The sequence below is a fragment of the Kumtagia ephedrae genome, from assembly GCF_003012745.1.
Classification (GTDB): Bacteria; Pseudomonadota; Alphaproteobacteria; order Rhizobiales; family Rhizobiaceae; genus Kumtagia; species Kumtagia ephedrae.
Window position 1 is genome coordinate 52,502 of record NZ_PXYK01000013.1, and the last position, 55,126, is coordinate 107,627.

Annotated in this window: 54 protein-coding genes and 1 tRNA gene (2 of these 55 cut by a window edge); 28 read left to right on the plus strand and 27 right to left on the minus strand. The window is 67.4% G+C overall.

The annotated features are described in order from the left end of the window. Positions 1-193 carry the 3' portion of a carbonic anhydrase gene (locus tag C7I84_RS14685; protein WP_106772953.1) on the plus strand. It extends 452 nt beyond the left edge of the window, so the window shows 193 of its 645 coding nt (coding positions 453-645); the start codon falls outside the window, past its left edge; it ends in the stop codon at positions 191-193. After that, positions 193-618 (plus strand): nuclear transport factor 2 family protein, encoded by a 426-nt coding sequence (locus tag C7I84_RS14690; RefSeq protein ID WP_106772954.1) that lies wholly within the window; start codon positions 193-195, stop codon positions 616-618. Before C7I84_RS14685 ends, C7I84_RS14690 begins: the two co-directional genes overlap by 1 nt. Here the strand turns inward: C7I84_RS14690 and C7I84_RS14695 are convergent. Together C7I84_RS14695 and C7I84_RS14700 are read right to left on the minus strand one after the other, a co-directional pair. Beyond that, positions 612-1,868 carry a multidrug effflux MFS transporter gene (locus C7I84_RS14695; RefSeq protein WP_106772955.1) on the minus strand — a complete coding sequence of 419 codons (1,257 nt, stop codon included), beginning with the start codon at positions 1,866-1,868 and terminating at the stop codon, positions 612-614. The genes C7I84_RS14690 and C7I84_RS14695 overlap by 7 nt on opposite strands. Then, complete coding sequence (locus tag C7I84_RS14700; RefSeq protein WP_106772956.1) at positions 1,865-2,341, minus strand: MarR family winged helix-turn-helix transcriptional regulator; 477 nt, start codon at positions 2,339-2,341, stop codon at positions 1,865-1,867. Before C7I84_RS14700 ends, C7I84_RS14695 begins: the two co-directional genes overlap by 4 nt. Positions 2,342-2,453: 112 nt before the next feature. Between C7I84_RS14700 and C7I84_RS14705 the strand changes: the two genes are divergently transcribed. Next, on the plus strand, positions 2,454-4,505 hold the full coding sequence (locus C7I84_RS14705; protein WP_106773048.1) for a M3 family metallopeptidase: 2,052 nt from the start codon (positions 2,454-2,456) through the stop codon (positions 4,503-4,505). 30 nt (positions 4,506-4,535) lie between these two features. Here the strand turns inward: C7I84_RS14705 and C7I84_RS14710 are convergent, their stop codons facing one another. Continuing rightward, the gene (locus tag C7I84_RS14710) at positions 4,536-4,952 is read right to left on the minus strand and encodes a hypothetical protein (protein ID WP_106772957.1); all 417 of its coding nucleotides are present in this window, start codon (positions 4,950-4,952) and stop codon (positions 4,536-4,538) included. A 17-nt stretch (positions 4,953-4,969) separates the two neighbouring features. Next, positions 4,970-5,449: a GNAT family N-acetyltransferase gene (locus C7I84_RS14715; RefSeq protein ID WP_106773049.1), complete on the minus strand. Its 480-nt coding sequence runs from the start codon at positions 5,447-5,449 to the stop codon at positions 4,970-4,972. 140 nt (positions 5,450-5,589) lie between these two features. On the opposite strand from C7I84_RS14715, the gene C7I84_RS14720 reads away from it, so the two are divergent. The 3 genes from C7I84_RS14720 to ligD are packed head-to-tail and all read left to right on the plus strand — an operon-like array spanning position 5,590 to position 9,230. After that, a complete protein-coding gene (locus tag C7I84_RS14720) occupies positions 5,590-5,817 on the plus strand; it encodes a hypothetical protein (protein ID WP_106772958.1) in 228 nt (75 codons plus the stop codon). After that, positions 5,817-6,707 (plus strand): non-homologous end joining protein Ku, encoded by an 891-nt coding sequence (ku, locus tag C7I84_RS14725; protein WP_106772959.1) that lies wholly within the window; start codon positions 5,817-5,819, stop codon positions 6,705-6,707. Before C7I84_RS14720 ends, ku begins: the two co-directional genes overlap by 1 nt. A gap of 3 nt (positions 6,708-6,710) precedes the next feature. Further along, a complete protein-coding gene (ligD, locus tag C7I84_RS14730) occupies positions 6,711-9,230 on the plus strand; it encodes a DNA ligase D (RefSeq protein ID WP_106772960.1) in 2,520 nt (839 codons plus the stop codon). A gap of 241 nt (positions 9,231-9,471) precedes the next feature. On the opposite strand, the gene C7I84_RS14735 is transcribed toward ligD, so the two are convergent. The 6 genes from C7I84_RS14735 to C7I84_RS14760 form a co-directional block, all read right to left on the minus strand. Next, complete coding sequence (locus C7I84_RS14735; RefSeq protein WP_106772961.1) at positions 9,472-10,473, minus strand: ABC transporter ATP-binding protein; 1,002 nt, start codon at positions 10,471-10,473, stop codon at positions 9,472-9,474. A gap of 40 nt (positions 10,474-10,513) precedes the next feature. Further along, positions 10,514-11,353: a carbohydrate ABC transporter permease gene (locus C7I84_RS14740; protein ID WP_106772962.1), complete on the minus strand. Its 840-nt coding sequence runs from the start codon at positions 11,351-11,353 to the stop codon at positions 10,514-10,516. Between the two features lie 224 nt (positions 11,354-11,577). Beyond that, on the minus strand, positions 11,578-12,510 hold the full coding sequence (locus C7I84_RS14750) for a carbohydrate ABC transporter permease (protein WP_106772963.1): 933 nt from the start codon (positions 12,508-12,510) through the stop codon (positions 11,578-11,580). 57 nt (positions 12,511-12,567) lie between these two features. Continuing rightward, positions 12,568-12,711, minus strand: a complete 144-nt coding sequence (locus tag C7I84_RS30030; protein ID WP_165816085.1) for a hypothetical protein — start codon at positions 12,709-12,711, stop codon at positions 12,568-12,570. Between the two features lie 87 nt (positions 12,712-12,798). Continuing rightward, positions 12,799-14,058, minus strand: coding sequence for an ABC transporter substrate-binding protein (locus tag C7I84_RS14755; protein ID WP_106772964.1), 1,260 nt, complete (start codon positions 14,056-14,058; stop codon positions 12,799-12,801). Positions 14,059-14,082: 24 nt separating this feature from the next. Beyond that, the gene (locus C7I84_RS14760) at positions 14,083-15,009 is read right to left on the minus strand and encodes an N-acetylmuramic acid 6-phosphate etherase (RefSeq protein ID WP_106772965.1); all 927 of its coding nucleotides are present in this window, start codon (positions 15,007-15,009) and stop codon (positions 14,083-14,085) included. 199 nt (positions 15,010-15,208) lie between these two features. On the opposite strand from C7I84_RS14760, the gene C7I84_RS14765 reads away from it, so the two are divergent. Genes C7I84_RS14765 through nagA form a run of 4 tightly spaced genes read left to right on the plus strand, consistent with a single transcriptional unit; the run spans position 15,209 to position 19,059 of the window. Continuing rightward, positions 15,209-16,090 carry a glucosamine kinase nucleotide-binding domain-containing protein gene (locus C7I84_RS14765; protein WP_106772966.1) on the plus strand — a complete coding sequence of 294 codons (882 nt, stop codon included), beginning with the start codon at positions 15,209-15,211 and terminating at the stop codon, positions 16,088-16,090. Further along, on the plus strand, positions 16,083-16,868 hold the full coding sequence (locus C7I84_RS14770) for a GntR family transcriptional regulator (RefSeq protein WP_106772967.1): 786 nt from the start codon (positions 16,083-16,085) through the stop codon (positions 16,866-16,868). Before C7I84_RS14765 ends, C7I84_RS14770 begins: the two co-directional genes overlap by 8 nt. Beyond that, a complete protein-coding gene (locus C7I84_RS14775) occupies positions 16,865-17,893 on the plus strand; it encodes an SIS domain-containing protein (protein ID WP_106772968.1) in 1,029 nt (342 codons plus the stop codon). Before C7I84_RS14770 ends, C7I84_RS14775 begins: the two co-directional genes overlap by 4 nt. Beyond that, the gene (nagA, locus tag C7I84_RS14780; protein WP_425351346.1) at positions 17,893-19,059 is read left to right on the plus strand and encodes an N-acetylglucosamine-6-phosphate deacetylase; all 1,167 of its coding nucleotides are present in this window, start codon (positions 17,893-17,895) and stop codon (positions 19,057-19,059) included. The genes C7I84_RS14775 and nagA overlap by 1 nt, the downstream gene beginning before the upstream one ends. A 36-nt stretch (positions 19,060-19,095) precedes the next feature. Here nagA and rpe read toward each other — a convergent pair whose 3' ends face one another. Both rpe and amaB read right to left on the minus strand, forming a co-directional pair. After that, entirely contained in the window at positions 19,096-19,773 is a 678-nt protein-coding gene (rpe, locus tag C7I84_RS14785; protein WP_106772969.1) for a ribulose-phosphate 3-epimerase, read from the minus strand. A 41-nt stretch (positions 19,774-19,814) separates the two neighbouring features. Further along, positions 19,815-21,326, minus strand: a complete 1,512-nt coding sequence (gene amaB / locus C7I84_RS14790; protein ID WP_106772970.1) for an L-piperidine-6-carboxylate dehydrogenase — start codon at positions 21,324-21,326, stop codon at positions 19,815-19,817. Between the two features lie 317 nt (positions 21,327-21,643). On the opposite strand from amaB, the gene C7I84_RS14795 reads away from it, so the two are divergent. Beyond that, complete coding sequence (locus C7I84_RS14795) at positions 21,644-22,453, plus strand: sterol desaturase family protein (RefSeq protein WP_106773051.1); 810 nt, start codon at positions 21,644-21,646, stop codon at positions 22,451-22,453. 41 nt (positions 22,454-22,494) lie between these two features. Here the strand turns inward: C7I84_RS14795 and C7I84_RS14800 are convergent, their stop codons facing one another. The 4 genes from C7I84_RS14800 to C7I84_RS14815 form a co-directional block, all read right to left on the minus strand. After that, entirely contained in the window at positions 22,495-22,755 is a 261-nt protein-coding gene (locus C7I84_RS14800; protein WP_106772971.1) for a DUF2442 domain-containing protein, read from the minus strand. Between the two features lie 45 nt (positions 22,756-22,800). After that, positions 22,801-22,980: a DUF4160 domain-containing protein gene (locus C7I84_RS14805; protein WP_245428450.1), complete on the minus strand. Its 180-nt coding sequence runs from the start codon at positions 22,978-22,980 to the stop codon at positions 22,801-22,803. Further along, positions 22,980-23,873 carry an acetylglutamate kinase gene (gene argB / locus C7I84_RS14810; RefSeq protein ID WP_106772972.1) on the minus strand — a complete coding sequence of 298 codons (894 nt, stop codon included), beginning with the start codon at positions 23,871-23,873 and terminating at the stop codon, positions 22,980-22,982. Before argB ends, C7I84_RS14805 begins: the two co-directional genes overlap by 1 nt. Positions 23,874-23,957: 84 nt before the next feature. Continuing rightward, a complete protein-coding gene (locus C7I84_RS14815) occupies positions 23,958-24,389 on the minus strand; it encodes an anthrone oxygenase family protein (RefSeq protein WP_106772973.1) in 432 nt (143 codons plus the stop codon). 143 nt (positions 24,390-24,532) lie between these two features. On the opposite strand from C7I84_RS14815, the gene C7I84_RS14820 reads away from it, so the two are divergent. From C7I84_RS14820 to C7I84_RS14835, 4 genes are all read left to right on the plus strand, one after another. Continuing rightward, positions 24,533-25,114 (plus strand): sigma-70 family RNA polymerase sigma factor, encoded by a 582-nt coding sequence (locus tag C7I84_RS14820; RefSeq protein ID WP_425351347.1) that lies wholly within the window; start codon positions 24,533-24,535, stop codon positions 25,112-25,114. Further along, positions 25,111-25,821 (plus strand): anti-sigma factor, encoded by a 711-nt coding sequence (locus C7I84_RS14825; RefSeq protein WP_106772975.1) that lies wholly within the window; start codon positions 25,111-25,113, stop codon positions 25,819-25,821. Before C7I84_RS14820 ends, C7I84_RS14825 begins: the two co-directional genes overlap by 4 nt. A gap of 300 nt (positions 25,822-26,121) precedes the next feature. Beyond that, positions 26,122-26,673 carry a fasciclin domain-containing protein gene (locus tag C7I84_RS14830; protein WP_106772976.1) on the plus strand — a complete coding sequence of 184 codons (552 nt, stop codon included), beginning with the start codon at positions 26,122-26,124 and terminating at the stop codon, positions 26,671-26,673. A 227-nt stretch (positions 26,674-26,900) separates the two neighbouring features. Then, positions 26,901-27,455, plus strand: coding sequence for a putative quinol monooxygenase (locus C7I84_RS14835; RefSeq protein ID WP_106772977.1), 555 nt, complete (start codon positions 26,901-26,903; stop codon positions 27,453-27,455). Here C7I84_RS14835 and C7I84_RS14840 read toward each other — a convergent pair. The 3 genes from C7I84_RS14840 to C7I84_RS14850 form a co-directional block, all read right to left on the minus strand. Further along, positions 27,380-28,135, minus strand: coding sequence for a hypothetical protein (locus tag C7I84_RS14840; protein ID WP_133170100.1), 756 nt, complete (start codon positions 28,133-28,135; stop codon positions 27,380-27,382). The two genes, C7I84_RS14835 and C7I84_RS14840, sit on opposite strands and share 76 nt — an antisense overlap. A gap of 254 nt (positions 28,136-28,389) precedes the next feature. Further along, entirely contained in the window at positions 28,390-29,970 is a 1,581-nt protein-coding gene (locus C7I84_RS14845; protein WP_106772979.1) for a DHA2 family efflux MFS transporter permease subunit, read from the minus strand. Positions 29,971-29,992: 22 nt separating this feature from the next. After that, positions 29,993-31,255: an HlyD family secretion protein gene (locus C7I84_RS14850; RefSeq protein ID WP_425351348.1), complete on the minus strand. Its 1,263-nt coding sequence runs from the start codon at positions 31,253-31,255 to the stop codon at positions 29,993-29,995. Positions 31,256-31,371: 116 nt separating this feature from the next. Here C7I84_RS14850 and C7I84_RS14855 point away from each other — a divergent pair, with 116 nt between their 5' ends. Then, on the plus strand, positions 31,372-32,100 hold the full coding sequence (locus C7I84_RS14855; RefSeq protein ID WP_106772981.1) for a TetR/AcrR family transcriptional regulator: 729 nt from the start codon (positions 31,372-31,374) through the stop codon (positions 32,098-32,100). Between the two features lie 157 nt (positions 32,101-32,257). On the opposite strand, the gene yihA is transcribed toward C7I84_RS14855, so the two are convergent. After that, positions 32,258-32,917 (minus strand): ribosome biogenesis GTP-binding protein YihA/YsxC, encoded by a 660-nt coding sequence (gene yihA, locus C7I84_RS14860; protein WP_106772982.1) that lies wholly within the window; start codon positions 32,915-32,917, stop codon positions 32,258-32,260. After that, the gene (locus C7I84_RS14865) at positions 32,914-33,552 is read right to left on the minus strand and encodes a CatB-related O-acetyltransferase (protein ID WP_106772983.1); all 639 of its coding nucleotides are present in this window, start codon (positions 33,550-33,552) and stop codon (positions 32,914-32,916) included. The genes yihA and C7I84_RS14865 overlap by 4 nt, the downstream gene beginning before the upstream one ends. 21 nt (positions 33,553-33,573) lie before the next feature. On the opposite strand from C7I84_RS14865, the gene C7I84_RS29705 reads away from it, so the two are divergent. Continuing rightward, the gene (locus C7I84_RS29705; RefSeq protein ID WP_133170101.1) at positions 33,574-33,969 is read left to right on the plus strand and encodes a lipoprotein; all 396 of its coding nucleotides are present in this window, start codon (positions 33,574-33,576) and stop codon (positions 33,967-33,969) included. 141 nt (positions 33,970-34,110) lie between these two features. Here the strand turns inward: C7I84_RS29705 and C7I84_RS14870 are convergent, their stop codons facing one another. The 4 genes from C7I84_RS14870 to rpmH are packed head-to-tail and all read right to left on the minus strand — an operon-like array spanning position 34,111 to position 40,116. Next, the gene (locus C7I84_RS14870; RefSeq protein ID WP_106772984.1) at positions 34,111-37,758 is read right to left on the minus strand and encodes a hydantoinase B/oxoprolinase family protein; all 3,648 of its coding nucleotides are present in this window, start codon (positions 37,756-37,758) and stop codon (positions 34,111-34,113) included. A 46-nt stretch (positions 37,759-37,804) separates the two neighbouring features. Next, positions 37,805-39,604 (minus strand): membrane protein insertase YidC, encoded by a 1,800-nt coding sequence (gene yidC, locus C7I84_RS14875; RefSeq protein ID WP_106772985.1) that lies wholly within the window; start codon positions 39,602-39,604, stop codon positions 37,805-37,807. Between the two features lie 7 nt (positions 39,605-39,611). Next, positions 39,612-39,965 carry a ribonuclease P protein component gene (gene rnpA / locus C7I84_RS14880; protein WP_165816078.1) on the minus strand — a complete coding sequence of 118 codons (354 nt, stop codon included), beginning with the start codon at positions 39,963-39,965 and terminating at the stop codon, positions 39,612-39,614. 16 nt (positions 39,966-39,981) lie between these two features. Beyond that, positions 39,982-40,116, minus strand: coding sequence for a 50S ribosomal protein L34 (rpmH, locus tag C7I84_RS14885; protein ID WP_008833937.1), 135 nt, complete (start codon positions 40,114-40,116; stop codon positions 39,982-39,984). Positions 40,117-40,427: 311 nt separating this feature from the next. Between rpmH and C7I84_RS14890 the strand changes: the two genes are divergently transcribed. Both C7I84_RS14890 and C7I84_RS14895 read left to right on the plus strand, forming a co-directional pair. Then, positions 40,428-41,921: a sensor histidine kinase gene (locus C7I84_RS14890; RefSeq protein ID WP_106772987.1), complete on the plus strand. Its 1,494-nt coding sequence runs from the start codon at positions 40,428-40,430 to the stop codon at positions 41,919-41,921. A gap of 308 nt (positions 41,922-42,229) precedes the next feature. Next, positions 42,230-42,306, plus strand: a tRNA-Arg gene (locus tag C7I84_RS14895). 146 nt (positions 42,307-42,452) lie between these two features. Here C7I84_RS14895 and C7I84_RS14900 read toward each other — a convergent pair. Next, entirely contained in the window at positions 42,453-42,956 is a 504-nt protein-coding gene (locus C7I84_RS14900) for a cytochrome b (protein ID WP_106772988.1), read from the minus strand. A gap of 229 nt (positions 42,957-43,185) precedes the next feature. On the opposite strand from C7I84_RS14900, the gene C7I84_RS14905 reads away from it, so the two are divergent. The 7 genes from C7I84_RS14905 to C7I84_RS14935 all read left to right on the plus strand — a co-directional run bounded on the left by C7I84_RS14905 (position 43,186) and on the right by C7I84_RS14935 (position 51,567). Further along, positions 43,186-43,884 carry a gluconate 2-dehydrogenase subunit 3 family protein gene (locus C7I84_RS14905; protein ID WP_207771007.1) on the plus strand — a complete coding sequence of 233 codons (699 nt, stop codon included), beginning with the start codon at positions 43,186-43,188 and terminating at the stop codon, positions 43,882-43,884. 39 nt (positions 43,885-43,923) lie between these two features. Continuing rightward, on the plus strand, positions 43,924-45,684 hold the full coding sequence (locus C7I84_RS14910) for a GMC family oxidoreductase (protein WP_106772990.1): 1,761 nt from the start codon (positions 43,924-43,926) through the stop codon (positions 45,682-45,684). Between the two features lie 2 nt (positions 45,685-45,686). Further along, the gene (locus tag C7I84_RS14915) at positions 45,687-46,922 is read left to right on the plus strand and encodes a c-type cytochrome (RefSeq protein ID WP_165816087.1); all 1,236 of its coding nucleotides are present in this window, start codon (positions 45,687-45,689) and stop codon (positions 46,920-46,922) included. Positions 46,923-47,100: 178 nt separating this feature from the next. After that, positions 47,101-48,024, plus strand: a complete 924-nt coding sequence (coxB, locus tag C7I84_RS14920) for a cytochrome c oxidase subunit II (RefSeq protein WP_106772992.1) — start codon at positions 47,101-47,103, stop codon at positions 48,022-48,024. Beyond that, a complete protein-coding gene (ctaD, locus tag C7I84_RS14925; protein ID WP_106772993.1) occupies positions 48,021-50,528 on the plus strand; it encodes a cytochrome c oxidase subunit I in 2,508 nt (835 codons plus the stop codon). The genes coxB and ctaD overlap by 4 nt, the downstream gene beginning before the upstream one ends. Next, positions 50,528-50,911: a hypothetical protein gene (locus tag C7I84_RS14930; RefSeq protein WP_106772994.1), complete on the plus strand. Its 384-nt coding sequence runs from the start codon at positions 50,528-50,530 to the stop codon at positions 50,909-50,911. Before ctaD ends, C7I84_RS14930 begins: the two co-directional genes overlap by 1 nt. Next, positions 50,908-51,567, plus strand: coding sequence for a cytochrome c oxidase assembly protein (locus C7I84_RS14935; RefSeq protein WP_106772995.1), 660 nt, complete (start codon positions 50,908-50,910; stop codon positions 51,565-51,567). The genes C7I84_RS14930 and C7I84_RS14935 overlap by 4 nt, the downstream gene beginning before the upstream one ends. A 69-nt stretch (positions 51,568-51,636) precedes the next feature. On the opposite strand, the gene C7I84_RS14940 is transcribed toward C7I84_RS14935, so the two are convergent. Then, on the minus strand, positions 51,637-52,926 hold the full coding sequence (locus tag C7I84_RS14940; RefSeq protein ID WP_106772996.1) for an NRAMP family divalent metal transporter: 1,290 nt from the start codon (positions 52,924-52,926) through the stop codon (positions 51,637-51,639). Positions 52,927-53,257: 331 nt separating this feature from the next. Between C7I84_RS14940 and C7I84_RS14945 the strand changes: the two genes are divergently transcribed. Beyond that, positions 53,258-54,214, plus strand: coding sequence for an MDR/zinc-dependent alcohol dehydrogenase-like family protein (locus tag C7I84_RS14945; protein ID WP_106772997.1), 957 nt, complete (start codon positions 53,258-53,260; stop codon positions 54,212-54,214). Between the two features lie 26 nt (positions 54,215-54,240). Beyond that, positions 54,241-55,126: the 5' portion of a Gfo/Idh/MocA family protein gene (locus C7I84_RS14950; RefSeq protein WP_106773052.1), read on the plus strand. The gene runs 110 nt beyond the window's last position; 886 of the gene's 996 nt are visible here — the first part of the coding sequence; it begins with the start codon at positions 54,241-54,243; its stop codon lies off the right edge, out of view.

Here is a 55,126-nt window from a genome sequence, read left to right on the forward strand (position 1 = left end):
TGAGCGGCAGACCGCGCTGGAACGCATCTCCATCCGCTACTCGATCGCCAACCTGCGCACCTTCCCCTGCATCAACATCCTCGAGGGCAAGGGCAGGCTGAAGCTGTACGGCGCCTGGTTCGACATCTCGACCGGGGAGCTGTGGGTGATGAATCGGCAGACCGGCGATTTCGAGCGTCCCGAGATCGCCTGATGAAGCTGGCGCGGCGGAGGACCGGAGCCGCCGGCGCCGTTGTCGCCCTGCTGCTCGGCACCTGCAGCTTCGCGGCCATCGCGCAGCAATCCGCCATCGACGCGTGGTATGCCGCTCTCGCCGTTCCCGACCGGGACCGGCTGGACGCGCTGCTCGCGCCCGATGCCCGCATCCGCCTCACCGATCTCGGCGTGGAGCAGTCGAAGGCGGAGTTCATCGCCGCGCTCGACGAGTGGGAGACGGCGGTCGCCGGCGCGACGATCCGGCATCGCGTCGAGGCTGCCGACGGCGAAACGACGACCGTGCTCGCCTGCTACGATTTCCCGGCCAACGACGTTCTGATGCGGGAATTGTTCCGCATCCGGAACGGCAGGATCGTCGAGAACGGGCAGGCGGTGCTCGCGGAAGACTGCGGCGGCTACTGACCGGCTTCGGGCGGCGGGGCCGGATGGACGATCCCGGCAGCCGCCGGCTTCGGCAGGCGGCGCCAGCCGGCCCAGGCGAGGATGGCGACGAAGCCCATGGCCGGGATGACCGTAGCCATGGCGAAGACCGGCTCGCCCAGCGCCGCGCAGGCCAGGCCGCCCAGCAGCCCGCCGCCCATCTGGAAGAAGCCGCTCATGGACGACGCCGCGCCGGCGATGTGCGGAAACGGCGCCAGGGTGGCCGTCGCCATGGCCGGCATGATGAAGGCGATGCCGAAGGCGGAGAACGCCACCGGCCCCATGACGCCGAGAAAGCTTGCCTCGTGGACACGCAGGACGATCGCCAGCGCGGCGGAGCCGATGGCGACGAAAGCGAGCCCGACCGGCACCAGGGCCAATGCGCCGTGGCGTCCGAGCGATTGGCGCACCACCAGAGAGCCGGCGAAGTAGAAGCCGGACTGCATCAGCATGCCGGCGCCGAACTGGCTGGGCGACAGGCCGACGCGATCCATCAGGATGAAGGGCAGGATCGTCGCCTGGGTGTAGATCGCGCCGACGGTGCCGGCCAGCACGATGCTGGCGAGCACGAAATAGGGCGTGGCCAGCACCTCGCGATAGGAGGCGAGCAGCGCCCGCGGCCGGATTCGCGACAGGTCGCGCTCGACCGTCTCGACCATGGCGAAGCGCACGACGAGCATGATGGCCACGGCCGCGACGACCATCAGCACGAAGATGGCGTGCCAGCCCGCGAGCTCCATGGTGATGCCGCCCAGCGTCGGCGAGAAGGCAGGGCCGACGGCAAGGATCAGGCCCATCAGGTTCATGATGCGGGCCGATCGCTCGTTGGTGAAGAGATCGCGTACCACCGCCCGCGCGATCGATGAGCCGACGGCAGCGCCCACGCCCTGCAGCAGGCGGGCGAGGATCAGGAGGTCCACTGTCGGCGCCAGAAGCGCCAGCAGCGAGGCGACGAGATAGATGCCCATGAAGGCGTAGGTCACCGGCTTGCGGCCGAAGCCGTCGGAGAGCGGGCCGCAGACGAGCTGGGCCACCGCGAAGCCGGCGAAATAGACCGAGAGCGTGAGCTTCACCGCCGCTTCCGTCGTGCCGAAGGCGCGCACGATCTCCGGCATGGCCGGCGTGTAGAGTGCCATCGACACCGGCCCGATGGCGATCAGCAGCGCGCCGAGCAGGCCGACGCGGCGCTCGCTCATGGCCGGCGTGGTGGCGATGCGGCTCTGCATGTTCATGCTGCGTCGCTTTCCCGGCGAAGGTCCCTCGCCTCCGCCAGATTGGTGCGCACCAGCTTGAGCGTGTCGAGGAAGCCCTGCCAGTCGGCCGGCGCGATCCCCTTGGCGACGTCGGCGCGAATGCCTGCGCCGATCGGCCGGATTTCGTCGAGCATGGCTTCGCCAGCCCCGGTGAGGTGGACCAGCTTGGCGCGGCGGTCGGTCGGGTCGGCGCGGCGCTCCACCAGCCCCTGCGCCTCGAGCCGGTCGAGGGTTGCGCTGACCGTCATCGCCTCGACGCCCATCCGCTCGGCCAGCAGGTTCTGCCGGATCGGCCCGCAGCGCGCGGCATGCGTCAGGGCGCGCGCGTCGCCGGGGCTGAGCCCCAGCCCGGCCGCGGCGATCCTGCGATCCATCTCGGCGCGGATCAGCCGGGTGGCGTCGGTGAGCAGGAAGCCGACGCTGTCGGGATCGAATGTGCCGGTCGTTTTCATAAGCAAGCCTTATTATATGGGTGCCTTAGTGTATCGCCTCGATGCCGTCAATCCGGTTGCGCAGGCGAACGGCCCGCCCTACATCGGAAGCGCCTTTCCCGGAGACCCGTCCATGACCGATACCGCCGTCGACCTCGAAAGCCATCCGCTGACGCAGTGGACCGGGCCGCTCGGCCTTGCGGATTTCTCGCGGATCGACGACGGCGATTTCGGGCCTGTCTTCGACGCCGCGCTGAAGGCGCACGAGGCGGAGATCGAGACGATCGCCGGCGATCCGGCCTCGCCGACCGTCGACAACACGCTGAAGGCGCTGGAGCTGTCCGGTGACCAGCTCGACCGCGTCTCGTCGATCTTCTGGTGCCGCGCCGGCGCCCACACCAACGACGCCATCCAGGCGCTGGAGCGCGAGATGTCGCCGAAGATGGCGCGGCATTATTCGGCGATCTCGATGAACGAGCGGCTGTTCGCCCGCATCGACGACCTCCACGCCCGGCGCGCCGCGCTCGGCCTCGACCCCGAGACGCTGCGCGTCCTGGAGAAGACCTGGAAGAATTTCGTCCGCGCCGGCGCGAAGCTGGGCGCCGCGGACAAGAATCGGCTGGCCGCCATCAACGAGGAACTTGCCGGTCTCGGCGCCCGGTTCGGCCAGAACCTGCTCGCCGACGAGAAGGACTGGGTGCTGTTCCTGGAGGAAGGCGACCTCGACGGCCTGCCCGCCTTCCTGCGCGACGCGATGGCGCAGGCGGCGGAGGCGCGCGGCCGCAAGGGGCTTTATGCAGTCACCCTGTCGCGCTCCATCTACGAGCCCTTCACCAGCTACTCGACACGCCGCGACCTGCGCGAGCAGGCCTGGAAGGCCTTCATCCGCCGAGGCGAGAATGGCGGCGAGACCGACAACACCGGCATCGTGGCGAAGATGCTGGCATTGCGCGCCGAGAAGGCCAGGCTGCTCGGCTACGGCAGCTACGCGGCGTTGAAGCTCGACGACACCATGGCGAAGACGCCGGACAACGTCCACGGCCTCCTCGACCCCGTTTGGCTGAAGGCGCGCGACAAGGCGGCCGCCGACCAGGCGGAATTGCAGCGGCTCGCGGCGGCGGCCGGCAGCAACGAAACCATCGCCGGATGGGACTGGCGCTACTACCAGGAGAAACTGCGGGCGGAAAAATTCGCCTTCGACGAGGCGGAGCTGAAGCCTTACCTGCAGCTCGAGCGCGTCATCGACGCCTGCTTCGACGTGGCGAATCGGCTGTTCGGTCTCTCCTTCGTCGAGCAGCGCGGCATCCCGGCCTGGCATCCGGACGTGCGCGTCTTCCAGGTCAGGCGCCGCGACGGCAGCGACCTTGGCCTGTTCCTGGCGGATTATTTCGCCCGGCCGTCGAAACGCTCGGGTGCCTGGATGAGTTCGCTGCAGTCCGGCTACCGGCTGGGCGACGGCTCCTTCCCGGTCATCTACAACATCATGAACTTCGCCAAGGCGCCGGAAGGCGAGCCGGCGCTGCTGTCGCTCGACGAAGCGAAGACGCTGTTCCACGAGTTCGGCCATGCGCTGCACGGCATGCTGACCGAGGTCACCTGGCCGTCGGTGTCCGGGACGTCGGTGAGCCGCGACTTCGTCGAGCTGCCCTCGCAACTCTACGAGCACTGGCTGACCGAGCCGCAAGTGCTGGAAAAGCACGCGCTGCACCACAAGACCGGCGAGCCGATGCCGAAGGCGCTGCTCGACAAGATGCTGGCCGCCAGAACCTTCGGCATGGGCTTCGCCACGGTGGAGTTCACCGCTTCTGCGCTGGTCGACATGGCCTTTCACGCCCACGCCGACGCGCCCGCCGACCCGATTGCCTTCGAGGCCGCGGCGCTCGACAAGCTCGGCATGCCCGACGCCATCGCCATGCGCCACCGCACGCCGCATTTCCAGCACGTCTTCGCCGGCGACGGCTATTCGGCCGGCTACTACTCATATCTGTGGTCGGAAGTGCTGGATGCCGACGCCTTCGCCGCGTTCAAGGAAACCGGCGACGCGTTCGACCCGGCTCTCGCCGAAAAACTGCGCAGGCACATCTACGCCGCCGGCGGCTCGAAGGATCCGGAAGAACTCTACATGGCATTCCGCGGCAAGATGCCGACGCCGGATGCCATGCTGGAGAAACGTGGATTGGTGTAAAGCGCCGCCGGTGCAGGGGCCGGCTGGCCGTCAGTCCGGGTAGCAGGAAGCAGGCACGTTCGGCCACACGGCGTCGTCGCAGCGGGCAGCTTCCTGACGTTGCTTGAAGGCCGCGCTGACGGGGCCAGTCACCATCGGGTCGACACCATCCGGCGCATCGTCGAAGCGGCGCGGGGGCTCCTCGGGGAGCATGCCCCGGGTGGCCTCGCGACTCTCCGCTGCCGATCGCTCCTGCAAGGCAACGCGGACAGCCTCGTTGCTCCCGGTGGGAGCGGCGCTGCTTGCGGGCACCATGGCAGCCGAGACGCAGAGTGCGAACACGCCTGCAACCCATCTGCCGGACTTGCCGCCGAATGTAGCCGAAATCATCATGCCGGAAGAACCGCCGCGACCGGGAATCGTTCCCGTTGTCTTAACCACGCCATAAGGCTCCCGGATCGTTAACATCCCGTTTCCGATCCTGCTCACAGGTCGCGGACGAAATAGCGGACACTCTTCTTGCCCTCATGGATCGCGGCGCTGCCGACTACGGCAAAGCCGAGCGCCGCATGGAAGGCGTCGGACGCCGGGTTGGGCGGCTCGGCATTGACCTCGCAGGTGATGATGGTGTGCCCGGCGGCGGTCGCCTTGCCGAACAGATCTTCGTACAGCGCCCGCGCCAGTCCCCGTCCGCGTGCCGCCGCCGCCACGACGACGCGGTCGACATACACGAAGCGGGGATAGCGGGCCTGGAACCAGCGGAAGTTCGGGCTCTGGTAGCCGGCACCCTGGTCGAAGGCGATCAGGAAGGCATCGCTGTCGCCGACGCCGCGCGCGTAAAAAGCCTGGGCGAGCAGGTGGTCGAGATCGGCCGGCTCCAGCCAGGACAGTTCTTCGGCATGCGCATTGTTCAGCGCCAGCACGCTGTGCCGCGGCATTTCCCGGATATCCAGTATGTCAGCCATCTCGCCCTCGACGCACCCGCCGGGCGGAAATGCCATGCCGCGGGAACCGCGGCAAGCCTCGCGCGTTGTGCGCCCGACCCACTCCAGCCGCGCCGGCGGCAACAGAACACGCTTCAAAAGACTTCGGACGGTCGACAGACATGATGGATCATCGCGACAGGCTTATCCTCGCGCTTTCCGCGCTCATCAGGGCGGAGCGCGAGGCGAGAATGGCTCTCGAACAGGCGATAGCCGACAGAACCTTCTCTCCCGACATGCTGGCCCGCCTGGCCGGGCGCGAAGCGATCTACGTGTCCCAGGAGGATCTCGAGGCGGCCGAAGCCTTCGTGCTGCCCGATCCGCCGACCGGCCGGCGGGGCACCGCCTGATGGCGCCGCGGCCGGCCTGGAGGGGCTATCTCAAGCTGTCGCTGGTGACCTGCGCGGTCGAGCTTTCCAATGTGGTGACCCACAGCGAGAAGGTGTCCTTCCGCATCCTCAACCGCGCCACCGGCAACACGGTACGCCGCCAGTATGTCGACGCCGATACGGGAAAACCGCTCTCCGAGAAGGACGAGGTGAAGGGTTACGAGACCGGCCAAGACGAGTACCTGCTGATCGAGGAGGAGGACATCGAGGCGGTGCAGATCGAGTCCTCGCATACGCTGAACCTCGAAGGGTTCGTGGCCAGGCGCGACATCGAGCAGATCTATCTCGACACGCCCTACTACGTGGCGCCTGCCGACAAGGTCTCGGAAGAGGCGTTCACGGTGATCCGCGAGGCGCTGGTCAAGAAGAAGATGGCCGGGCTGGCGCGCATCGTGCTCTATCGCCGCGAGCGGCCGGCCCTGATCGAGCCGTTCGGCAAGGGCATGCTGCTCACCACGTTGCGCTACGACACGACGGTACGGCAGGCCGAGGATGTGGCTGACGGCACGGAAAAGGTGAAGCTGGACGAGGAGATGGTGGAGCTTGCCGAGCGGGTGATCGAACGCCGGAAAGGCAAGTTGGACCCGGACACCTTCGAGGACCGCTACGAGAACGCCCTGCTGGAGCTCATCAAGTCGAAGCAGGCGGGCCGCAAGGCGCCCAGGGCAAAACCCGCGCAAAAGCCGTCCAACGTGGTCAATTTGTTCGATGCACTGAAGAAGAGCCTCTCCGACGACAGCGGAAAGGAAGAGAAGGACAAGGCAAAGCCTCCTGTCAGGAAGCCGGCAAAACGCCCGGCTTCCGCCAAGGGCAAGACGCGCTCGCAGACCGCTCGCCGCAAGAGGGCGTAAGTCATGGCGACCGCACCCGACCCGCTCACCACCTACCGCGCCAAGCGTGACTTCCGCATCACCAGCGAGCCGTCGGGCGGCGAGGCGCGCCGCAAGGCGAAAAAGGCCGGCGGCAAGTTCGTGATCCACAAGCACGATGCGCGCCGCCTGCACTACGACCTCAGGCTGGAGCATGAGGGCGTGCTGTGGAGCTGGGCGGTGACGCGCGGCCCGAGCCTCGACCCGTCGGAGAAGCGGCTCGCCGTCCATGTCGAGGACCATCCGCTCGACTATGGCAGCTTCGAGGGCGTCATCCCCGCCGGGCAGTACGGCGCCGGCGCGGTGATCGTCTGGGACGAGGGCGAATGGGAACCCGAGGGCGATCCCGCCAAGGGCATGAAGAAGGGCCACATCGATTTCAAGCTGAAGGGCAACAAGCTCGCCGGCGACTGGCATCTCGTGCGGCTGCGCCCGCGGCCGGGCGAGAAGAAGGACAACTGGCTGCTGATCAAATCGAAGGATCGCTACGCCCGGCCCGGCGAGGACATTTTGCAGGACGCGCCGCAATCGGTGGCGACGGGGCGTACCATCGAGGAGGTGGCGGAGGGCAAGCCGCCGCGCGCCGAGCGGCAGCCGAAGGCAGCCGCCAGACGGAAGGATGGCCGGGCCAGGAGCGCCAGGACGGAAAAGCCGGACAAGATGCCGGACTTCGTCCCGCCACTGCTGGCGACCCTGCGCTCCGCGCCGCCCTCCGGCGCCGAGTGGCTGCACGAGGTCAAGTTCGACGGCTACCGCATCCAGGCCCGTATCGACGGGGGCAAGGTCAAGCTGCTCACCCGCAAAGGGCTCGACTGGACGAAAAAATTCGGCAAGCCAATCGAGCAGGCCCTGGCCGGGCTCGACTGCGACAGCGCCATCGTCGACGGCGAGGTGGTGGTGCTTGCCGACAACGGCGTCGCCTCCTTCTCCGCCCTGCAGCAGGCGCTGTCCGAGAACCGCACCGCGAGCATGATCTACTACGTGTTCGACCTGCTCTATCTCGACGGCCGCGACCTGCGCGCCGAGCCGCTGGTCGAGCGCAAGGACCGGCTCGCCGCGCTGGTGGAAGAAGGCGAAGGCGCGCTGCGCTACAGCGAGCACTTCGCCGAGCCCGGCGAGACCATGCTGAGGCATGCCTGCCGCATGGGGCTGGAGGGCGTCGTCTCCAAGCGCGCCGACTCGCACTACGGCAGCGGCCGGGGCCTCGACTGGATCAAGTCGAAATGCACCAACCGGCAGGAATTCGTCATCGTCGGCTACGTGCCGTCCACCGCCACAGGGCGCGGCGTGCGCTCGCTGCTGCTCGGCTACAATGACAAGGGCACGCTGCGCTATGCCGGCCGGGTCGGCACCGGCTTCTCCAACCGGGCGGGCGACGAGCTCAAGAAGAAGATGGACCGGCTGAAGGCGAAGGCGTCGCCGTTCGACAAGACGCCGCCCGGCCAGAAGGGCGCGATCTGGCTGAAGCCGGAGCTGGTGGCCGAGATCGAATTCCGCAGCTGGACGGCGGACGGCATCATACGCCATTCTTCCTTCCAGGGCCTGCGCGAGGACAAGCCGGCCGAGGAGGTGGTGGCCGAGAAGCCCGCCAAGGGCATGGCGCCACCGGCTTCGGCGACGACAAAGGCGCGAAAGGCGGCAAGCCATGCGAGGACTTCGGTGACGCTGAGCAATCCCGACAAGCTGCTGTGGCCGCAAGCCGGGGTGAGCAAGCAGGACCTTCTCGATTATTACGAGACGGTGTGGTCGCGCATGCGGCAGTTCGTGGTCGACCGGCCGCTCAGCCTGGTGCGCGCGCCGGACGGGGTCGAAGGCCAGCGCTTCTTCCAGAAGCACGCCTCCAAGGGCATGCACGAGGCCATACGGACCATGCAGGACCCCGAGGACGGCGAAGAACTGCTCTATATCAGCGACTTCGACGGACTGGCGGCGCTGGTGCAGCTCGGCGTGATCGAGGTCCACATCTGGGGCTCCACCATCGCGGCGATCGAGACCCCCGACCAGATCGTCTTCGACCTCGATCCCGACGAGGGGCTGGACGTCGAGGCGGTGCGCCACGCCACCCGTTCGGTCCGGGCCCGGCTCGACGATCTGGAGCTGCCCTCTTTCCTGAAGACCTCCGGCGGCAAGGGTTTTCACGTCGTGGTGCCGCTGAAGCCCAAGGCCGACTGGGCTGCGGTCAAGGGTTTTGCCCACGATTTCGCCCAGGCCATGGCCGAGCTGGAGCCGGACCGCTACACCGCGACGCTGTCGAAGAAGGCGCGCGCGGGGCGCATCTTCATCGACTACCTGCGCAACGGCAAGGGCTCGACCACCGTGGCGCCCTACTCCGCGCGCGGCAAGCCGGGCGCCACGATGTCGATGCCGGTGCCCTGGAACATGCTCGACGACCTGACTCCCGACCGCTTCGCCATCGGCAACGATGCGCTGGCCGAGCGGCTGAAGGCGGCCGATCCCTGGAAGGATTTTTTCAAGGCGGGCAAGGCGCTCAACAGGAAGGGATGAGGGGGCGGCACTGTCCGGGAGCTTGAACTTCGCTTTGAGTCGGTTGCAAGTCCTCCTCTCCGTCTCGCCCTTCGGGCTCGCCACCTCTCCCCCACTGCGTGGGGGCGAGGAACCCAAGCTGGAGAAGCGCCGGCATCGCGGCGGCGGTTCCTCGCCCCGCGAAGCGGGGAGAGGTGGCGAGCCCGAAGGGCGAGACGGAGAGGGGGCTACTTCCGCAGTCAGGGTGCGAGACGGCTGCGCGCTACCTGATCGCCCGTCCTTCCGCGTCGAAGCGAAAGATCTTGCCCGGCTGCGGCGTGGCGTAGATCGTGGCGCCCGGCTCGGCGTTGTAGACGCCAAAAATGCGTACGGTGATCAGCCCGGCCTTCTCGCAGTCGAGATAGAGGTTGGTGTCGGCGCCGAGATGCTCGGCGTGCACCACCGTGCCCCTCCACTCGCCGGAGGAGGCGCTGACCGACAGATGCTCGGGCCGCACGCCGACGGTCTTGGCCCCGCCGTCGCCGAGACGCGCTCCGTCGACGAAGTTCATCTTCGGCGAGCCGATGAAGCCGGCGACGAACTCGTTGGCGGGGCTGTTGTAGAGCTCCATCGGCGCGCCGACCTGCTCGATCCTGCCGGCGTTCAGCACCACGATCTTGTCGGCAAGCGTCATCGCCTCGACCTGGTCGTGGGTGACGTAGATCATCGTCGCCTTCAGCCGGCGGTGCAGCTGGGCGATCTCGAGGCGTGTGTTGACGCGCAGCGCAGCATCGAGATTGGACAGCGGCTCGTCGAAGAGAAAAAGCTTCGGCTCGCGCACCACGGCGCGGCCGATGGCGACGCGCTGGCGCTGGCCGCCCGACAGCTCCGCCGGCCGGCGCTGCAGATAGGGTTCGAGCGACAGCATGGCGGAGGCGATGCCGATGCGCTTGTCGATCTCGGCCGTCGGCGTGCCTGCCTGCTTGAGCCCCAGCCCCATATTGTCGCGCACGGTGAGGTGCGGATAGAGCGCGTAGGTCTGGAACACCATGGCGATGCCGCGCTTGGCCGGCGGCGTGTTGACGACGTTGACGCCGTCGATCAGCACCTTTCCGGAGGTCGCATCCTCCAGCCCGGCGATCACGCGCAGCAGCGTCGACTTCCCACAGCCCGACGGCCCGACAAAGACGACGAACTCGCCATCCTGCACCTCCAGGTCGATGCCTTTCAGCACGTCGACCTTGCCGAAGGATTTTTTCACATTCTCGATTTTTAGAGAGCCCACAAGCGTTCCTTCAGATGATGTGCGCGGTTGTAGCCGGCGTTCACTTCACCGCTCCCGAGGTGATGCCGCGGATGAGCTGCCGCGAGAAGATCAGGTAGAGGACCAGCACCGGCAGGATGGCGAGCGACAGCGCCGCCAGCACCGCGTTCCAGTTGGTGACGAACTGGCCGATGAAAATCTGGGCGCCGAGCGTCACCGTCTTGGTGCCTTCCGACGGCGCCAGGATCAGCGGGAACCACAGATCGTTCCAGATCGGGATCATAGTGAACACCGCGACTGTGGCCATGGCCGGGCGCACCAGCGGCAGCACCAGCCGGAAGAAGATGCGGTATTCCGACAGCCCGTCGATGCGACCGGCGTTCTTCAGATCGTCGGAGACGGTCTTCATGAACTCCGACAGGATGAAGATGCAGAGCGGCAGGCCCTGCGCGGTGTAGACCAGGATCAGCGCCGTCAGCGTGTTGACCAGCCCGCTCGCCACCATCATCTGCAGGATGGCGACGGTGCCAAGCCGGATCGGGATCATGATGCCGAGCGCCAAATAGAGGCCGGTCAGCGTGTTGCCGCGGAAGCGGTATTCCGACAGCGCGAAGGCCGCCATGGCGCCGAACAGGATGACGAAGAACAGCGAGCCGACGGTGACGATCAGGCTGTTCTGGAAGTAGAGCAGGAAATCGCCCTGCGCCATGACGGTGGTGTAGCCGACGGGGTCGAAGGTCTCGGGCGTCGGCAGGGCCAGCGGCGAGCGGAAGATGGCGTTGCGCGATTTGAGCGAGTTGATGACGATCAGCAGCACCGGGAACAGCGCGATCGCCGTATAGGCGATCAGCACCGCATGGGCGGCGGCCGAGCGGGCGGGGGAATGGGCGGCGCGGCTCATACCCGGCCTCGCGAGGTTTCAGCGCCAGAGCTGCCTTCTTTCGCACCCCCCTCTGTCCTGCCGGACATCTCCCCCGCAAGGGGGGAGATGGGCAGCTTCATCGAAGCCGCATTTCCTTCAACGTCTGCGATTGGCGAAACCAAAGCGGCCGGCCAATCTCCCCCCTTGCGGGGGAGATGTCCGGCAGGACAGAGGGGGGTGCGAAAGACCAGCATCTCAAATCCTCAAAACTGATACCGCCGCAGCCGCGTCTGGATGGCGAACAGATAGACGGCGACGCCGGCGAGGATGATGAGGAACATCATGGTGGCGATCGCCGCGCCCATGTTTGGATCGCCGAGCTGCAGCTGGAAGCCGAAGAAGGCACGGTACAGGAAGGTGCCGAGGATGTCGGTGGAGAAGTTGGGGCCGGCAAGCGCCCCCTGCGCGGTGTAGATCAGGTCGAAGGCATTGAAATTGCCGACGAAGGTGAGGATCGAGATGATGCCGATCGACGGCAGGATCAGCGGCAGCTTGATCTTCCAGAACTGCGAAATCCCGGTGATGCCGTCCATCTCGGCGGCTTCGATCACCTCGTCGGGAATGGACAGCAGCGCCGCATAGATCAGCATCATCGGGATGCCGACGAACTGCCAGACCGAGATCAGGCTGAGCGCGGTCAGCGCATATTCCTCCTTGCCGAGCCAGGGCGCGAACAGGCTTCTCAGCCCGACCGAGTTCAGCAGCGACGGCGCCACGCCCCACAGCGGCGACAGGATGAGCTTCCAGACGAAGCCGACGATGACGAAGGACAGGACCGTCGGCACGAAGATGGCGGTGCGGTAGAAGGCGCGGAAGCGCAGCGTCGGGCTGGACAGCAGCGCCGCCAGCAGCACGCCGATCGGGTTCTGCACCAGCATGTGGATGATGAAGAACCAGACATTGTTCCACAGCGCGTTCCAGAAATTCACGGACCAGCGCGGGTCGCCGAACAGCATGCGGAAATTGTCGAGGCCGACATAGACCAGCTGCTGGTCGATGCGGCGGAACAGCGAGAGTTGCAGCGTGCCGGCGAGCGGCACGATCATGAACGCCGTGTAGACGAGGAAGGCCGGCGCCAGGAACACCAGGATGTGCCAGCGGAAGGGTTTTTTGATTGGCTGGTCGTCCACGGACATTGGCGGCCCCGGTAAAGATGTGGCAGGCGATTGACGCGATCTGACGCCGCCCTTCGGTCACGGCAAGGCGCCGGCAGCGCCGCCGGCATAACCCTCCCCCTTGAGGGGAGGGTCGGCGAGCGGTCGAAGCGAAGCGAGATCGCGAGACGGGGTGGGGTTGCTGCGGAAGTGCTCGACGCTCTCTTCTGCCGAGCGCTTCACCACCGACCCCTCCCCGCGTCAAAAACCTCGCGTCCCGCTCGGTTTTCGCCGCGACCCTCCCCTCGAGGGGGAGGGTTCACCAGCGCATCACTTCGCCGGCTTGTACCAGGCGTCGAGGCCCTTCTGCAGCTTCTCGCCGGCGACCTGCGGCGTGTCGGTGCCGTTGATGACGTTAGCGGACTCGACCCAGGTCTCGTTCTCGAGGTTCGGCGTGCCGCGCGACAGGATCTGGTAGGTCGAGCGGATCGTCGGCTTGCACTTCTCGCGCCACGACACGAATTCCTGTGCCAGCGGGTCCTCCATCTTCACCGCCGCGTTGTTCAGGCTGAAGAAGCCCGGCAGCGCGTTGGCGTAGATGGTGGCGAATTCCGGCGAGGCGACCCACGACAGGAAGGTTTTCGCCGCGTCGGCATTCGGGCTCTTGGCGTTGAGGCCGACGGCGATGTCGGTGTGGTCGGAGATATAGCAGGTGTCGCCGGCGGTCTTCACCGGCGGCGGGAAGGCGCCCATCTTGAACTGCGCCTGCGTGTTGAAGCCGGAAATCTCCCACGAGCCGGCCGGATAGATGGCGGCGCGGCCGAGCGTGAACAGGTTCTGGCTGTCCGGGTAGGTCTGCGCCTCGAAGCCGTCGCCGAGATAGTCCTTCCACTTGGCGAGCGTCGCATAAGGCTCGACCCATTGCGGGTCGGTGAGCTTCTGCTCGCCCTTGATCAGCGCCAGGCGGCCCTCCTCGCCCTTCCAGTAGTTCGGGCCGATGTTCTGGTAGCCCATGGTCGCGGCCTCCCAGAGATCCTTGGTGCCCATCGCCATCGGGATGTAGTTGCCGTCCGCCTTGATCTTGTCGAGCGCGGCGAAGAATTCCGCCTCGGTCGCCGGCGGCGTGATGCCGAGTTGCTGGAAGGCGTCGGCATTGTAGATGAAGCCGTGGATGACGGAGGCCATCGGCACGCAGAAGGTCGCCTTGCCGTCGTCGGTCTGCCAGGCCGACTTGGCGACGTCGGAGAAATTCTCCATGCCGGGCAGGCTGCTGAGATCGGCGAGATGGCCCTTGGTGTAGAGGTCGAGCGAGGCGTCGAAGGGACGGCAGGTGATGAGGTCGCCGGCCGAGCCGGCGTCGAGCTTGGCGTTGAGCGCGGCGTTGTACTCGGTCGGCGCCGACGGCGAGAACACCACCTTGATGCCGGGATTGGCCTTCTCGAAGGCCGGGATGAGCTTCTCCTGCCAGATGGCGAGATCGTCGTTGCGCCAGCTCTCGATGGTCAGCGTCTTGTCCTGGGCCAGCGCCGCGCCCGCGCAGGCGAGCAGGCTGGAGCCCGTGAGCAACGCCGTGATGAGTCTTGTTGTCATTGCAGTCTCCCTGTTTCGACCTGTTCAGGTTCGATTGTGATGAGAGCGGGTGCTCCCCTCTTCGAGACCGGCGAGCGCCGGCCTGAGCTTTTGCCCGGCCTCGGCCAGGAGGCGGGTCGCGGTGCCGAGGTCGTCCGCCCCGGCGGCAAGCAGGATCGCCGGCTTGACGGCGCCGCCGGTCTTTTCCAGGAGCCGCTGAGCCTCGTCCCGGCCGCAGCCGGCGATCGCCGCCACGATGCGGGCGGCGCGGTCGCGCAGTTTCATGTTGTCGGGACGCAGGTTGACCATGTAGCCGTCGTGGACATGGCCGAGATGGATGGCGACCAGGGTCGAGAACATGTTGAGGGCGATCTTCTGCGCCGTGCCCGCGCCCATGCGGGTCGACCCGGCGATCATTTCCGGCGGGGTGGCGAGAACGATGCCGACATCGCCGCGCGTCGCCAGCGGCGTACCGGCATTGTTGGCGATGCCGATCGTGGCGGCACCGCGCCGGTGCGCTTCGTCGAGGGCGGCCACCGCATAGGGCGTCGTTCCGGAGGCCGACAGCGCGATCAGGCAGTCGCCGGCGTCGAGGCCGTTCTCCGCCACTTCCCTGGCAGCCTCCGCCGCGTCGTCCTCGGGCGCGCCCGGCAGGTCGACGAAAGCCTGCCTGCCGCCGGCGATCAGCACCACCACCCGCTCAGACGGGATGCCGTAGGTTCCGGGAAGCTCGAGCGCGTCGGCCAGCGCCATCAGGCCGGAGCTCCCGGCCGCCGCATAGAAAAGGCGGCCGCCCACGGCGAGCCGGCCGGCGGCGATTTCCGCGGCCAAGGCGATCGCATCGACGGCGGCATGGACGCTATTCGCGGCCTCGACCTGGGCATCGGCCAGCAAGCGCAGGATGGACGCAGGCGGCTGCTCGTCCAGCCCCTTCGCCTTTGCGTTCACCGCTTCCGTGCCGGCATGCGCCATCAGATCCCCTCCATTCGGCGACCATACCAAAAAAATACCACTTGTCCAGCGCGGCATTTACGATTTGGTCACGGCTGAGCCACCAAACCGAAGCCCGCGCAACCATATCAGCTACTTACATGATCCATTCCCTGGCCAAAAATTAACGCTTGGAGAATGGTATTTTATTGGTATTATCAAGAAAGAGGAGCATTTCCGCGTGGACCTGGTACTGGGCATCGATGGTGGCGGCACGAGCTGCCGGGCGGCGGTCGCCACATCCCGCGGGGAGATTCTCGGCCGCGCCAGGAGCGGCGCCGCCAACATCCGCACCGACCTGACCGGCGCCCGCGCCAGCATCGTCGAGGCGGCGCGGCTGGCCTTCATCGACGCCGGCCTTGACCCGGAGCGGATCGCCGAGACGCCGGCGGTTCTAGGGCTCGCCGGCAGCAATGTCGGCACCTACCGCCAGCAGCTCGAGGCCATCCTGCCCTTCCCGCGCTGCGCCGTCGAGAGCGACGGGCTGATCGCGCTGGAAGGCGCGCTCGGCGGCAGCAACGGCGCCATCGCCATCCTCGGCACCGGCAGCGTCTACATGATGCGGCGCGGCGACATGGTGCGCTCCGTCGGCGGCTGGGGGTTTCTGGTCGGCGACCAGGCGAGCGGCGGCCGCATCGGCCGCGATCTGCTCGAGGAGACGCTGCTTGCCTATGACGGCATCCGCCCGGCCTCCCCGCTGACCGACGCGCTGCTCGCCGTCTTCCGCGGCAATCCGCGCGACGTGGTCGAGTTCACCACCACGGCCAAGCCGGGCGATTTCGGCGGCTTCGCGCCGATGGTATTCGACCATGCCACGAAGGGCGACGCTGTCGCCGAATTCATCGTCGCACGCGGGGTGGCGGCCATCGAGGCGTCGCTGGTCGTGCTGGGACTCGGCGACGACGAGCCGATCAGCCTGCTCGGCGGCCTGGCGGCGCTCTATGCGCCGCGCCTTTCGCCAAACTACCGCGAACGCCTGCGCCAGCCGCGGCAGGACGCGCTGGGCGGCGCCGTGTCGATGGCGGCCCGCCGCTTCGGCGCCGGGAGGCCGGCGCATGGCTGACCTCGCCGATACGATCTTCGGCGCCCTGAAGGGTGCGGGCCCCAACGGCGCGCCGCTCTACCTGAAGCTGAAGCGCTCGATCGAGGAAGCCGTCCGGCGCGGCGTCCTCCTTCCCGGCGATGCGCTGCCCTCGGAGCGCGACATCGCCGCCAAGGCCGATATCTCGCGCGTCACCGTGCGCAAGGCCGTGCAGGATCTGGTCCGCGACGGGCTGCTGGTGCAGCGCCACGGCTCCGGCACCTTCGTCGCCCGCGCCGTCGAGCGGGTCGAGCAGTCGCTGTCGCTGCTGACCTCCTTCACCGAGGACATGGCGCGGCGCGGCAAGACGCTGCGTTCCGAATGGCTCGACCGCGGCATCTATGCACCCTCACCCGAGGAGATGATGGTGCTCGGGCTCTCTCCTCAGGAATCGGTGGCGCGGGTGAGTCGGCTACGGATCGCCGACGGAACGCCGCTGGCCATCGAGCGCGCCGCCCTGCCGGCAATGGCCCTGCCCGATCCGACCGCCGTCGGCTCCTCGCTCTACGCGGCGCTGGAAAAGACCGGCAGCCGGCCGGTGCGCGCCATACAGCGCATCTCGGCGGCCAATCTGGGCGCCGCGGACGCGCGGCTGCTCGACCTGCCGACCGGCACCGCCGGCCTGCACATCGAACGCATCTCCTACCTGGCGAGCGGCAAGGTGGTGGAGTTCACGCGATCGATCTACCGCGGCGACACCTATGATTTCGTCGCCGAACTGAGACTGGGGGATTCCGCTGGCACGAGGAGCGAGCCATGAACGATCCCACCCATATGCGCCGCGAAATCGCGGAGATCCCCGAAGCCGCGGCAAGGCTGCTGAATGGCGGCGGCAAGGCGCTCGAGGCTGCCGGGAAAGGCATTCGCGACCTCGATCCTTCCTTCGTCATCAGCGTGGCGCGCGGCTCCTCGGACCATGCCGCCTCGTTCCTGAAATACGCGGTCGAGCTCACGGCCGGCATCCCGGTCGCCTCGGTCGGCCCGTCGGTCGCCTCCATCTACGGCGCCAACCTGAGGCTGGCCGGCTCGCTCTGCCTGACCATCTCGCAGTCCGGCAAAAGCCCCGACATCGTCGCCATGGCGGCGCAGGCCAAGGCCGGCGGCGCGCTGACCGTGGCGCTGACCAACACGCCGGATTCGCCGCTGGCGCGTGCCTCCGACTATCCGATCGACATACTGGCCGGGCCGGAGCGCAGCGTCGCCGCCACGAAAACCTTCGTCAATTCGGCGCTGGCCGGCCTCGTGCTGATGGCGCATTGCACCGACGATGCCGACCTGCTCGCCGCGCTGCGGCGCCTGCCCGAGCAGTTCCGCCAGGCGATCGATTGCGACTGGATGGAGATCGCCGCGGCCCTGGAGGATGCGCCTTCCCTCTTCATCCTGGGACGCGGCCCCTCCTATGCGATCGCCAGCGAGGCGGCGCTGAAATTCAAGGAAACCTGCGGCATGCACGCCGAGGCCTACAGCGCCGCCGAGGTGATGCACGGCCCGCTGGCGCTGGTCGGTCCCGGCTTCCCGGTGCTGGCGCTGGCCGCGCGCGACGCCTCGGAAGCCTCGGTCGCCGAGACCTCCGATGCATTGGCCGCGAAGGGTGCCGCCGTCTTCGCCACGTCGCGGCGCACCGCGCAGGCGCGCATGCTGCCGCATGTCGCCACCGGTCATCCCCTGACCGACCCGCTGCCGCTGATCGTCTCCTTCTACGCCTTCGTCGAGGCTTTCGCGCGCCGGCGCGGCCTCGATCCCGACCAGCCGCGCAACCTGCGCAAGGTGACGGAGACGCGCTGATGCGGTCGTTCGCGATTTCCGCGCCAAAAATCTTCGACGGCGAGGTATGGCACGAGGACGCCGCCGTGCTGGTGCGCGATGGCGATGTCGAGGCCGTGGTCGCGCGCTCGAAGATCCCCGCCGGGACGATTGTGACCAGGACGGACGGCATGCTGGCGCCGGGCTTCGTCGACCTGCAGGTGAACGGCGGAGGCGGCGTCATGCTGAACGACCGGCAGGACGTTGAAACCATCCGCACCATCTGCGCCGCGCACGCCCCGTTCGGCACGACCGCGCTGCTGCCGACGCTGATCACCGACTCGCCCGAGATCACCGCGCGCGCCGTCGATGCCGGCGCCGCCGCGGCCGAGGCCGGCGTGCCCGGCTTTCTCGGCCTGCATCTCGAGGGACCGCACCTGTCCTTCGCCCGCAAGGGCGCCCACGACATACGCCTCATCCGGCCGATGACCGATACCGACGAGGCTTTCCTGCTTCGTGCCCGCGCCCGCCTGCCGGCGCTGCTGACGACGGTGGCGCCGGAATCGGTCGAGCCGGAGCGCGTAGCCCGGCTTGCCGGCGCGGGGGTGGTTATGAGCCTCGGCCATTCCGATACGCATCATGCGATCGCACAGGTCTATGCTGAGGCCGGCGCCGGCTTGGTGACGCACCTCTTCAACGCCATGAGCCAGATCGGCAACCGCGAGCCCGGCTTGGCTGGAGCGGCGCTGAGCTGCGGCACCTTGTGGGCAGGATTGATCGCCGACGGCTTTCACGTCGACCCCGCGACCATCGGCATCGCCATGCGGGCGAAGGTCGGGCCGGCGCGCATCTTTCTGGTCACGGACGCCATGGCGCCGACCGGCACGGACATGACCTCCTTCACGCTCAACGGCCGCACGATCTTTCGCAATGGTGGCCGCCTGACGCTGGAGGACGGCACGCTGGCCGGCGCCGATCTCGACATGATCTCGGCGGTGCGCTTCATGCACCGGTCGATCGGCCTCGATCTCGGCGAGGCGCTGAAGATGGCCTCGCTCTATCCGGCCATGGCGATGGGCGTGGAGGTGCGCCACGGCCGGCTCGCCGGCGGCAGCCGCGCCGACATCGTGCAGTTGTCTGACCACCTCGACGTCGAAGGCGTCTGGATCGGCGGCGACAAGGTTTTTAGCCGGCACGCTACCGCGTAGCGGTCCCGCTGCTCGGTATGCCGACAAGCTGGATTTCTACTTCGCCCCAGCGTCAGCCGCCGCCCGGATCGCCTCGATGTTGGCGCGATAGGCGTCGGTCGAGCCGCTCTTGAACACCGCCGAGCCGGCGACCAGCACGTCGGCGCCGGCCGCAGCGACCAGCGGCGCGGTGTCCGGCGTGATCCCGCCATCGACTTCGATATGGATCGGCCGGTCGCCGATCATGGCCTTCACGCGGCGGATCTTCTTCAGCATGGCCGGGATGAAGGCCTGGCCGCCGAAACCAGGATTGACCGTCATGACCAGGATCAGGTCGAGCCGGTCGAGCACATGCTCGATTGCGCTCTCCGGCGTCCCCGGATTGAGCGACACGCCAGCCTTCTTGCCGAGGTTCTTCACGGTCTGAAGCGAGCGGTCGAGATGCGGGCCGGCTTCGGCGTGGATGGTGATCAGGTCGGCGCCCGCCTCGGCGAAGGCGGCGATGTAGGGATCGGCCGGCGCGATCATCAGGTGGCAGTCGAACAGTTTTTCGGTACGGCCGCGGATCGCCTTCACCACCGGCGGGCCGAAGGTGATGTTGGGCACGAAATGCCCATCCATGATGTCGAGATGCACCCAGTCGGCACCGGCGGCGACGACCGCCTCGACCTCGTCTCCCAGCCTCGAAAAATCCGCCGAGAGGATCGACGGCGAGATGATCGTCTTCCTGGTCATGGCAAACCTTCCGCCGTCGTTCCTGTCGATTCCTTAAGGGCTCAGTCGATGTCGAACGACACGCCCTGCGCCAGCGGCAGCGCCTTCGAATAGTTCACCGTGTTGGTGGCGCGGCGCATGTACGCCCTCCAGGCATCGGAGCCGCTCTCGCGACCGCCGCCCGTCTCCTTCTCGCCGCCGAACGCGCCGCCGATCTCGGCCCCCGACGTGCCGATATTGACGTTGGCGATGCCGCAGTCGGAACCTTCCGCCGACAGGAAACGCTCCGACTCCATCAGGTCGCGGGTGAAGATCGATGACGACAGACCGGCGCCGACGGCGTTGTGCTCGGCGATCGCCTGGTCGAGCTCGCTGTATTTCATGACGTAGAGGATCGGTGCGAAGGTCTCCTCCAGCACCGGACCTGTCTGCTTCGGCATCTCCACCAGCGCCGGACGGACATAATAGGCTTCGGCGCCGCCGGTGTCCACGCGCTCGCCGCCGGTCACCGTGCCGCCTTCAGCCTTGGCCGCGTCGAGCGCCTTCTGCATGCCCTCGAAAGCCACCCTGTCGATCAGCGGGCCGACCAGCGCGCTGGTTTCCAGCGGGCTGCCTACCGACACGCTCTGATAGGCCTTCCGCAGGCGCGGCACGAGCGTGTCGTAGACGCTGTCGTGCACGAACAGGCGCCGCAGCGTCGTGCAGCGCTGGCCGGCCGTGCCCATGGCGCCGAAGGCGATGGCGCGGACGGCCATGTCGAGATCGGCACTTGGGCAGACGATGCCGGCATTGTTGCCGCCGAGCTCGAGGATTGCACGGGCGAAGCGTTTTGCCAGCCGCGGCCCGACCGCGCGGCCCATGCGGGTCGAGCCGGTGGCCGAGACCAGCGGCACTTTCGGATGGTCGACCAGCACCTCGCCGATCGCACCGTCGCCGATCAGCACCTGCACGAGCCCGTTCGGCACATCGGCTGCGCGCTCGGCCGCGCGGGCGAAGATGGCCTGGCAGGCGAGCGCCGTCAGCGGCGTCTTCTCCGACGGTTTCCACACCACGGAGTTGCCGCACACCAGCGCCAGCGCCGCATTCCACGACCAAACCGCCACCGGAAAGTTGAAGGCGGAGATGACGCCGACGACGCCGAGCGGGTGCCAGGTCTCCATCATGCGGTGGCCGGGGCGCTCGGTGGCGATGGTCAGGCCGTAGAGCTGCCGTGACAGGCCGACGGCGAAGTCGCAGATGTCGATCATCTCCTGGACTTCGCCGAGTCCCTCGGACGGGATTTTTCCGACCTCGATCGACACCAGCCGGCCGAGATCGGCCTTGGCGGCGCGCAGTTCCTCGCCGAGCAGCCGCACCAGCTCGCCGCGCTTCGGTGCCGGCACGTTGCGCCAGGCGCGGAACGCCGCGTCGGCCTCCTCGATCATCGCCGCCGCGTCGCCCGCCGAGATCGTCTTCAGCGCCGCGATCTGCTCGCCCGTCACCGGACTGCGAACGACGAGATCGCCGCCGGCAAGACGATCCGCCCGAACTCCCAGCCTGCCGAGCAGTTCCGTGGTCTCGCTCCTGATGTCCATCGAACGTCTCCTTACGCTTGTGTCGGGCGCTGTCCGCATTCCGACGTCGCCGGCGTGCCCCATCTTCAGTGCCGCCGCGGCTCGATTGGGTGCGGCTATATCGCGATACGGCGCGAAAATTCCACCGGATTCCACCTGAGGACAGCCATTTTCCGCTGCGCATGCACGAAGCGGTGGACTGGGTGCCATCCTCCGCAACCCTTGCTGGCTTCCAAGCTTGCGGCTGTCGCTTCCCGTGTTAAGGTTTTGTCTTGCAGGCTCGCAATCGTTTTTCGCAAAGGCGGAGCCGACGGGGGTTAGGTGTGGGGGTCGCCGGCGTGATTGGCGAGTTCGTGGTGCTGCTGGCGGCGGTCTACCTCGCCACGGTCGCGCTGTATTTCGCCCTGGGCGTCGGCATTAGCTGGCTCAACGACCGCAATCCGCAACGCCGCATCCAGCAGCGGCGGCGCGGCGAAAGGCGCATGCTGGCGGAAATCCGCCAGAGCATGGCCTCGATCCTGGTATCCAGCCTTTCTCTGGCGATCGGTCTCCATGCCCAGATGCAAGGCTGGGCACCGATCCCCTGGGCGCTGGACTGGTGGACCGCCCTGCCGCTGTTCCTGCTTTGCATGGTGCTGTTCGACACCTGGTTCTATTTCGCCCATCGGCTGCTGCACACCAGACCCTTCTACCGCTTCCACGCGCTGCACCACCGCAGCGTCGCGCCGACGGTGTGGAGCAACGATTCCATCGGCCTGGTGGATACCGCGATCAGCCAGGGTTTTTACGCGGTGATCGTCTTCCTCGTGCCGTTTCCGCCGGTCATCCTGCTCGCGCACAAGGCCTTCGACCAGATCAACGGCACGTTCGGGCATGCGGGTTTCGAATATTTCGCCGCGCCGACGGCGCGCAGCCCCTGGCCGATGCTGTGCACGACCTACCACGACCAGCACCACGCGCAGTTCCGCTACAACTACGCGAACTACTTCTCGTTCTGGGACCGCATGCTGGGGACGATCGCGCCCGGCTATGACAGGCGGGTGGAGACGTTGGAAAGGACCGCGGCGCCGCTGAACCTGTCTGCCCCGGAAGCCGGTGCTGGCGACGAGATCTTTCCGGACAAGCGCGCCGTCCCCCCGGCCGAGTGACCGGCCACCGGATTTCACGTCGGCGTCGCGAAGTCGGCGGACTACTCCGCTGCCTGTCTGGAGCCCGGCCGTGTCTGGTCGCCGTGTCCGGCCAGCAGGCCCTGGATCGAGATATCCTCGTCGAGCGCTTCCCAATGCAGCCCGCGCGTGCTGATGGTCACCGCTTCGCGTTCTGCGCTTGCCGCGCGCAGCAGCCGCGGAAACCATGCGAGAGGAACACTCAGCACCCGCCCGTCGGACAGGTCAACCCGCATGCTGTCCTGATCGAAGTCAACTTTGACAGCCCTAACCGAAGAATTCATACCAAGCCTGCTCGATTTCGTCGCGACGCCTCACGATGATTTCGGTCAGTTCGCGAAGCGTCTTGGCGTTGAAGCCGTCATTGTAGCTACCACGACATCCGGCCTGAGCCAAAATTTGGCATCGATGTCGTCCTTCATCACGTGGATGTGGGGCGGTTCGCGAGGCTCCCCTTCGTTCGAATAGAAGTGGAACCGGAAGCCCTTGTGTCGAAAGACGACCGGCATCACGGCACGATCAGCGTCCCGGCCCCATGCTCGGTGAACAACTCCAGCAGCACGGCGTGCGGCGTCTTGCCGTTGAGGATGACCACCCCTTCGACGCCACGGTCGATCGCCTCGATGCAGGTCTCGACCTTCGGGATCATGCCGCCGGAGATGGTGCCGTCGGCGATCAACGCCTTGGCCTGCGCCACCGACAGTTCGTCGATCAGCTTCTTGTCGCCGTCGAGCACGCCGGGAACGTCGGTCAGGAACAGCAGCCGCTTCGCTTCCAGGGCGCCGGCGATGGCGCCGGCGAAGGTGTCGGCATTGATGTTGTAGGTATGGCCGTCGCGGCCGGGCGCCACCGGCGCGATCACCGGGATCATCTCCGAGCGGGCGAGCAGGTCGAGCAGCGTGCGGTCGACCTCGACCGGTTCGCCGACGAAGCCGAGGTCGAGCACCCGCTCGATGTTGGAATCGGGATCGCGCACCATCTTCTTCGCCTTCTCGGCGAAGACCATGTTGCCGTCCTTGCCGCACAGTCCGATCGCCCATTCGCCCTCGGCGTTGATGAGCGCCACGATCTCCTTGTTGATGGAGCCGGCCAGCACCATCTCGACGATCTCGACGGTCTTCTGGTCTGTCACCCGCAGGCCACCCTCGAATTTCGACTCGATGCCCATCTTGGTGAGCATGGCGCCGATCTGCGGCCCGCCACCATGCACGACGATCGGATTGACGCCCGATTGCTTGAGCAGCGCGATGTCGCGGGCGAAGGCACGGCCGAGTTCCGGATTGCCCATGGCGTGGCCGCCATACTTCACCACCACCGTCTTGTTCTCGTAGCGCTGCATGTAAGGCAGGGCGCGGGACAGCAGGGCGGCTTGCGCGGCGGCGGTTTCGGCGATGTCCATCAGGTCCTCCGAGGTGATCCGCGGCGCGTCTTAGCGATAAAGCCGGCGGCTAGCAAATGGCGTCGCGGCCATTCGCCGATCGACGATCTACCAGGACGAAGCCAGCAGGAAGATGACGGTCGCGGCGAGGCCGAGAGTGGTGCGCACGGCATGCAGGCCGGCCCATTTCCGCAGGAGATCGCGGCTGTCCGGTCCCGCCTGCGCCGGGTCCATCCCCATCAGCACGTCGTTGACCGGCCGGATGGCGATCAGGGTGAAGGGCCAGTTGGCGACCAGCACCAGCGCGCCGGCGAGCCATGGCCAGCCGCCGGTCTGCCACCAGGCGGCGAGCCCGAGCAGGAAGCCGACAAGCGCCAGCGTCGCCTGCATGGCGTAGCCGCGCTTGTAGGAGGGCTTCCATTGCGCCAGCAGGGCGCGGTCGTCGAGGGAAAGCCGGGCCGGATGCTCGACCAGATTGATGTAGACGGCCGCGCCTGAAAACAGGGCCGCGACGACGAGGGCGAGATGGCCGGCGATCATGACGTCTCCAATCGGCGCTGATCAGTTTCGACGATGGTATGCCGGCCGAAGCCGCGCGCAAGGTCCCATGCGCCAGACGCGGACGGAAGCGGATGTGCGGCCGCCAGTGGTGATGGTCCGAAATCGTGATAGTCTGGCCGTGCATGGAACCGAAAGCGTCAGCCTCCGCAGGTGACCGGTCTCCGGTGGGACAGCCGGATGTCACGCGGCTGATCGTGCGCGTCTCGATGAAGGATCGCGCCGCCTTCGACCTCCTCTACCGCCAGACCAGCGCGAAACTCTTCGGTGTCTGCCTGCGTGTCTTGAACGATCGTTCCGAGGCCGAGGAAGCGCTGCAGGAGGTATTCGTCAAGATCTGGACCAAGGCGGATCGCTTCGCCGCCTCCGACCTCAGCCCGATCTCCTGGCTGGTGGCGATCGCGCGCAACCATGCGATCGACCGGCTGCGCCAGCGCCGGCAGACGGCGGCCGGCATCGAGGAAGCCGCCGAGATCGCCGATCCGGCTCTCGATCCCGAGGCGCTGGCGGCGGCCGGCGGCGAGGCCGGGCGCATCCACCGCTGCCTCGAGGAACTCGACACCGACCGGGCCGAAGCGGTGCGCGGCGCCTATATCCGGGGAGAGAGCTATGCGGAACTGGCAGCTCGCCATGGCGTGCCGCTGAACACCATGCGGACCTGGCTGCGGCGCAGCCTGCTGAAACTCAGGGAATGCCTCGAACGATGAGCATCGTGGAAGACAGACTGCCGGACGAAGGTGGCGACGACCTGCTCGCCGCCGAATTCGTGCTCGGCGTGCTGTCCGCCGAGGAACGGGCAGCGGCGGCGCGGCGCATCGAGGCGGAGCCGGCTTTCGCGCGGCTCGTCGAGCGCTGGGAGGGCGATCTCGCGCCGATGTCTGCCGCCTACGCGCCCGTCGAGCCGCCGGCCTCGGCGAAGGCCGGGCTCGACAGGCGGCTGTTCCCGGAAGGCGGGGAACGGTCGCGGCCGCGCCTGTGGTCGAGCCTCGCCTTCTGGCGCGGGCTGGCGGCCGCGGCGGTCGCCGCTTTGGCCCTCGCCATCCTGCTGCCCTTCGCTGTGCGCCCGCCCGCTCCGCAGGACCGTCTGGTCGCCTCGCTCTCGGCGGCGGACAGCGACGTTCGCTACGTCGCCCTGTACGATCCCGCCGCAGGCCAGGTCGACCTGCGCCATGTCTCCGGCGAAAGGGCCGCCGGCCGAGACTTCGAACTCTGGGTCATCGAAGGCGCCAACCAGCCCATCTCCATGGGCGTCATCCCGGCCGGCGAAACGGCACAGCTTCCGGTCGAGGCGGAGGTCGGCGGAAGGCTCGCCGCGGGCGCCAAGCTGGCGATCAGCCTCGAACCGGCGGGCGGCTCGCCGACCGGCCTGCCGACCGGCCCGGTGATCTCCCTGGGCGACCTGTTGCGGCTTTAGGGTCGGCACGCAGCGGCCAGCGAATGATGCTGCCCGCACTCCCTCTCCCGTTTCCACCTGTCTGACTCATACGTTCCACAGTTGAGCTTCGGCTTGCTGGTTGTGTGGGATTTTCTGATTGTCTTGCATTACCTCGCGATATGGCCCGGCCAACTTTTCCCGGGACGCTGTCCGGTGCTTCAAACATTCGCGATGCGCCGGGTTCCGTCGCGACATCGCCGCCCTGAAACTCTTCTGCGCTTTGTCTCGTAACTCTTTGTGTCGCCCGCCAGACGGGAAGCAACCAAGGAGAATCCCGAAATGCGCAAGGTCACCGCAGCCCTCTTCGCCTCCGCGTTCGCGCTCGCCGCGACGGCAGTCTATGCCGCGAACCCGATGGTAGGCGGAGCGCCGATGTATGCCGACAAGAACATCGTCGAGAATGCCGTGAATTCGAAGGACCACACGACGCTGGTCGCCGCCGTCAAGGCCGCCGGCCTGGTCGAGACGCTGCAGGGCGCCGGACCCTTCACCGTGCTTGCCCCCACCAACGAGGCCTTCGCGGCACTTCCGGCAGGCACGGTCGAGACACTGCTGAAGCCGGAGAACAAGGACAAGCTGACCAAGATCCTGACCTGCCACGTGGTCGGCGCCAAGGCGCTGTCGGCCGATATCATGAAGATGGTCGACGACGACAAGGGCGCGCATCCGGTCAAGACCGTCGGCGGCTGCACCTGGACCGCGAAATACCAGGGCGACAAGGTCATGATCGAGGACGAGAACGGCAACGTCGCCAACGTCACCATCGCCAATGTCGAGCAGTCGAACGGCGTCATCCACGTCATCGACAAGGTTCTGCTGCCGAAGATGTAATTCCCATCCCGGCCGAAGAGGCCGGGGCCGGAAACCCGCCGTCTCAGGCTATCGGACATGCGGGCGGTTTCCGGCTTCACCGCCCGCGCGTCCGACAAGCGCTCCGCACCCTTCGCGCCCCATCCGCGACCGAGGCGGAGCGCTTCGCTTTTCGCGTTCCCCGACGCGCTTGACCTCAACCGAGCTTGAGGTCCTAGCCTGACGCCCACCGTTTCAGGAGAGCGCGCATGGACTTCATCGACAACACCGTCAGCCCGGTCGTCTTCATCAACATCTTCACCGTGAAGCCCGGCTGCATGGACGAATTCATAGCCCTGCAGCAGGCCCATCTGCGGCGCTCGCGCGGCATCGTTCCCGGCTGGCGGGGCAGCCGGCTGCACCGCGGCCTCGACGGCATCACTGCGATCATGGTCAGCACCTTCGATTCGATCGCCGACCACCAGCGGGTGCACGGCACCGAGCGCTTCGCCGAGCATGTCGTCAAGGTGCGGCAGCTCATGGAGAAGAACGAGCCCGGGCTATTTCCTGCTCGCCGAGCATGTCGACATCGCCGAGGCGCGCAGCCGGCCGGTCAGCGCACCGGCGGCCTGAATCCGTCCGGCTTCGTTCGCCGGCAGCAGCCATCGTCGCCAAGCAGCGAAGAATCCGCTGTGGCCGTTCGCCTTGTGCCCGGAGGGGCGGCTTTCATATCGAGCAGACGCCGCCGTCACGATGTGTCGGGCGGCTCCAGTGCCCACTGCGCAAGCCCGTGCAGGACGTCCAGCACCTCGTGCACCTCGTGAACGGGCTTTTTTCGCCGCCAGCCCGGCGGGCGGCCGGGTTTCAGCGGCGAGAAGCGGCCGAACCGGCGCAGACCGCCGGTTTCCTGCTCGCGCGCCAGGGCGGCGTCGCGGCGTGCCCGCCAGCGGGCGAAGCGTCTTGCCTGGCCGGGCAGATCGTCGAGCGCCAAAATCAGCGCCCGCAGCCGCGCGTCCAGCCGCCTCGCGTCGATCGGATCTTTGGGCGACCAGACGGGGATGCGGAACGGCTCGCTGTAGCCGGGACAGGAGATGCGCGGCACGCCCCTGGGCGCCCGCCGCGGGCGGCGGTTCCAGGGTTTTAGCGGATCGAGCAGAGGCAGGGTCGCGCGCCGGGCGCGGGTTTTCGGCCGCGCCGGCATGCGGACGGGGCCGGCCCCGGGCCGGAATTTTGGCTGCGGCTTCTGCCGGGGCGGCGGCAGGGTCACGACGAGGCCACGCGCGGCCACGACGATGAGGCGCCGCACCGCCGCTTCGGCGGGGCGCAGGAGCCGGAGTATGGCGCGGTGGAGGCGGCGGGGAAGGGTGAGCGAGGGGTCAAGTGCCGGCGCAAGTGCCGGGGACAGTTTACTTTTTTCGGCCCGCGAAAACCTTGAAGCGGCTGTGCCCTTCTGCCGAAAGAAAGTAAACTGTCCCCTGAGTTCCTCGAAATCCAAGCCTGCCATGCGAGGATGCGTTTCAGCGCCTCGCGATTCTTCTCGATTGCCGCATCCCAGTCCACCGCCGCTCCTTTCCAGCACAGGCGGGGGATTGTCGCTCGGGTGGGCGAGAGGGGGATAAAATGAGGAAAAATCATCCTGACGGATGCTGACAACGGTCGCGGCGAACTCCCGGCAATTCCACCATTGTCCGGACATTCGCGTCCTGCTCGAAAGGGGCTAAATTGCAACGGCCGGGCGGCGAAGCCGGCGCAATCTGCTTAGTGGCCGCCGCCCCCGCCGGCTGCGGCCGGTGGCTTGCGCATCATCACGGCAAACAGCGCGAGCGAGGCGAACAGCATGGTCAGCAGGTAGAACACGTCCATGAACGACATCAGCATCGCCTGCTGATGCACCATGTTGCTCAGGTTCGACAGCGCCGCCGTCGCCCCGTCGATGCCGTGCGCCTGGAAGTTGGCAGCCATGTTGTCCAATTGCTGGACGGCTTCGGGATTGCGCCAGGTCACGTGCTCGGAAAGCCGCTCGTAATGCAGCACGCCGCGGTCGGTGAGCACGGTGTTGATGACGGCGAGGCCGACGGCGCCGCCGAGATTGCGCGTCAGGTTGAACAGGCCCGACGCGTTCTTGATCATGGACGGCGGCAGCGTGCCCAGCGCCAGATTGTTGATCGGCACCATGCACAGCATCAGCGACGTGCCGCGCAGGATCTGCGGCAGCAGCAGCTCGTAGAAATCCCAGTCGGCGGTGATGTAGGTCATGCGCCAGGTGCCGGCGGCGAAGCCGACGAAGCCGACCATCATCATCAGCCGCGGGTCCATCTTGCGCGACAGGAAGCCGGCGACCGGAGCGGTGAAGAACATCGCCAGGCCGCTGACGAACAGCGCCTCGCCGATCATCAGCGAATCGTAGCCGCGGATGCGCCCGAGGAAGAGCGGATAGAGATAGGTGAGCCCGTAGAGGCCGATGCCCATGACGAAGGAGAACACCGAGCCGAAGGCGAAATTGACGTTGCGGAAGGAGCGCAGGTCGACGATCGGCTCCTCGCGCGTGAAGGCGCGCCAGAAGAAGATCACGGCGCCCACGACCAGAACGATGGCGAAGACGAACACGCTCTCGTCCTGCAGCCAGTCGTTGTTCGGGCCTTCCTCGAGCACATATTCGAGCGAGCCGAGGAAGGCCGCCATGCCGGCCAGCCCCCACCAGTCGAACTTCGCCAGCAGGCCGTGCTCGGGCTTGTCGAAGTCGATCAGCGACCAGGCGGCGGTGGCCACGAGGATACCGGGAATCACGTTGATCAGGAACAGCCAGTGCCAGGACAAGGCATTGGTGAGATAGCCGCCGACGGTCGGCCCGATGGTCGGCGCCAGCGTGGCGACGAGGCCGATCATCGGCGACACCATGGCGCGCCGCGACGGCGGGAAGATGGTGAAGGCGGCGGCGAACACGCTGGGGATCATGCCGCCGCCGATGAAGCCCTGGATCGCCCGGTAGACGATCATCTGGTCGATATTGGTGGCGGTGGCGGCAAGCGCGCTTGCCGCGGTGAAGCCGGCGGCAGAGACGGTGAACAGCACACGCGTCGACAGCAGCCGCGCCAGGAAGCCCGACAGCGGGATCATGATGACCTCGGCGATCAGGTAGGCCGTCTGCACCCACGATATCTCGTCGGAGCTGGCGCTCAGCCCCGCCTGGATCTCGGCAAGCGAGGCCGAGACGATCTGGATGTCCAGGATCGCCATGAACATGCCGAACACCATCGCGAAGAAGGCGATGATGCGGCGGGTGTCCGGCATGGCGTCCTCGCGCCGCGGCGGCGCGCCGGTGATGGTTGCGGTGGCCATTGTCGTGCCTCCGGCAAGAACCTCAGTTCACCGCCGTGTCCGGCGTCTTGGCCGCGGTCGCCCCGCCGGCCGGCGGGGCGGTACGGCTGTCGACGTCGACGATCACCGAAAGGCCGGCCCGCAGCTTGCCCGAGGCCAGCGCTTCGGCGGAAACGTCGATGCGCACCGGCACGCGCTGCACCACCTTGGTGAAGTTGCCGGTGGCGTTCTCGGCCGGCAGCAGCGAGAACACGGCGCCGGATGCCGGCGCCAGCGAGGACACGGTGCCCTCAAGTTCGGTGCCGTCGATGGCGTCGACCGACAGCCTCACCTTTTCGCCGGGGACGAGATGGCCGAGCTGCGTCTCCTTGAAGTTGGCGACGACGTACAGCTTTTCCATCGGCACGACCACCGCGAGCTTCTGGCCGGGCGACACCAGGTCGCCCTGCTCGACGGCGAAATTGCCGACCACGCCGTCATAGGGCGCGCGCAGCACGGTGAAGGACAGATCGCGCGCCGCCTTGTCGCGGGCGAGCTCGAGATTGCGCAACGTCGACTGCGCTTCCTGGTACTGCGCCTCCAGCACGCCGATATTGGCCTGGGCGCTCTGGATCTGCGCGTCGGCACCGGCGAGCGTCGCATCGGCCTGCTCGAGCGCGGTGTTGGCGTCGTCGACCTGCGCCTGCGTGGCAACCCTGGTCTTGAGGAGCTGGGTCGCGCGGCCGGCGGCGAGCTGGGCGTTGTGCTGCCCGGCCACGGCCGAGGCCTTCTGCGCCTGCGCCTGGGCAAGGGCCGCGCGCGCCGCCTCGGTTTGCGCCTGGATGCGGACGAGCGACTTGTTCTGCACGTCGACCTGCGCCTGCGCCTGCTCCAACGCGATGCGGTAGTCGCCGTCGTCGATGGTGATCAGCGGGTCGCCTGCCTTGACGTGCTGGTTCTCCAGAACGTCGCGGCGCGCCACGTAGCCGGTGATCTTCGGTGCCACGAAGGCCATGTCGGCCTGCACATAGGCGTCGTCGGTCGAGATCATGAAACGGCCGTCGGTCCAATAGTCGTAACCGTACCAGCCGGCAGCCGCGAGCAGGCCGGCCGCAATAATGGGCAAAAGAAACCTTTTCGCAGAACGCTTCTTGTTCTTGGGCGCGGAAACGTTAGTCTCTGCCGCAGGCGGCGCGATGGGTAAGGGACGCTCCGCCACCGGCGCTGGATGCTCGACATCCGGCACGGACTTCATGGCGGGGAACGGATGGACAGCAGACACGGCAGGCGTCTCGGATGCGGCGGGTTTCGCGGTGCGGACGGACATGATTCGGGGAGCCTAGCAATTGAACTGAACCGTTCGGTTCGAAGTTGACATAGCGTAGGGAAGCGACCATATCAAGACCAATCGAACCGATCGGTTCGAAATAATTCGAGGAGCAAATGTCTGCCGAACCGAAGGTCCTGGAGGACCGGATCATTGAGACAGACGAATGCGGCCGCAAGGGCCGCCCCGCCGCGGGCCAGGATCCCGCCAAGCGTCGCCAGATCATGGAAGGCGCGCGCCGCGTCTTCATCAACATGGGCTTCGACGCCGCGTCGATGAACGACATCACCCGCGAGGCGGGCGTGTCGAAAGGCACGATCTATGTCTATTTCGCCAACAAGGAAGAGCTGTTCGAGGCCCTCATCGAGGAAGAGCGGCGAACCATCTATGCCGACCTCTATCAGGTGCTGGAGCGCGACGGCGAGGTGCGCGAGATCCTGCTCGCCTATGGCCTGGCACTGGCGAGGAAAATCACCTCGCCCACCGTGCTGAAGGCGCAACGCACGGTGATCAGCATCTGCGAGCGCATGCCGGAGGTGGGCGTGCGCTTCTACGAACGCGGGCCCAAGCGCGGCCACGACAAGCTCGCCGCCTATCTGACGCGCGAAGTGGAAGCCGGGCATCTCGCCATCGCCGACATCGACCTGGCCGCCTACCAGTTCGCCGACCTGTGCATGGCGCGCCTGTTCCGCCAGTGCCTGTACGGCTATCGCAGCACGACACCGAGCGAAGCCGAGCTGGAGCGGGTGGTGACGGCGGGGGTGGACGTGTTTTTGAAGGCGTACGGGGTGGAGAAGGAGGGTCCAGGGGACGGTTTTGCCGGTCTACCGACAACCCGAAATTAGCGCAGGACGTTCGCGACAGGGATGGCGCAGGTGCCGGGGACAGTTTACTTTCTTTCGGCAGAAAAGCCGCAGCAGTTCAGAAGTCGCGCGGGCCGAAAAAAGTAAACTGTCCCCTGCGTTTCCGTTCGAGTGCCGCTGTCCCCGGCATTCGCGATCCCTACTGCGTCGCCGCCAGCGTGATCGCCGCGCGCAGGTCGTCGATGCCGGCACTTTTCTCCGACGAAGTCGCGATGATCTCCGGATAGGCCGCCGGGCGCTTCCTCGTCTTCTCCGCGGTTTCCGCCAGCAGTTTAGGCACGCCGGCCGCCTTGATCTTGTCGATCTTGGTGAGCACGATCTGGTAGGAGACGGCCGCCTTGTCGAGCAGCGTCAGCACCTCCTCGTCGAGCGGCTTGATGCCGTGGCGGGCGTCGATCAGCACATAGACCCGCTTCAGCGTCACCCGCCCGCGCAGATAGTCGAGCACCAGCTTCGTCCACCGCTCGACCTCGGTCTTCGGCGCCTTGGCGTAGCCGTAGCCGGGCATGTCGACCAGCGCCAGCGGCGGCAGGTCGCCTGCCTCGCCCGAATGGCCGTCCGGCACGAAATAATTGAGCTCCTGGGTGCGGCCGGGCGTGTTCGACGTCCGCGCCAGCCCCTTCTTGCCGACCAGCGCATTGATCAGCGAGGATTTGCCGACGTTGGAACGGCCGGCAAAGGCGATCTCGGCGGGTCCCTGCGGCGGCAGCAGCGTCATCGACGGCACGCTGCGGATGAAGACCCACGGCTTGCCGAAATAGCCGGCCTCCGGCGTCGCCTGCGCGGCCGGCGCATTCATTGCGCGGCCTCCAGCGCGGCGAGATCGGCGCCGCGGATGGCATCCAGGTTGCGGCTGATCCTGTCGACCGGCCAGTCCCACCAGGCGAGCGCCAGCAGCCGCGCCACGGTCGCGGCATCGTAGCGCGTCCGCACCACCCGCGCCGGATTGCCGGCGACGATCGCATAGGGCGGCACGTTCTGCGTTACCACCGAGCGCGCCGCCGCGATCGCCCCGCTGCCGATCTTCACGCCGGGCATCACCAGGGTCTCCATTCCGAGCCAGACATCGTGCCCCACGATGGTGTCGCCGCGCACCTCCCGCCGCCAGGTGTCCACGTCGAAGCCTTCCTCCCAGCCATGGCCGAAGATGTTGAACGGATAGGTCGAGAAGCCGGACATCGCATGGTTGGCGCCGTTCATGATGAATTTCACGTCCTGCGCCAATGCGCAGAAGCGGCCGATCACCAGCCGGTCGCCGATGAAGGGATAGTGGTAGAGCACGCATTTCTCGAGGAAATGCTCCGGGCCGGCCGGGTCGTCATAGTAGGTGAATTCGCCGATCTCGATGTTCTCTGCCTCGACCAGCGGCTTCAGGAAGCCGACGCGCGGATGCATCGGCATCGGATGCTTGATGTTCGGCAGCGGCCCCTTCATCGAAATCCCGGATGTCTTGCCTTGAAAGAAGCGTGCAGCCTGTTCCGCCGTATGGGATTCGGCACCAGCTGTCGCCGGCGATCCGGCCTTCCCAGTGAATGCCCGGTTCATCGCACGGGCATTCCGACCGTTCAAGCGAAAACGCCGGCGCCGCTCGCGGCGGATCTGTCGATATTGTCTCGCAGAGCCGAGTGTGAGAAGAAGTCGCGTCGCCTTGTTGCCATCCGACAAGGCACGGACCGACACTGCCGAGATCGGGAAACCATGATGACGATGCGCCGGCTGCTCTTGATCGCACTCTCCGCCGCCATTCTGGCCGGCTGCCAAAGCGGCGGCGGCGCGGACGTGAGCGCCTCGGAATGCGACCCGCGCGCCACCGACAGCGGGCGCTGCGTGCCCGGCACCTATCCGCAATAGCCTGCGCATCATGTCGGCTGCGGCTGGCCGGGAGCGCTCGTCCGGCCGTCGGCCGTCACGATGCAGATTTCCGGGCGCCGCATCCCGCCGCGATCTCCGATCACCGGGCGCGCCGGCTCATCGTGGCGAGCCGACGGCAGCTCAATCCGCATCCTCGGGCCTGCCAAAACCCCCGCCGGTCGGCGTCACGATGGTGATGGCCTCCCCTGCGTCGAGCTCGGTCACGGCGCAGCCGGCGAGCTCTTCCAGCGCGCCGTCCAGGCGCCGCACCACGTTGCGGCCCAGCGCGCCGGGCTCGCCGCCCAGCGTCCCGAACGGCGCGACCTTGCGGTGGCCCGACAGGATCGAGCACGCCATCGTCTCGCGGAACCGGATGGTGCGGCTGGTGCCGTCGCCGGCGTTCCAGCGGCCACGGCCGCCCGAGCCGGCGCGGATGTGGAAATCCTCGAGCACGACCGGAAAGCGCGCCTCGAGGATTTCCGGATCGGTCAGCCGCGAATTGGTCATGTGGGTATGCACGGCGCGCGTGCCGCTGAAGCCGGGCCCGGCGGGGGCGCCGGAGCAGATCGTCTCGTAGTATTGGTACTTGTCGTTGCCGAAGGTGAGATTGTTCATGGTGCCCTGCGCCGACCCCAGCGCCTCCAGCGCGCCGAACAGGCAATTGGTCACCGCCTGGCTGACCTCGACATTTCCGGCCACCACCGCCGCCGGCCATTGCGGCGAGAGCATGGAGTTCTCCGGCAGCACGATGCGGATCGGCCGCAGGCAGCCGGCATTCATGGGAATGGCGTCGTCCACCAGCGCGCGGAAGACGTAGAGCACGGCGGCGCGCGTCACCGGCTCCGGTGCGTTGAAATTGTCGTTGCGCTGCCCCGAGGTGCCGGTGAAGTCCACCACCGCTTCGCGCCTGTCGTGATCGACGTCTATCCGCACCTGGATGGCGCAGCCCTGGTCCATCGGATAGCTGAAGGATGAATCCCTGAGCTTGCCGATGACACGACGAACGCTCTCCTCGGCATTGTCCTGGACGTGCCCCATATAGGCGATCACCGCTTCGAGGCCGAACTGCTCGACCATGCGGCGCAGCTCGGCCACGCCCTTCTCGTTCGCCGCGACCTGGGCCTTGAGGTCGTTGACGTTCTGCACGACGTTACGCGCCGGATAGCGGGCGCCCTGGAGAAGTTCCAGCAGCGCCTCCTCGCGGAAGGCGCCCTCCTCCACCAGCTTGAAATTGTCGATATAGACGCCCTCTTCCTCGATGGTCCGCGCCGACGGCGACATCGAGCCGGGCGTCGTGCCGCCGATATCGGCGTGGTGGCCGCGCGAGGCGACCCAGAACAGGATCGAGGCGCCGCCGCTGTCGAACACCGGCGTGCAGACGGTGATGTCCGGCAGATGCGTCCCGCCGCGATAGGGCGCGTTGAGCGCATAGACGTCGCCGGGCAGGATCGCCGCGTTCTGCCGGATGACCGCCTCGACGGAGCGGTCCATCGACCCCAGATGCACCGGCATATGCGGTGCGTTGGCGACCAGCGCGCCGTCGGCGTCGAACACGCCGCAGGAAAAATCGAGCCGTTCCTTGATGTTGACCGAATAGGCGGTGTTCTGCAGCGTGACGCCCATCTGCTCGGCGATGGACATGAACAGATTGTTGAATATCTCCAGCATCACCGGATCGGCCTCGGAGCCGATCGCGGTTGCTTTCGGCAGCGCCAGATAGCGCTCGAGCACCAGATCGCCCTGCGCCGTCAGCCTAGCCTGCCAGCCGGCCTCGACGACCACGGTCTGATGGGATTCGATGATGAGCGCCGGCCCCTGCACCAGATGTCCGGGCGACAACGCTTCGCGGTGATGCACCGCCGCATCGTGCATCCGGCCGTCCGAGAAGAAGCGTGTCCGGCCGGCCGGCCGCGGCGGCGCCATGATGTCGGGCTGGCGGGAGGATGCCGATGCGGGCGCCGCGGTGCCGCTGCTCGCCTCCACCGAGACCGCTTCGACGATGAGCGCCTTGCTGCGGTCGAGGAAGCCGAAGCGCGCGCGGTGCGCCGTCTCGAATCGGCCGCGCATGTCATCGACCGACATGGCCCGTCCGGCCCGTTCGAGGCGTTCGCCGCCCCCGGCGGTGAAAGCCGCGACGGCAAGCGGCGTGTCGGTCCCGGCATAGCGGACATGGGCCTGGACGCTGACCGCGATCCGATCCTCGGCCACGCCCTGCCGCACCAGCTCGGCGCGCGCCTCCTTCCCCAGCTCGCGCGCGACGTCCAGAATGTCGGCGGCGCGTCCGGCGGCAAGCGGCGCCTCGAGCGCCTTCTGGCGCACGCAGCGTATGTCCGCCAGGCCCATGCCGTAGGCCGACAGCAGGCCCGAGAACCGGTGCACCAGCACCGATTTCATCGCCAGCGCGTCGGCGACCTGGCAGACATGCTGTCCGCTCGCGCCGCCGAAGCCGTTCAACGCGTAGCGCGTGACGTCGTAGCCGCGCTGCACGGAGATCTTCTTGATCGCCTCGGCCATGTTGTTGACGGCGATCTTCAGGAAACCGTCGGCGATCTCCTCGGCGCTGCGCCCATCGCCGATCTCCGCCGCAAGCGCTTCGAATTTCTCGCGCACCAGTGCCGCGTCCAGCGGCTGGTCCTCGCCGGGGCCGAAGATCGGCGGGAAAAATTCGGGCCGCAGCTTGCCGACCATCACATTGGCGTCCGTGACGGTCAGCGGTCCGCCCCGGCGGTAGGAGGCGGGGCCGGGATTGGCGCCGGCGGAATCCGGGCCGACGCGGAAGCGTGAGCCGTCATAGTGGAGGACCGAGCCGCCTCCCGCCGCCACGGTGTGGATCAGCATCATCGGGGCCCGCATGCGGACACCCGCCACCTCGGTCTCGAAGGCGCGCTCGTACTCGCCGTCGAAATGCGCGACATCGGTGGACGTGCCGCCCATGTCGAAGCCGATGACCTTGGCGAAGCCGGCCTCGGCGCCGGTCTGCGCCAGCGCGACGATGCCGCCGGCTGGCCCCGACAGGATGGCGTCCTTGCCCTGGAACCGCGCCGCCTCGGTGAGCCCACCCGACGACATCATGAACAGGATGCGCGCGCCGGTGCGCTTCACCTCCAGCTCGTCCTCCACCTGCGCCACGTAGCGGCGCAGGATCGGCGACAAATAGGCGTCCACCACCGTGGTGTCGCCGCGCCCTACGAACTTGACCAGCGGCGAGACCTCGTGGCTGACCGAGACTTGCGGAAAGCCCAGTTCGTGCGCGATGCCGGCGGCGCGGCGCTCGTGCTCGGGGTAGCGATAGCCATGCATGAAGACGATGGCGACCGATCCGTATCCGGCGGCGCGCATGTCCCGCAGCGCGGCGCGCACCGCACCGTCGTCCAGCGCCTTTTCCACCGTGCCGTCGGCCAGCACGCGCTCGTCGACTTCGGCGACCCGGCTGTAGAGCAGGTCGGGCTTGACCACGTTGCGCGCGAAGATGTCGGGGCGCGCCTGGTAGCCGATGTCGAGCGCATCGCGGAAGCCGCGGGTGGTCAGCAGCGCCGTCGGCTCGCCCTTCCGCTCCAGCAGGGCATTGGTGGCGACGGTGGTCCCCATGCGCACCTCGCCGATCGCGCCCGCCGGGATCGGCTCGCCCGCCTTCAGGCCGAGCACGAGCCGGATGCCATGGACGGCGGCGTCACGATAGGATTCCGGGTTGTCGGATAGGACCTTGCGGGCATGCAGGCGCCCGTCCGGCGCCCGCCCGATGACGTCGGTGAACGTGCCGCCTCTGTCGATCCAGAAATCCCAGGTCATGGCGCAGCTGTACGAAGGGCCCGCACGCGACGGGCCCTCTGATCCGCTATTCGGCGGGCGTCGGTTTTCGCTTGAACAGGCCGGCGAGATTGTCCCACAGCTCGATCTTGGCGCCCTGCCGCTTCATGATCACGCCCTGCTGCAGGATCGACAGCAGATTGTTCCAGGCCCAGTAGATGACCAGGCCGGCCGGGAACGACGCCAGCATGAAGGTGAAGACCAGCGGCATCCAGTTGAAGATCATCGCCTGGGTCGGGTCCGGCGGCGTCGGGTTCATGCGCATCTGCAGGAACATGGTGACGCCCATGATCAGCGGCCACACGCCGATGTGCAGATATTCCGGAACCGCGAAGGGCAGCAGGCCGAACAGGTTGAACAGCGAGGTCGGATCGGGCGCCGCGAGGTCGCGGATCCAGCCGAAGAACGGCGCATGCCGCATCTCGATGGTGATGTAGAGCACCTTGTAGAGGGCGAAGAACACCGGAATCTGGATGAGGATCGGCCAGCAGCCGGCGATCGGATTGATCTTCTCGGTCTTGTAGAGCTCCATCATCGCCTGCTGCTGCTTCATCTTGTCGTCCGCGTATTTCTCGCGGATTTCCAGCATCTTCGGCTGCACCTTCTTCATGTTCGCCATCGACACGTACGACTTGTTGGCGAGCGGGAAGAAGACAGCCTTGACCAGCACGGTGGTGGCGAGGATGGCCAGGCCGAAATTGCCGAGCAGCTTGTAGAGGTTGTCGATCAGCCAGAACATCGGCTTGGTGATGAAATAGAACCAGCCCCAGTCGATCAGCAGGTTGAACTGGCGGATCTGCCGGTCGGCCTCGTAGCCGTTGATCTGGGCGACTTCCTTGGCCCCCGCGAACACCAGGGTCTCGACCGTGGCCGACTGTCCGGGCGCCACCTGGATGGCGTCGGTCAGGAAGTCGGTCTGGTAGCGCGGCCGGCCGTCGGCGAAATAGGCGAAGCGCGGCTGGAACGACTGCTTGGCGGACGGTACCATGGCGACCGCCCAGTATTTGTCGGTGATGCCGAGCCAGCCGTCGCTCGATTTGCCCGGCTTGATCTCCTTGTCGTCCTCGATCGTCGAGTAGCTGATTTCCTGCAGGCCCTCCTCGCCGGTGACGCCGATGAGGCCCTCATGCAGGACGTAGGCGGCGGCGTGCAGCGGCTTGTCGTAGCGGCGGACGATTCCGTAATTGTGGAGATTGGCCTCGGCCGTGCCGTTGTTGCTCACCGTGTCGGTGACGGTGAACATGTAGTCGGCGTCGACGCTGATCGTGCGCCGGAAGGTCAGGCCGTTGTCGTTCGACCAGGCAAGGGTGACAGGGGTCGACGGCGTCAGCATCTCGCCGCTCTCGACGGTCCACACCGTTTCGGAATCCGGGAACTCGCCCTTGGCGCCGCCGCTGAAGCCGATCTCGGCGAGGAAGCCGTTGGGCAGCGACTGCGGGTTCAGAAGCTCGATGGTCGGCGAATTGGGGTCGACGGTGAGCCGGTAGTCCTTGAGCCGGAGGTCGTCGAGGCGCGCGCCGGCCAGGTTGATCGAGCCGGAGAGGCTGGGCGTGTCGATCTTCACGCGCTGCGTGGCGGCGACCGCCTGGTCGCGGCCGGCTTCGGTGGTGCCGTCGGTCCCGGGCACGCCCGGAACCGCGCCCTGCGGCACGGGAGCCTGGACGCCGCCGGGCTGCGCCGCCTGCTGCTCGGTCTTGACCCGCTCGGCCTCGACCTGCGCCGCCTCGCGCTGCGCCTCGATGCGCGGGTTCATGTAGAAGAACTGCCAGGCCGTCAGGATCAGCACCGACAAGGCGATGGTGATTAAGAAATTCCGGTTGTTTTCCATCGGATACCTAGAGCCTTGCGCGGACGCGGCGCGCCAGTTCGGCGGCCAGATGGTCGAAGGGCGCGGCAAGCACATCCTCGCGCCCGACGATGACATAGTCGTGGCCGGGCGCCATGTCACGGGCGGCATGAGCGCGCACGGCCTCTTTCAGCCGCCGCCGCACCCGGTTGCGCACCACGGCGTTGCCCACCTTCTTGGTGACGGTGAAGCCGACGCGCGGCGGCGCTTCGTCGCCGCGCTTCAGCACTTCCAGCAGGAAAAGCCGCCCGCGGCGCTTTTCACCGCGCCGGACGGCCAGAAACTCCTCCCGCTTGCGCAGGCGCGCGGGGGCGACGGGCTGGGGGATGCCGGGAACCGGCAACGCGCCGGCCTCCCGTTCAGGCGGACAGGCGCTTGCGGCCACGGTTGCGGCGCGCGGCGACGACGCCACGCCCACCCTTGGTGGCCATGCGGGCGCGGAAACCATGGCGGCGCTTGCGGACGAGCTTGGACGGTTGATAGGTACGCTTCATTTGTTTTAATACCGCGGCGTGCGGCCCTTCTTGGTTCTGTCACCAGGTAACAGGAGCTTCGCCGGGCAGTTGCGGGACGCAGAAAGGCCTGCGTCGGACGCCGGGCCCGAGCGTGGCGGGCTTATAGGGGGTGCCCCCCGCCAAGTCAATCGCCGGGATCCCGCGTGTCCTTCGATAGGCCAATTTGGCAAACACGCTCCCGTCACCTATTCTAACGCAAGCGGCCCCGGTGCGGCCGCCGGCGCTGCGGCTCGACGCCTGCGCCGCCTGGAGCGGGAGGGCGGCGCGCCCTCGACTGGACGGACGGCCGCATGAGCGAGCTGGAGACGAAGCGGGAGGCCGGGGAGGCCCGGGCGGAGGCCGACAGGACGGTCCCGCTGGCGCGCGGCCTGTCGGCCAAGCTGCTGGTGCTCACCGCCTGCTTCGTGCTGATCGCCGAGATCCTCATCTTCTTTCCCTCCATCGCCAATTTCCGCCTGAACTGGCTGGAGGAGCGGCTGGGAACGGCCGCGGCCCTCTCCATCGTGCTGGTCGAGGAGGACGCCAACAGCCTGTCGCGGCAGATGCAGGACGAGGTCCTGATGGCGATCGGCGCCAAGGCGATCGCGGTGCGCGACGACGGCGTGTCGCGTCTTCTGGTGGTGGCCGAGATGCCCCCGGAGGTGGACGAGCACATCGACCTCGCCAATATCGGGCCGGTGCGGGCGATGGCGGGGGCGCTCGACACGCTGGTCGCCGGCGGCGGGCGCATGCTGCGCGTCTTCGGCAAGGTGGGCGACAGCGCCAAGGAGTTCGAGCTGGTCATCCCGGACAGCCGGCTGCGCATGGCGATGCTCGCCTATTCGCGCAACGTGGCGCTGCTGTCGCTGCTGATCTCGCTCATTACCGCGACCCTCGTCTTCTATGCCATCGACCGCATCATGATCGGGCCGATCCGCACCATGACGCGCTCCATGCTCGATTTCTCGCGCCGGCCCGACGATCCCGGCCACATCATCCGGCCGGAAAGCCGCGGCGACGAGATCGGCGTCGCCGAGCGCGAGCTGGCCGACATGCAGATCCGCCTGCAGAGGACGCTGGGGGAGCAGAAGCACCTCGCCGATCTCGGGCTCGCCGTCTCCAAGATCAACCACGACATGCGCAACATCCTGGCCTCGGCGCAGCTCATGTCCGACCGGCTGGGCACGGTGAAGGACCCGACCGTGCAGGCGCTGGCGCCGCGGCTCCTGCGCGCGCTCGACCGCGCCGTCTCCTATTCCGAGGGCGTGCTCGCTTATGGCCGCACCCAGGAGCCGGCGCCGGCGCGGCGGCGCCTGCGGCTGCGGCAGGTGGTGGACGATGTGCAGAGCCTGCTCGGCATCGAGCCCGAGAACGGCGTCGAGTTCGTCAACGGCGTCGATCCGACCTTCGAGGTCGACGCCGATTCCGAGCAGCTTTTCCGGGTGCTCACCAATCTGTGCCGCAACGCCGTCCAGGCGATGGCGTCCGAGACCGACGCGGCGGCGGTCAACCGGCTGAGCATCACCGCCGAGCGGCAGGGCAGCGTCAGCCGCATCCTCGTCGCCGACACCGGGCCCGGCCTGCCGCAGAAGGCGCGCGACAATCTGTTCGCGGCGTTTCGCGGCGCCGCCCGCAGCGGCGGCACGGGTCTGGGGCTCGCCATCGCCCAGGAGCTGGTGCGGGCGCATGGCGGCGCGCTGGAGCTCGTCGAGAGCCGCGGCGGGCGGACGGTGTTTGCCGTCACCATCCCCGACCAGCCGGTGCGGCTCGACGACGCACGCGGCGGCCTCAAGCGCCGCGCCTGACGGATCGCGGCGAGGCGACCATCGAAGCCGTGGCGGCGGCCGGGCGATCCGCCCTTCGCCGGAGCAAGCACCTTCACGAATTTCCGCGCAGCGCCGCCGCCTTCCTGACCGTGGACCGCTCATCGCGGGGCGGCGCGGCAAGATCGGCTTGCCGCGACGGACCGAAAGGTTCCGGCTGATGCCGTCGTGCGTGTCGGCAAAAGTTTTGCGGGGCCGCTTGCTTTTCTCGCGGCCACCCATTAGGGACTGTCTCGCTTGCGGGCCGGTCGGCGACCGGCTCTGCTGGCTGCATCACATGCAGCCTCTGCGCGCCCGTAGCTCAGCTGGATAGAGCACCAGACTACGAATCTGGGGGTCAGGAGTTCGAATCTCTTCGGGCGCGCCAATGTTCTTCAGAGATTTCATCCACTCTCGCAATCTGAATTTGGAGGCGCTGGCGATTGCTGGCTGAGCTTCGCCCGGCGAACGCACATGCGCGTCCATCGCCCGTAGCACCGCAGGCGCCTGGCCCCTCCTCCGCCGCCAGCACCGTCACGAGTGCTCCGGCCTGAACATGCGCATCAGCACGGTCGATCGCCGGACGAAATGCTGGAACAAGGCGCCGGCTATGTGGAGGGCGATGGCGACAAGCAGGATCGTCTGCAGCTTCTCATGCACGATGCCTGCCGTTTCCAGGCCGATGAACCAGGCAATGGCCCCCGTTATCGGCAGCGCCAGCAGGAGCAGGTAGATCAACCCGTGCACTGCCTCGGCGACGATTTGCAGCAGGCGCGGCTCGTCGGCTGGCGGCGCGGGCGCTCCTCGGGTGAACCGCAGATAGATGCGGGCCAGCGCCAGCAGCAGCACGAGCGACCCCGCGGCGATGTGCATGTATGTCAGCACGACCCGGCCCGCCGGCGGCGGCTCGTCGTTGAGGAACGCCCGCCAGGAGGCTTCCATGCCGTCATGGGCCAGGAACTGAAAGGCGACCAGGACGACGACGATCCAATGCAGCGCCACTTGCGGGCGCGAATAGCCGGTTATCTTTTTAGCCATTGCTCGCCTTCGACGCTTCTCCGGTCACGCTTCTCGTCACGGCTTTCCGCCGGGAGGGGCATCGTCCCGCCGCGGGCCAGGCCGGCCCCCCTGCGGCCGGGCCTTCATTGGAAATACCGGAAAATGCCATTCGTTCCGGAACCTTGTCGGCGTCGCGAGGTTACGCTCATCTCAAGACAGAGAGTGAGGACGTTTGGCGGGCACGCGGGTTTCGAGACGACGGATATTGGTGGCGGCGCTGCTTGGCAGCGCGCCTGTAATCGTTCCGAGCGCCCTGTCGAAAACCCTCTCAGGTTCCATTCCATGGATTGCCGGCACCTCGCCCGCGCCTCGCGGCTTCGGCGGCCAGCGCTTCTTCACGGCCGCGGAACGACGGTGCGTCGATGCGCTTGTGGCGAGGCTGATCCCGGCGGATGAGCTGGGGCCGGGGGCGCGGGAGGCCGGCGTCGTCGATTTCATCGACGACCAGCTGGCCGGGCCGTTCGGCCGCGGCGAGCGCTGGTATATGATGGGCCCGTTCGCCGACGGCCTCGAAACCCAGGGTTATCAAAGCGAGCAACCGCCGGCGGGTCTTTATCGCGCTGCTCTGGCCGAACTCGACGCCCACTGTCGGGCGCATTTCCAGGACCGCCTCTTCGCGGATCTGTCCGAGGCCGAGCAGGACGCCATCCTCGGTCGGATCGAGGGCGAAGACCTCGAATTCGCGGGGGTATCGGCGTCCGCCTTCTTCGCCCTCCTGCAGGAAACCACGATCGAGGGCTTCTTCTGCGATCCGGTCCACGGCGGCAACCGCGACATGATCGGCTGGCGGCTCGTCGGCTTCCCCGGCGCCCGCTACGACTACCGCGACTATCTCAACCACAACGGAGCGGCGATCTCGATCGAGCCCGTCGGCCTGTCCGGCCGGGCGGCATGGAACGTCGATTGACCCCACCCCCGCAAGGGTCGGCAGGCAGGAGGAAACAGGATGACGCGAAAGCTTCCGCCGGTAGACGTCGTGCTCGTCGGGTTCGGATGGACGGGCGCGATCCTGGCACAGGAGCTGACGCAGGACGGGCTTCAGGTGCTGGCCATAGAGCGGGGCGCCTGGCGCGACACGCCGAGCCACTTCCCCACCACGGTCGCCCAGGACGAGCTGCGCTGGTACTGGCGCAAGGAGATGTTCCAGTCCACGGCGCGCGAGACGCTGACCTTCCGCAACAGCCGCGGTGAGACGGCGCTGCCGATGCGGCGCTGGGGCTCCTTCCTGCCGGGCGAAGGCGTCGGCGGCGGAGGCGTCCACTGGAACGGCCAGACCTGGCGCTTCCTGCCCAGCGACTTCGTCGCCGCCAGCCACAATGCCGGGCGCTACGGGCCGCTCGGGCCGGAGATGACCGTCCAGGATTATGGCGTCACCTATGACGAGCTCGAGCCGCATTACGATCGGTTCGAGAAGCTGTGCGGCATCGGCGGCAGAGCGGGAAACCTGAACGGTGAAATCCGCGCGGGCGGAAACCCGTTCGAGGGGCCGCGCAGCGCCGAATACCCGAACCCGCCGATGCATATGACCTTTGCCCAGCACCGTTTCGAGGCCGCGACCGGGGAGCTTGGGCTGAAGCCCTTTCCCGGGCCGTCGGCCAACATGAGCCAGCCCTATGTGAACCCGCTCGGCTGCCAGCTCGCTCCCTGCACCTATTGCGGCTTCTGCGAGAAATATGGCTGCGGCAATTATTCCAAGGCCAGCGCGCAGACCACCATCCTGCCGGTCCTGATGCGCAAGCCGAACTTTTCCGTGAAGACCCACAACGAGGTGCTTCAGGTGAAGCTCGATTCGACCGGCCGTCGCGCCACCGGCGTCATCCATGTCGACCAGAACGGCGAGGAATACGAGCAGCCGGCGGACCTCGTCATCCTCTGCGCCTACCAGCTATCCAACACGCGGCTGATGATGCTGTCGGGAATCGGCGAGATCTACGACCCGGCCACCGGGGACGGACTGGTCGGCAAGAACTACTGCTACCAGGTGATGTCCGGCGCGGACGTGTTCTTCGACGACAAGTACACCAACGAGTTCGTCGGCGCCGGCGCGCTCGGCATGTGCGTCGACGACTACAACGGCGACAATTTCGACCATTCCGGGCTGGGCTTCATCGGCGGCGGCTACATCGCCTGCTGGACCACGCATTCCCGTCCGATCGAGCGGCAGCGCACGCCGGAAGGCACGCCTACCTGGGGTTCAGCCTGGAAGAAGGCGGTGGCCGAGAACTTTCTGAAGTCGACCAATGTCGGCGCGCATGGCGCCTCGATGGCCCATGCCGGCAACCATCTCGACCTCGATCCGACCTACACCGACGTCTACGGCCGCCCGCTGATGCGGATGACCTTCGACTTCACGGCCAATGACCGGGCGATGTCGGTCTTCCTGACGGAGCGGGTGCGCGAGATCGCCGAGCGGATGGGCGGGCGCGAGATCAGGCTGAACCCGCGCGAGGGCCCCTACGACTCCATGCCCTACCAGACGACGCACAATACCGGCGGCACGATCATGGGCACCAACCCCTCCAACAGCGTCGTCAACCGCTACCTGCAGAGCTGGGACGTGCCCAACCTGTTCGTCATGGGTGCGGGCGTGTTCCCGCAGAACGCCGGCTACAATCCGACCGGCACCGTCGCTGCGCTCGCCTACTGGTCGGCCGACGCCATCCGCGCCCGCTATCTCCGCAACCCCGGCCCCCTGGTGCAGGCATGAGGATGGCCTGCTGTTCAGCCGCCGTGCTCGCCGGCGCTCTCGTCGGCGAGCCGCTCCCGGCGCGCGCCCAGGAGACCCTGTATCCGCAGGTCGAGCGCGGGCGCTACGTGCTCGTCACCGGCAATTGCCAGGGATGTCATACGGAGCCGGGCGACGAGCCCTTCGCCGGCGGCCGCGGACTGGAGACGCCGTTTGGTACGATCTACACGCCCAACATCACCTTCGAGCCGGAAACCGGCCTCGGACGCTGGTCGCGCGACGATTTCTGGCGCGCCATGCATGAGGGCATGGCGCCGGACGGGTCGCGCCTCTACCCCGCCTTTCCCTATCCGCATTTCGCCAGGATGCCTCGGGACGAGGTCGACGCCCTCTACGACTACCTGTCGACCCTGCCGCCCGTGAAGAAGAAGAAGCCGGACAACGAGCTGCCCTGGCCCCTGTCCTGGCGGGTGTCGCTGGCCGGCTGGCAATGGATGTTCTTCCGGCCCGAGCCGTTCCAGCCCGATCCGCGGAAGTCCGACCAGTGGAATCGCGGCGCCTATCTGGTCGAGGGGCCGGGACACTGCGCCGGCTGCCACACCGAGAAGAACCTGGCCGGGGCCGACAAGGAAGACCGGCACCTGATGGGCGGGCAGCTGGAGAACTGGGCGGCGCCCGACATACGCGGCGGAGCGAACGGCGGCCTGGCGCATTGGAGCGAGGACGACATTGTCGAGTTCCTGAAGACCGGCCGCAACGCCCGTACGGCGGCGTTCTCGATCATGTCGGAGGTGATCGAGCTTTCGACGCAGCACATGGTCGACGAGGACCTGCGCGCCATCGCCGTCTACCTCAAGGATATGGAAGGCGAGGAGCGGGCCGCTCCGCCCGCGCCGGACCGGGCGGTGATGGAGGCCGGCGCGGCCATCTACTTCGACAATTGCAGCGCCTGCCACGTCTCGGACGGCTCCGGCGTGCCGCGTTTCTTCGCCCCGCTGGCCGGCTCCGGCAAGGTCAACAACGAGGACGCGACGACGGTGATCCGCGTCATCCTGGAGGGCGCCCGGGCGGTGCCGACCAAGGCGCACCCGACGCCGCTCACCATGCCGGCGTTCCACTGGAAGCTGACCGATGCGCAGATCGCCGCCGTTGCCACCTATGTCCGGTCGAGTTGGGGCAACCATGGAGGCCCGGTCTCGGCGTCGGATGTCGCCGATCTCAGGAAGCGGCTCGCGGAAGGCCTCGGGCCGCAAGGATAGCGCGGGGCCGCGCGATGAACGAATGAACTGAACCTGCGGGGGGACCACGGAGTCGCGCATCAACAGCAACAGGCGCACAACAGACGGTTCGACGGTTCCCCCGTCCGCCCGGCGGGCAGGACTGCTGCGCGCCGTTGCCCTGCTGGCGGCTTGCCTCGTCGTCGCCTCCTGCGGCGGCGTGCAGTCGGCGCTCGACCCGGCCGGCGAGGAAGCGAGCCAGGTCGCGACGCTCTTCTGGGTGATGACCATCGGCGGGCTGGTCATCTGGGCCCTGGTCGTCCTCCTCTCGCTCTACGCGTCGCGCTGGAAGCGCGAGCCGATCTCCGAGCAGGCGGCTGCCCGGCTCATCCCCTGGGCCGGCGGCGTCTTGCCGGTGACGGTGCTGACGGCGCTTCTCGCCTACGCGCTGTGGCTGATGCCGTCGCTGCGCCCTTTCGCCGACCCCGACCGGGCCGGGCTGCGCGTCGAGGTCGTCGGCAGTCAGTTCTGGTGGCACGTCGCCTACCGCCGGCCCGACGGCACGAGCGTCATCTCGGCCAACGAGATCAGGCTGCCGGTCGGCGAGCGCGTCGAGTTTTCGCTCACCAGCGCCGACATGATCCATTCCTTCTGGATTCCGGCGCTGGGCGGCAAGATGGACCTGATCCCCGGCCGCACCAACAGGCTGTCGCTGCTCGCCACCAAGGCCGGCACCTATCGCGGCCAGTGCGCCGAGTTCTGCGGCATCTCGCATGCGCATATGGCATTCCCGGCGATCGCCATGGAGCCGGCGGATTTCGAGGCATGGCTCGCGGCGCGCAGCCGGCCGTCCGAGGGGCTCGGCGCCAACCAAGCCGGGCGCGGACTGTTCGAGCGCGAGCGTTGCGGCAGTTGCCATCGCGTAGACGGCACCCAGGCGCAGTCGACGGCGGGTCCCGACCTCTCGCATGTCGGATCGCGGCTGACCATCGGCGCCGGCCTTCTGGAGAATGACGTCGAAGCCCTGGAGCGCTTCATCGTGCATCCCGCGTCGCTGAAGCATGGAAGCCGGATGCCTGCCTATACGCATCTGTCGGCGGACGAACTCGCCCGCATCGCGGCATGGCTGAAGGGGCTGCAATGAGCGAGGTGGCGAGCCAGGAACGTGACAGGAAGGCGGAGGAGGAACAGCTTCGCGCGGTCTGGGAAAACCCGTCCGGATGGCGCTACTGGACCTCGGTCAACAACTACCAGATCGGTCTGTGGTACGGCGCCACCGCCTTCGCCTTCATGCTGTTTGCCGGCCTGCTTGCCCTGCTCGTGCGCGCCCAGCTGGCCGTGCCCGAGAACGACCTGATCTCCGCGGATCTCTACAACCAGGCCTATACGCTGCACGGCACGGTGATGATGTTCCTGTTCGCCGTGCCGATCTTCGAGGCGGTCGCCATCTTCCTGCTGCCGCCGATGCTCGGGGCCCGCGAGATGCCGTTCCCGCGGCTCGGCGCCTTCGGCTTCTGGAGCTTCCTGATCGGCGGCGTCTTCGTCTGCGGCTCCATCTTCTTCGGCGCCGCGCCCTCCACCGGCTGGTTCATGTATCCGCCGCTGGCCACCTCCGAGCAGGCGGGTATCGGCGCCGATATCTGGCTGCTCGGCCTCTCCTTCATCGAGGTCGCCTCGCTCGCCGCGGCGGTCGAGCTGATCGTCGGCATCATGAAGTGCCGGGCGCCCGGCATGCGCGTCAATCTCATGCCGCTCTTCGCCTGGTACCTGCTGATCGTCGCTGGGATGATCGTCTTCGCCTTCCCGCCGCTGATCGCCGGCGACCTGCTGTTCGAGATGCAGCGCATGTTCGACTGGCCGTTCTTCGATGCCGCGCGCGGCGGCGATCCCCTCCTGTGGCAGCACCTGTTCTGGATCTTCGGGCATCCGGAGGTCTACATCATCTTCCTGCCGGCCATCGCCCTGCTCGCGATGATCGTGCCCACCTTCGCCGGTCGCCCGATCGTCGGCTATTCCTGGATCGTGCTGGCGGCGGTCGGCACCGGCTTCCTCTCCTTCGGCCTGTGGGTCCACCACATGTTCGCGACCGGCCTGCCGCAGATCTCGCTCGCCTTCTTCTCGGCCGCCTCCGAGGCCGTGGCCATCCCGACCGCGGTACAGATCTTCGTCTTCATCGCGACCATGCTGGCCGGGCGGGTGATCTTCTCCACGCCCATGCTGTTCGCCATGGGCGGCATCGCCATCTTCGTCATGGGCGGCCTGACCGGCGTCATGGTGGCGCTGGCGCCGTTCGACTGGCAGGCGCACGACACCTATTTCATCGTCGCACACCTGCACTACGTGCTGATCGGCGGCATGCTGTTCCCGGTCTTTGCCGGCCTCTACTATTATTACCCGCTGATCGACGGGAAACACATGTCGGACCGGGTCGGCCGGTTCGCCTTCTGGATGATGTTCACCGGCTTCAACATCACCTTCTTCCCCATGCACCTCGCCGGGCTGCGCGGTATGCCGCGGCGCGTCTACACCTATCCCGCCGACATCGGCTGGGACTGGCTGAACCTCGTGTCCACAATGGGCGCGGTGGTGCTCGGCATCGGCATGTTCGCCGTCGTCGTCGACGTCACGCTGCACCGGCGCAACAAGCCGCGCGGCGAGCAGAACCCCTGGAACGCCGGGACGCTGGAATGGATCAGCGAGCCGGAGGAGAACTGGGGCGTCCGTTCGATCCCGCGCATCGAGAGCCGCTATCCGCTGTGGGACCAGAAGGATCTCGCCCGCGCGGTGAGGGCCGGCGAATGGTACCTGCCCGACGCCAGCGAGGGGCGCCGCGAAACGCTGGTCACGTCGGTGCTCGATGCCGAGCCGGAACAGGTGCTGCGGGTCGGCGGCACCGCCTACGTGACGATCGTCAGCGCGGCGCTGCTCGGCACGGTCTTCGTCGCGCTCACCTTCAAGTGGTGGATCGTGTCGGGTCTTGCCGGCGTCGCCTTCGTCGCGGCGGTGCTGTGGTGGCTATGGACCGGCACCGGCGAGATTCCCGAGCAGGAGGAAAAGCACATCGGCCACGGCATCAGCCTGCCGCTTTATGCCTCGGGCGTGAAGTCCGCCGGCTGGTGGGCGATGTTCATCACCATGACCGGCGACGGCACCGCCTTCGCCAGCCTCGTCTTCGGCTATTTCTTCTTCTGGACGATCCATTCCGATTTCACAGGCGGGCTTGCCGGCCCCGGCGCCTTCTGGCCACTCGCCGCACTTGGCCTCTTTGCGGCGGGCTGGGCGACGACCGTCGGCGCACGCGAATTAAACCGGCGCGGCGCGGTGTTCGCGGCGCGGGCGCTGCTAGTCGCCGGAGCCCTGCTTTCCGCGGCCGGTTGCGGCGCCGCGCTGACCGGCCCGTGGGCGAGCGGCATGGACCCGACGGCGCATGTCTATCCGGCGATCGTCTGGATCCTCGTCATCTGGGCGGCGGTGCATGGCGCGGTCGGCATCATCATGCAGGTCTATTGCCTGGCGCGCAGCCTTGCCGGACGGCTCACCCCGCGCCACGACATGGACCTGCACAATGTCGCTCTCTACTGGCACTTCATGCTGGTGACGGCGCTGGTCACCTTCGGCGTCGTCGGCCTTTTCCCGGAGGCGCTGTGATGTGGCACCTCCTGCCCAGGCAGCTCGAGACGCTGTGGACCCTGTTCACCGCCCCGGTCGTATGGGCGCTGCATTTCCTGATCTGCTATGTCGGAGCGGCGATCTTCTGCGAGAAGCCCGGCTTCCTCGGCACGGATTTCGACAATCTGCGCGTCGCCATCGCGGTCGTCACCGCCTTGGCGCTGGCCATGATCGTCATGTCGGCGATGCTGGCTTGGCGGCAGTGGGGGTTCGGCACGGACGACCCGCCGCATGACGACCCCACCCGGCGCGACCGCACGCTGTTCCAGGGCTACGCGACGCTGCTTCTGTCGGGTCTCAGCTTCGTCGCGGTCATCTTCACCGCGCTTCCGGCGCTGTTCGTCACCGAGTGCCTGCGATGAAGCGTCTCGCGCTGCCGCTCGGCCTGCTCCTGCTCGCGCTGATCTGGCTGGGTCCGCTGCTCGGCGCATGGCGCGACTCCTTTGCCGCTCACATGCTCGCCCATATGGGCGTGATCGCGATCGCCGCGCCGCTCATCGCCATCGGCCTGCCCGCGAAGTGGCAGCCCGGCCCGAACATGCCGGCGGCGCTGCCGGTGTTGGCTTCGCTGTTCGAACTGGTCGCCGTCTGGGGCTGGCACGCCCCCGCCATGCGCGCCGTGGCCGAAACCTCTTTGGCCGCGACGGCCGCGGAGCAGGCGACGTTCCTCCTTGCCGGCATCCTCTTGTGGTCCACCAGTTTCGCGGCGCCTGCCGAACGGACGCATGCGGCGGCAGGCGCCGGCGCGCTGCTCCTGACCTCGATCCACATGACCCTGCTCGGTGCCCTGCTGGCCCTCAGCCCCCGCCCGCTCTACGGAAGCGGCGAAGTCACCTGCTTCGGCATCGTTCTCGACGCCGGGCAGGACCAGCAGTTCGGCGGCGTCGTCATGCTGCTGGTCGGCGCGGTGGTCTACCTCGCCGGCGGCCTGTGTCTCGTTAGCCGGCTTCTGGCCGACGCACCGAAGATGATCGAACGCTCAGACACCAGGCCGGACCTCGCCCGCGACCAGCGCTGATGCTGCCGTAAGCATGTCACCGCCAGTCGCCGCCAAAGGGCGTGCGAACGGCCGGGCCCTGTCCACACCCTAGATGAACCAGGTCGCCACCAGGCCGATGGTCGCCGAGAAGATCGCGGCCGTCGTCACCCAGCCGAGGACGTTCGTGCCGATGCCGTTCACCTGGTCGCCCATGATGCGGCGGTTGTTCGTCATCAGCATGATGAGCAGAAGCAGCGGCGGCGTAGAGAAGCCTTGCACGATGCCCGACCAGACCAGGGCCTTCATCGGATTGAACCCGAGAAAATTCAGCGCCACCGCTATCGCCGTGAACATCCCGACGGCGATGTAGAATTTGGGCGCTTCCCCGGCCTTGGCATGCAGGCTCGCCTTCCAGCCGACAGCCTGGGCCAGGTCGTAGGCGGCGCCTGTGGTCATGACCGGGACAGCAAGGAAGCCGACCCCGATGATGCCGGCGGCAAAAAGCACGCTGGCGGCGGGACCCGCCAGCGGCCGCAGCGCCTCGGCCGCCTGGGCCGCGGTTTCGATCTCGTTCTGTCCCGCCTCGTAGAGCGTCGAGCCCGTCGACAGGATGATGAAATACATGACGAGGTTGGAAAAGGTCATGCCAAGCAGGATGTCCCTGCGGGAACGCCGCAACTCGCCCGCCGTCGCGCCCTTTCGCTCCTCCAGCGTCTTCCTTCCCTCGGCGATCTCCTCCTCCACCTCCTCGTTCGATTGCCAGGTGTAGAGATAGGCGGACAGGGTGGTGCCGATGATGGCGACGAGAATGGAGAGGAACTCGCGCGTGAATTCCACCTTCGGGATCAGCGTGCCGCTCAGCACGGCCCAGGGATCCGGCCTGGCAAGCAGCGCCGAGCCGACATAGGCGAGCAGCGCGAGGGCGAGCCATCGGAACACGTTGCGGATTAGCGTGTAGGAGCCGAATATCTGCAGGGCGAAGATGGCCATGGCGACCAGCACCACGATCGCGGGTATCGGCACCGGCACGAACATGTTGATCGCCGCCGCCATGCCGCCGAGATCCGCCGCCGCCTCGATCGTGTTGCCGATCAGCACGCCGATCAGGACCGCCCACAGCAGCCAGCGCGGATAAAAATCCCTGATGACATGGAACAGGCCGCGGCCCGACACCTGGCCGAGCTTGGACGACAGGTAGACCACGGTGAACATCATCGGCAGGGTCGCCGGCGCCGTCCACAACAGGTCCGTGCCGAAACGCGCCCCGGCGCTGGCGTAGGTGCCGATCGCGGAGCAGTCGTCGTCCGCGGCGCCGGTGATCAGGCCCAGGCCGAGCGCCCGGCCGATGCCGTCCTTGCCGCCCTTCGAAGCGGCATCGTCGCTCCTTGCGGGGCTCATCGCAACGCCGCTCCGCGCCGGGGTGGCGCGAGCATGGCACCATGCTCCGCCCCGACGGTCTCAAGCCGGCAATCGGGGCGGGATGGCTTCATGCGGCAGCCTCTGGTGAGCCATGCCAACCGCGTATCCGGCGGCTTGTTCCCCCGAAAACGTCAATGCCGGCTCCGGCCGCCGCCGCGGGAGCAGAAGGTGGAACATTCCTTCGGCTTGCCGGTTCTGGACGTCCATCGCCCAAGCCGCCTTGCGGCGTTTCGACAAGCTGACGGAGCATCCCTTGCAGCTGGAACTGCTGGAAAGGCCCGGGCAATTGCGTACAGCTCCCCGGCGAACGATGAAGGCGGCGGTCATCACCGCGCCGGGGAAGGCCGTGATGCGGGACGTCCCGCTGCCAGAACCCGGCCCGGGCCAGATACGCGTACGTCTCGAGGGCTGTGGCGTATGCGCCTCCAACGTCACGCCCTGGCAGGGCCCCGAATGGATGACCTATCCGACCGAACCCGGCGCGCTCGGGCATGAAGGCTGGGGCGTGGTCGATGCCCTGGCGCCGGACGTGAGCACCGTCGCCGTCGGCGATCGCGTCGCCACGCTCTTCACCCACAGCTATGCCGAATATGATGTCGGCGCGGCCGACGCGGTGGCGAAGCTGCCGCCGTTCCTCGACGGGCGGGCTTTCCCCGGCGAGCCGCTCGGCTGCGCCATGAACATCCTGCGCCGCAGCGACATCCAGGCCGGCCAGCATGTCGCGATCGTCGGCATCGGCTTTCTCGGCGCCCTGCTGACGCGGCTTGCCGCCCAGTCGGGGGCGAGCGTCATCGCCGTCTCCCGGCGCAGGTCGTCGCTCGACCTCGCGACGCGGATGAAGGCCGCCGAAACGGTGGCGATGGAAGACCACGGCGCGGTCGTCGCCCGGGTCCGCGACATCACCGCGGGCCGGCTTTGCGATCGCGTCATCGAGGCGACGGGCAAGCAGTGGCCGCTCGATCTCGCCGGCGAGTTGGTGCGCGAGGGCGGCCGGCTGGTCGTCGCCGGCTATCACCAGGACGGTCCGAGGACGGTCGACATGCAGCAATGGAACTGGAAGGGCATCGACGTCATCAACGCGCATGAGCGCGACCCCGGAATGTACATCCGCGGCATCGGGGAGGCCATCGAAGCGGTCGCGGCCGGCATCCTGTCGCCGGAACCGCTCTACACCCATCGTTATCCGCTCGCGCGGCTGGGCGAAGCCCTGGACGCCACGCGCGACCACCCGGAGGGCTTCGTCAAGGCCCTGGTGATGATGTCGTGACCGGCGTGCACGCGGCGGCCCGGGCCATGGCGCCCAAGCCACGTCTCGGCTTTCTCGGCGTCGGATGGATCGGCCGGCACCGTATGCAGGCTGTCCTGGATGCCGGCCTCGGCGAGGCCTGCGCGATCTGCGACACCTCTGCCCAGATGGCGGCTGCCGCGCGCGACCTTGCCCCGGATGCGGCCATGATGGACACGCTGGAAGCGCTTCTGGACACCGGCCCGGACGGCGTGCTGATCGCGACGCCCAGCGCGCTTCACGCCCGGCAATCGATCCGGGCGCTCGAATCCGGTGTGGCCGTCTTCTGTCAGAAGCCGCTCGGGCGGGACGCCCGCGAAGTCGCCGCGGTGCTCGACGCGGCCCGCCGCGCCGACCGCCTGATCGCCGTCGATCTCTCCTACCGCCACACAAGGGCGATGCAGGCCGTCCGCGATCGCATAGGCAGCATCGGCGCCGTGTTCGCCGCCGACCTCGTCTTCCACAATGCCTACGGCCCCGACAAGCCGTGGTTCTACGACCCGGAACTGTCGGGCGGAGGCTGCGTGATGGATCTGGGCGTCCATCTCGTCGATCTTTTGCTGTGGACGCTCGATTTTCCGGCGGTCGACACGGTTTCGGCCGATCTTTTTGCCGGCGGAAGCCGGATTTCCGGAAAAACCGACGTAGTCGAAGACTATGCGGTCGTCACGCTCGGGCTTGAAGGCGGCGCGACCGCGCGGCTGGCCTGCTCCTGGCGGCTCCATGCCGGCTGCGAAGCAGTGATCTCGGCGACGTTTTACGGGACCGAGGGCACGCTTGTCTTTTCCAATGTCGGCGGCTCGTTCTACGACTTCGTCGCCGAGCTTCGGCGGGGAACGCGGAGCGAGACCCTGCTGTCGCCGCCGGACGCCTGGGGCGGTCGGGCCGCCGTGG

What these genes read in the sequence shown, in the direction of transcription:
- C7I84_RS14700 (WP_106772956.1), bottom strand. Translation starts at nt 2,341, where the DNA reads ATGAAAACGACCGGCACATTCGATCCCGACAGCGTCGGCTTCCTGCTC.
- nagA (WP_425351346.1), top strand. Translation starts at nt 17,893, where the DNA reads ATGCGGTCGTTCGCGATTTCCGCGCCAAAAATCTTCGACGGCGAGGTA.
- amaB (WP_106772970.1), bottom strand. Translation starts at nt 21,326, where the DNA reads ATGGACATCAGGAGCGAGACCACGGAACTGCTCGGCAGGCTGGGAGTT.
- C7I84_RS14890 (WP_106772987.1), top strand. Translation starts at nt 40,428, where the DNA reads ATGAGCGAGCTGGAGACGAAGCGGGAGGCCGGGGAGGCCCGGGCGGAG.
- C7I84_RS14930 (WP_106772994.1), top strand. Translation starts at nt 50,528, where the DNA reads ATGTGGCACCTCCTGCCCAGGCAGCTCGAGACGCTGTGGACCCTGTTC.
- C7I84_RS14820 (WP_425351347.1), top strand. Translation starts at nt 24,533, where the DNA reads ATGGAACCGAAAGCGTCAGCCTCCGCAGGTGACCGGTCTCCGGTGGGA.
- C7I84_RS14740 (WP_106772962.1), bottom strand. Translation starts at nt 11,353, where the DNA reads ATGAGCCGCGCCGCCCATTCCCCCGCCCGCTCGGCCGCCGCCCATGCG.
- C7I84_RS14690 (WP_106772954.1), top strand. Translation starts at nt 193, where the DNA reads ATGAAGCTGGCGCGGCGGAGGACCGGAGCCGCCGGCGCCGTTGTCGCC.
- C7I84_RS14815 (WP_106772973.1), bottom strand. Translation starts at nt 24,389, where the DNA reads ATGATCGCCGGCCATCTCGCCCTCGTCGTCGCGGCCCTGTTTTCAGGC.
- C7I84_RS14850 (WP_425351348.1), bottom strand. Translation starts at nt 31,255, where the DNA reads ATGTCCGTCCGCACCGCGAAACCCGCCGCATCCGAGACGCCTGCCGTG.
- C7I84_RS14830 (WP_106772976.1), top strand. Translation starts at nt 26,122, where the DNA reads ATGCGCAAGGTCACCGCAGCCCTCTTCGCCTCCGCGTTCGCGCTCGCC.
- C7I84_RS14945 (WP_106772997.1), top strand. Translation starts at nt 53,258, where the DNA reads ATGAAGGCGGCGGTCATCACCGCGCCGGGGAAGGCCGTGATGCGGGAC.
- ligD (WP_106772960.1), top strand. Translation starts at nt 6,711, where the DNA reads ATGGCGACCGCACCCGACCCGCTCACCACCTACCGCGCCAAGCGTGAC.
- C7I84_RS14910 (WP_106772990.1), top strand. Translation starts at nt 43,924, where the DNA reads ATGACGCGAAAGCTTCCGCCGGTAGACGTCGTGCTCGTCGGGTTCGGA.
- C7I84_RS14840 (WP_133170100.1), bottom strand. Translation starts at nt 28,135, where the DNA reads ATGGCAGGCTTGGATTTCGAGGAACTCAGGGGACAGTTTACTTTCTTT.
- yihA (WP_106772982.1), bottom strand. Translation starts at nt 32,917, where the DNA reads ATGAATGCGCCGGCCGCGCAGGCGACGCCGGAGGCCGGCTATTTCGGC.
- C7I84_RS14720 (WP_106772958.1), top strand. Translation starts at nt 5,590, where the DNA reads ATGATGGATCATCGCGACAGGCTTATCCTCGCGCTTTCCGCGCTCATC.
- C7I84_RS14870 (WP_106772984.1), bottom strand. Translation starts at nt 37,758, where the DNA reads ATGACCTGGGATTTCTGGATCGACAGAGGCGGCACGTTCACCGACGTC.
- C7I84_RS14900 (WP_106772988.1), bottom strand. Translation starts at nt 42,956, where the DNA reads ATGGCTAAAAAGATAACCGGCTATTCGCGCCCGCAAGTGGCGCTGCAT.
- C7I84_RS14800 (WP_106772971.1), bottom strand. Translation starts at nt 22,755, where the DNA reads ATGAATTCTTCGGTTAGGGCTGTCAAAGTTGACTTCGATCAGGACAGC.
- C7I84_RS14940 (WP_106772996.1), bottom strand. Translation starts at nt 52,926, where the DNA reads ATGAGCCCCGCAAGGAGCGACGATGCCGCTTCGAAGGGCGGCAAGGAC.
- C7I84_RS14710 (WP_106772957.1), bottom strand. Translation starts at nt 4,952, where the DNA reads ATGTTAACGATCCGGGAGCCTTATGGCGTGGTTAAGACAACGGGAACG.
- ku (WP_106772959.1), top strand. Translation starts at nt 5,817, where the DNA reads ATGGCGCCGCGGCCGGCCTGGAGGGGCTATCTCAAGCTGTCGCTGGTG.
- C7I84_RS14865 (WP_106772983.1), bottom strand. Translation starts at nt 33,552, where the DNA reads ATGAAGGGGCCGCTGCCGAACATCAAGCATCCGATGCCGATGCATCCG.
- C7I84_RS14805 (WP_245428450.1), bottom strand. Translation starts at nt 22,980, where the DNA reads ATGCCGGTCGTCTTTCGACACAAGGGCTTCCGGTTCCACTTCTATTCG.
- C7I84_RS14845 (WP_106772979.1), bottom strand. Translation starts at nt 29,970, where the DNA reads ATGGCCACCGCAACCATCACCGGCGCGCCGCCGCGGCGCGAGGACGCC.
- C7I84_RS14825 (WP_106772975.1), top strand. Translation starts at nt 25,111, where the DNA reads ATGAGCATCGTGGAAGACAGACTGCCGGACGAAGGTGGCGACGACCTG.
- yidC (WP_106772985.1), bottom strand. Translation starts at nt 39,604, where the DNA reads ATGGAAAACAACCGGAATTTCTTAATCACCATCGCCTTGTCGGTGCTG.
- C7I84_RS14775 (WP_106772968.1), top strand. Translation starts at nt 16,865, where the DNA reads ATGAACGATCCCACCCATATGCGCCGCGAAATCGCGGAGATCCCCGAA.
- C7I84_RS14760 (WP_106772965.1), bottom strand. Translation starts at nt 15,009, where the DNA reads ATGGCGCATGCCGGCACGGAAGCGGTGAACGCAAAGGCGAAGGGGCTG.
- C7I84_RS14705 (WP_106773048.1), top strand. Translation starts at nt 2,454, where the DNA reads ATGACCGATACCGCCGTCGACCTCGAAAGCCATCCGCTGACGCAGTGG.
- C7I84_RS14770 (WP_106772967.1), top strand. Translation starts at nt 16,083, where the DNA reads ATGGCTGACCTCGCCGATACGATCTTCGGCGCCCTGAAGGGTGCGGGC.
- rpe (WP_106772969.1), bottom strand. Translation starts at nt 19,773, where the DNA reads ATGACCAGGAAGACGATCATCTCGCCGTCGATCCTCTCGGCGGATTTT.
- ctaD (WP_106772993.1), top strand. Translation starts at nt 48,021, where the DNA reads ATGAGCGAGGTGGCGAGCCAGGAACGTGACAGGAAGGCGGAGGAGGAA.
- C7I84_RS14755 (WP_106772964.1), bottom strand. Translation starts at nt 14,058, where the DNA reads ATGACAACAAGACTCATCACGGCGTTGCTCACGGGCTCCAGCCTGCTC.
- C7I84_RS14915 (WP_165816087.1), top strand. Translation starts at nt 45,687, where the DNA reads ATGGCCTGCTGTTCAGCCGCCGTGCTCGCCGGCGCTCTCGTCGGCGAG.
- C7I84_RS14750 (WP_106772963.1), bottom strand. Translation starts at nt 12,510, where the DNA reads ATGTCCGTGGACGACCAGCCAATCAAAAAACCCTTCCGCTGGCACATC.
- C7I84_RS14715 (WP_106773049.1), bottom strand. Translation starts at nt 5,449, where the DNA reads ATGGCTGACATACTGGATATCCGGGAAATGCCGCGGCACAGCGTGCTG.
- C7I84_RS14835 (WP_106772977.1), top strand. Translation starts at nt 26,901, where the DNA reads ATGGACTTCATCGACAACACCGTCAGCCCGGTCGTCTTCATCAACATC.
- rpmH (WP_008833937.1), bottom strand. Translation starts at nt 40,116, where the DNA reads ATGAAGCGTACCTATCAACCGTCCAAGCTCGTCCGCAAGCGCCGCCAT.
- C7I84_RS14935 (WP_106772995.1), top strand. Translation starts at nt 50,908, where the DNA reads ATGAAGCGTCTCGCGCTGCCGCTCGGCCTGCTCCTGCTCGCGCTGATC.
- C7I84_RS14855 (WP_106772981.1), top strand. Translation starts at nt 31,372, where the DNA reads ATGTCTGCCGAACCGAAGGTCCTGGAGGACCGGATCATTGAGACAGAC.
- C7I84_RS14695 (WP_106772955.1), bottom strand. Translation starts at nt 1,868, where the DNA reads ATGAACATGCAGAGCCGCATCGCCACCACGCCGGCCATGAGCGAGCGC.